52 protein-coding genes and 1 tRNA gene (1 of these 53 only partly in view) are annotated in these 55,764 nt (G+C 62.5%); 21 read left to right on the forward strand and 32 right to left on the reverse strand.

Going from position 1 to position 55,764, the window contains the following annotated elements; translation table 11 throughout:
- The 3 genes from ACFE72_RS10435 to ACFE72_RS10445 form a co-directional block, all read left to right on the forward strand.
- On the forward strand, positions 1 to 1,319 hold a 1,319-nt coding region (locus ACFE72_RS10435; protein WP_375413015.1), incomplete at its 5' end, for a carboxyl transferase domain-containing protein.
- Between the two features lie 2 nt (positions 1,320 to 1,321).
- Complete coding sequence (locus tag ACFE72_RS10440) at positions 1,322 to 3,334, forward strand: acetyl/propionyl/methylcrotonyl-CoA carboxylase subunit alpha (RefSeq protein ID WP_375413016.1); 2,013 nt, start codon at positions 1,322 to 1,324, stop codon at positions 3,332 to 3,334.
- 54 nt (positions 3,335 to 3,388) lie between these two features.
- Positions 3,389 to 4,285 (forward strand): hydroxymethylglutaryl-CoA lyase, encoded by an 897-nt coding sequence (locus ACFE72_RS10445; protein ID WP_375413017.1) that lies wholly within the window; start codon positions 3,389 to 3,391, stop codon positions 4,283 to 4,285.
- 42 nt (positions 4,286 to 4,327) lie between these two features.
- Here ACFE72_RS10445 and ACFE72_RS10450 read toward each other — a convergent pair whose 3' ends face one another.
- The 5 genes from ACFE72_RS10450 to ACFE72_RS10470 all read right to left on the reverse strand — a co-directional run bounded on the left by ACFE72_RS10450 (position 4,328) and on the right by ACFE72_RS10470 (position 8,375).
- Positions 4,328 to 5,686, reverse strand: coding sequence for a TRAP transporter large permease (locus ACFE72_RS10450; RefSeq protein ID WP_375413018.1), 1,359 nt, complete (start codon positions 5,684 to 5,686; stop codon positions 4,328 to 4,330).
- Positions 5,683 to 6,234 carry a TRAP transporter small permease gene (locus ACFE72_RS10455; RefSeq protein ID WP_375413019.1) on the reverse strand — a complete coding sequence of 184 codons (552 nt, stop codon included), beginning with the start codon at positions 6,232 to 6,234 and terminating at the stop codon, positions 5,683 to 5,685. Before ACFE72_RS10455 ends, ACFE72_RS10450 begins: the two co-directional genes overlap by 4 nt.
- A complete protein-coding gene (gene dctP, locus ACFE72_RS10460) occupies positions 6,231 to 7,253 on the reverse strand; it encodes a TRAP transporter substrate-binding protein DctP (RefSeq protein WP_375413020.1) in 1,023 nt (340 codons plus the stop codon). Before dctP ends, ACFE72_RS10455 begins: the two co-directional genes overlap by 4 nt.
- A gap of 378 nt (positions 7,254 to 7,631) precedes the next feature.
- A complete protein-coding gene (locus ACFE72_RS10465; RefSeq protein WP_375413021.1) occupies positions 7,632 to 7,979 on the reverse strand; it encodes a DUF6481 family protein in 348 nt (115 codons plus the stop codon).
- Between the two features lie 48 nt (positions 7,980 to 8,027).
- Positions 8,028 to 8,375, reverse strand: coding sequence for a GrlR family regulatory protein (locus tag ACFE72_RS10470; RefSeq protein ID WP_375413022.1), 348 nt, complete (start codon positions 8,373 to 8,375; stop codon positions 8,028 to 8,030).
- 146 nt (positions 8,376 to 8,521) lie between these two features.
- Between ACFE72_RS10470 and ACFE72_RS10475 the strand changes: the two genes are divergently transcribed.
- Positions 8,522 to 8,977 carry an FKBP-type peptidyl-prolyl cis-trans isomerase gene (locus ACFE72_RS10475; protein WP_375413023.1) on the forward strand — a complete coding sequence of 152 codons (456 nt, stop codon included), beginning with the start codon at positions 8,522 to 8,524 and terminating at the stop codon, positions 8,975 to 8,977.
- A gap of 29 nt (positions 8,978 to 9,006) precedes the next feature.
- On the opposite strand, the gene ACFE72_RS10480 is transcribed toward ACFE72_RS10475, so the two are convergent.
- The 4 genes from ACFE72_RS10480 to ACFE72_RS10495 all read right to left on the reverse strand — a co-directional run bounded on the left by ACFE72_RS10480 (position 9,007) and on the right by ACFE72_RS10495 (position 12,363).
- Positions 9,007 to 9,408: a VOC family protein gene (locus ACFE72_RS10480; RefSeq protein WP_375413024.1), complete on the reverse strand. Its 402-nt coding sequence runs from the start codon at positions 9,406 to 9,408 to the stop codon at positions 9,007 to 9,009.
- A gap of 19 nt (positions 9,409 to 9,427) precedes the next feature.
- On the reverse strand, positions 9,428 to 10,618 hold the full coding sequence (locus ACFE72_RS10485) for an acyl-CoA dehydrogenase family protein (protein ID WP_375413025.1): 1,191 nt from the start codon (positions 10,616 to 10,618) through the stop codon (positions 9,428 to 9,430).
- A 38-nt stretch (positions 10,619 to 10,656) separates the two neighbouring features.
- Complete coding sequence (locus ACFE72_RS10490) at positions 10,657 to 12,030, reverse strand: MFS transporter (protein ID WP_375413026.1); 1,374 nt, start codon at positions 12,028 to 12,030, stop codon at positions 10,657 to 10,659.
- Positions 12,031 to 12,168: 138 nt separating this feature from the next.
- On the reverse strand, positions 12,169 to 12,363 hold the full coding sequence (locus ACFE72_RS10495; RefSeq protein ID WP_375413027.1) for a hypothetical protein: 195 nt from the start codon (positions 12,361 to 12,363) through the stop codon (positions 12,169 to 12,171).
- Here ACFE72_RS10495 and ACFE72_RS10500 point away from each other — a divergent pair.
- A complete protein-coding gene (locus ACFE72_RS10500) occupies positions 12,362 to 12,859 on the forward strand; it encodes a hypothetical protein (RefSeq protein WP_375413028.1) in 498 nt (165 codons plus the stop codon). The genes ACFE72_RS10495 and ACFE72_RS10500 overlap by 2 nt on opposite strands.
- Positions 12,860 to 13,404: 545 nt before the next feature.
- On the opposite strand, the gene ACFE72_RS10505 is transcribed toward ACFE72_RS10500, so the two are convergent.
- Positions 13,405 to 13,605, reverse strand: a complete 201-nt coding sequence (locus tag ACFE72_RS10505) for a hypothetical protein (RefSeq protein ID WP_375413029.1) — start codon at positions 13,603 to 13,605, stop codon at positions 13,405 to 13,407.
- 253 nt (positions 13,606 to 13,858) lie between these two features.
- On the opposite strand from ACFE72_RS10505, the gene ACFE72_RS10510 reads away from it, so the two are divergent.
- Positions 13,859 to 14,053 (forward strand): hypothetical protein, encoded by a 195-nt coding sequence (locus ACFE72_RS10510; protein ID WP_375413030.1) that lies wholly within the window; start codon positions 13,859 to 13,861, stop codon positions 14,051 to 14,053.
- An 18-nt stretch (positions 14,054 to 14,071) separates the two neighbouring features.
- Here ACFE72_RS10510 and ACFE72_RS10515 read toward each other — a convergent pair.
- Positions 14,072 to 14,148 (reverse strand) — tRNA-Arg (locus tag ACFE72_RS10515).
- A 284-nt stretch (positions 14,149 to 14,432) separates the two neighbouring features.
- Between ACFE72_RS10515 and ACFE72_RS10520 the strand changes: the two genes are divergently transcribed.
- The 6 genes from ACFE72_RS10520 (at position 14,433) to ACFE72_RS10545 (ending at position 25,571) form a co-directional block, all read left to right on the forward strand.
- Positions 14,433 to 19,649: an alpha-2-macroglobulin gene (locus ACFE72_RS10520; protein WP_375413031.1), complete on the forward strand. Its 5,217-nt coding sequence runs from the start codon at positions 14,433 to 14,435 to the stop codon at positions 19,647 to 19,649.
- Positions 19,650 to 19,771: 122 nt separating this feature from the next.
- Positions 19,772 to 21,790, forward strand: coding sequence for a penicillin-binding protein 1C (pbpC, locus tag ACFE72_RS10525; RefSeq protein ID WP_375413032.1), 2,019 nt, complete (start codon positions 19,772 to 19,774; stop codon positions 21,788 to 21,790).
- A 50-nt stretch (positions 21,791 to 21,840) separates the two neighbouring features.
- Positions 21,841 to 23,583, forward strand: coding sequence for an ArnT family glycosyltransferase (locus ACFE72_RS10530; RefSeq protein ID WP_375413033.1), 1,743 nt, complete (start codon positions 21,841 to 21,843; stop codon positions 23,581 to 23,583).
- Complete coding sequence (locus tag ACFE72_RS10535; RefSeq protein WP_375413034.1) at positions 23,584 to 24,429, forward strand: phosphatase PAP2 family protein; 846 nt, start codon at positions 23,584 to 23,586, stop codon at positions 24,427 to 24,429.
- A 55-nt stretch (positions 24,430 to 24,484) separates the two neighbouring features.
- Positions 24,485 to 25,249, forward strand: a complete 765-nt coding sequence (locus tag ACFE72_RS10540) for a glycosyltransferase family 2 protein (protein WP_375413035.1) — start codon at positions 24,485 to 24,487, stop codon at positions 25,247 to 25,249.
- A complete protein-coding gene (locus ACFE72_RS10545; RefSeq protein ID WP_375413036.1) occupies positions 25,242 to 25,571 on the forward strand; it encodes a lipid-A-disaccharide synthase N-terminal domain-containing protein in 330 nt (109 codons plus the stop codon). Before ACFE72_RS10540 ends, ACFE72_RS10545 begins: the two co-directional genes overlap by 8 nt.
- 6 nt (positions 25,572 to 25,577) lie before the next feature.
- Here the strand turns inward: ACFE72_RS10545 and ACFE72_RS10550 are convergent, their stop codons facing one another.
- Positions 25,578 to 27,272, reverse strand: a complete 1,695-nt coding sequence (locus ACFE72_RS10550; RefSeq protein WP_375413037.1) for a Na/Pi cotransporter family protein — start codon at positions 27,270 to 27,272, stop codon at positions 25,578 to 25,580.
- Between the two features lie 100 nt (positions 27,273 to 27,372).
- Positions 27,373 to 28,566 (reverse strand): cystathionine beta-lyase, encoded by a 1,194-nt coding sequence (metC, locus tag ACFE72_RS10555; protein WP_375413038.1) that lies wholly within the window; start codon positions 28,564 to 28,566, stop codon positions 27,373 to 27,375.
- A gap of 335 nt (positions 28,567 to 28,901) precedes the next feature.
- Here metC and ACFE72_RS10560 point away from each other — a divergent pair, with 335 nt between their 5' ends.
- From ACFE72_RS10560 to ACFE72_RS10575, 4 genes are read left to right on the forward strand one after another with little or no spacing between them, the layout of a single operon-like run.
- Positions 28,902 to 29,918 carry an amino acid ABC transporter substrate-binding protein gene (locus tag ACFE72_RS10560; RefSeq protein ID WP_375413039.1) on the forward strand — a complete coding sequence of 339 codons (1,017 nt, stop codon included), beginning with the start codon at positions 28,902 to 28,904 and terminating at the stop codon, positions 29,916 to 29,918.
- 21 nt (positions 29,919 to 29,939) lie between these two features.
- Positions 29,940 to 31,148 carry an amino acid ABC transporter permease gene (locus ACFE72_RS10565; protein ID WP_375413040.1) on the forward strand — a complete coding sequence of 403 codons (1,209 nt, stop codon included), beginning with the start codon at positions 29,940 to 29,942 and terminating at the stop codon, positions 31,146 to 31,148.
- Positions 31,145 to 32,686, forward strand: coding sequence for an amino acid ABC transporter permease (locus ACFE72_RS10570; RefSeq protein WP_375413041.1), 1,542 nt, complete (start codon positions 31,145 to 31,147; stop codon positions 32,684 to 32,686). The genes ACFE72_RS10565 and ACFE72_RS10570 overlap by 4 nt, the downstream gene beginning before the upstream one ends.
- An 11-nt stretch (positions 32,687 to 32,697) precedes the next feature.
- Positions 32,698 to 33,438, forward strand: coding sequence for an amino acid ABC transporter ATP-binding protein (locus ACFE72_RS10575; RefSeq protein ID WP_375413042.1), 741 nt, complete (start codon positions 32,698 to 32,700; stop codon positions 33,436 to 33,438).
- A gap of 100 nt (positions 33,439 to 33,538) precedes the next feature.
- On the opposite strand, the gene ACFE72_RS10580 is transcribed toward ACFE72_RS10575, so the two are convergent.
- The 4 genes from ACFE72_RS10580 to ACFE72_RS10595 form a co-directional block, all read right to left on the reverse strand.
- Positions 33,539 to 34,576, reverse strand: a complete 1,038-nt coding sequence (locus ACFE72_RS10580) for a cysteine synthase A (protein ID WP_375413043.1) — start codon at positions 34,574 to 34,576, stop codon at positions 33,539 to 33,541.
- Positions 34,577 to 34,680: 104 nt separating this feature from the next.
- Positions 34,681 to 35,910, reverse strand: a complete 1,230-nt coding sequence (locus ACFE72_RS10585; protein ID WP_375413044.1) for a class I SAM-dependent methyltransferase — start codon at positions 35,908 to 35,910, stop codon at positions 34,681 to 34,683.
- A gap of 70 nt (positions 35,911 to 35,980) precedes the next feature.
- The gene (locus ACFE72_RS10590) at positions 35,981 to 36,886 is read right to left on the reverse strand and encodes a DUF1365 domain-containing protein (protein WP_375413045.1); all 906 of its coding nucleotides are present in this window, start codon (positions 36,884 to 36,886) and stop codon (positions 35,981 to 35,983) included.
- 2 nt (positions 36,887 to 36,888) lie between these two features.
- Positions 36,889 to 38,202 (reverse strand): NAD(P)/FAD-dependent oxidoreductase, encoded by a 1,314-nt coding sequence (locus tag ACFE72_RS10595; protein ID WP_375413046.1) that lies wholly within the window; start codon positions 38,200 to 38,202, stop codon positions 36,889 to 36,891.
- Positions 38,203 to 38,543: 341 nt separating this feature from the next.
- Here ACFE72_RS10595 and ACFE72_RS10600 point away from each other — a divergent pair, with 341 nt between their 5' ends.
- From ACFE72_RS10600 to ACFE72_RS10620, 5 genes are all read left to right on the forward strand, one after another.
- Positions 38,544 to 39,959, forward strand: a complete 1,416-nt coding sequence (locus ACFE72_RS10600; RefSeq protein ID WP_375413047.1) for an efflux transporter outer membrane subunit — start codon at positions 38,544 to 38,546, stop codon at positions 39,957 to 39,959.
- Complete coding sequence (locus ACFE72_RS10605) at positions 39,949 to 41,358, forward strand: efflux RND transporter periplasmic adaptor subunit (protein ID WP_375413048.1); 1,410 nt, start codon at positions 39,949 to 39,951, stop codon at positions 41,356 to 41,358. Before ACFE72_RS10600 ends, ACFE72_RS10605 begins: the two co-directional genes overlap by 11 nt.
- A 30-nt stretch (positions 41,359 to 41,388) precedes the next feature.
- The gene (locus ACFE72_RS10610; RefSeq protein WP_375413049.1) at positions 41,389 to 44,544 is read left to right on the forward strand and encodes an efflux RND transporter permease subunit; all 3,156 of its coding nucleotides are present in this window, start codon (positions 41,389 to 41,391) and stop codon (positions 44,542 to 44,544) included.
- A complete protein-coding gene (locus tag ACFE72_RS10615) occupies positions 44,544 to 47,648 on the forward strand; it encodes an efflux RND transporter permease subunit (RefSeq protein WP_375413050.1) in 3,105 nt (1,034 codons plus the stop codon). The genes ACFE72_RS10610 and ACFE72_RS10615 overlap by 1 nt, the downstream gene beginning before the upstream one ends.
- A 62-nt stretch (positions 47,649 to 47,710) precedes the next feature.
- Complete coding sequence (locus ACFE72_RS10620) at positions 47,711 to 48,442, forward strand: tRNA-uridine aminocarboxypropyltransferase (RefSeq protein WP_375413051.1); 732 nt, start codon at positions 47,711 to 47,713, stop codon at positions 48,440 to 48,442.
- A gap of 219 nt (positions 48,443 to 48,661) precedes the next feature.
- Here ACFE72_RS10620 and ACFE72_RS10625 read toward each other — a convergent pair whose 3' ends face one another.
- The 15 genes from ACFE72_RS10625 to ACFE72_RS10695 all read right to left on the reverse strand — a co-directional run.
- Positions 48,662 to 48,784, reverse strand: coding sequence for a hypothetical protein (locus ACFE72_RS10625; protein WP_375413052.1), 123 nt, complete (start codon positions 48,782 to 48,784; stop codon positions 48,662 to 48,664).
- A 132-nt stretch (positions 48,785 to 48,916) separates the two neighbouring features.
- Positions 48,917 to 49,165, reverse strand: a complete 249-nt coding sequence (locus ACFE72_RS10630; protein ID WP_375413053.1) for a hypothetical protein — start codon at positions 49,163 to 49,165, stop codon at positions 48,917 to 48,919.
- On the reverse strand, positions 49,110 to 50,426 hold the full coding sequence (locus ACFE72_RS10635; protein WP_375413054.1) for a hypothetical protein: 1,317 nt from the start codon (positions 50,424 to 50,426) through the stop codon (positions 49,110 to 49,112). Before ACFE72_RS10635 ends, ACFE72_RS10630 begins: the two co-directional genes overlap by 56 nt.
- Before the next feature lie 2 nt (positions 50,427 to 50,428).
- On the reverse strand, positions 50,429 to 50,665 hold the full coding sequence (locus tag ACFE72_RS10640; protein ID WP_375413055.1) for a hypothetical protein: 237 nt from the start codon (positions 50,663 to 50,665) through the stop codon (positions 50,429 to 50,431).
- Positions 50,662 to 50,829: a hypothetical protein gene (locus ACFE72_RS10645; RefSeq protein ID WP_375413056.1), complete on the reverse strand. Its 168-nt coding sequence runs from the start codon at positions 50,827 to 50,829 to the stop codon at positions 50,662 to 50,664. Before ACFE72_RS10645 ends, ACFE72_RS10640 begins: the two co-directional genes overlap by 4 nt.
- Complete coding sequence (locus tag ACFE72_RS10650; RefSeq protein ID WP_375413057.1) at positions 50,826 to 51,203, reverse strand: hypothetical protein; 378 nt, start codon at positions 51,201 to 51,203, stop codon at positions 50,826 to 50,828. The genes ACFE72_RS10645 and ACFE72_RS10650 overlap by 4 nt, the downstream gene beginning before the upstream one ends.
- 189 nt (positions 51,204 to 51,392) lie before the next feature.
- Entirely contained in the window at positions 51,393 to 51,788 is a 396-nt protein-coding gene (locus ACFE72_RS10655; protein WP_375413058.1) for a recombination protein NinB, read from the reverse strand.
- Positions 51,788 to 52,114 (reverse strand): hypothetical protein, encoded by a 327-nt coding sequence (locus ACFE72_RS10660; RefSeq protein WP_375413059.1) that lies wholly within the window; start codon positions 52,112 to 52,114, stop codon positions 51,788 to 51,790. The genes ACFE72_RS10655 and ACFE72_RS10660 overlap by 1 nt, the downstream gene beginning before the upstream one ends.
- On the reverse strand, positions 52,114 to 52,794 hold the full coding sequence (locus ACFE72_RS10665; RefSeq protein ID WP_375413060.1) for a Rad52/Rad22 family DNA repair protein: 681 nt from the start codon (positions 52,792 to 52,794) through the stop codon (positions 52,114 to 52,116). The genes ACFE72_RS10660 and ACFE72_RS10665 overlap by 1 nt, the downstream gene beginning before the upstream one ends.
- Positions 52,791 to 53,000 carry a hypothetical protein gene (locus ACFE72_RS10670; RefSeq protein WP_375413061.1) on the reverse strand — a complete coding sequence of 70 codons (210 nt, stop codon included), beginning with the start codon at positions 52,998 to 53,000 and terminating at the stop codon, positions 52,791 to 52,793. Before ACFE72_RS10670 ends, ACFE72_RS10665 begins: the two co-directional genes overlap by 4 nt.
- Positions 53,001 to 53,105: 105 nt before the next feature.
- Positions 53,106 to 53,480: a hypothetical protein gene (locus tag ACFE72_RS10675; protein ID WP_375413062.1), complete on the reverse strand. Its 375-nt coding sequence runs from the start codon at positions 53,478 to 53,480 to the stop codon at positions 53,106 to 53,108.
- A 150-nt stretch (positions 53,481 to 53,630) separates the two neighbouring features.
- Positions 53,631 to 54,722 (reverse strand): DUF6745 domain-containing protein, encoded by a 1,092-nt coding sequence (locus ACFE72_RS10680; RefSeq protein WP_375413063.1) that lies wholly within the window; start codon positions 54,720 to 54,722, stop codon positions 53,631 to 53,633.
- Positions 54,722 to 55,057 carry a hypothetical protein gene (locus ACFE72_RS10685; RefSeq protein WP_375413064.1) on the reverse strand — a complete coding sequence of 112 codons (336 nt, stop codon included), beginning with the start codon at positions 55,055 to 55,057 and terminating at the stop codon, positions 54,722 to 54,724. The genes ACFE72_RS10680 and ACFE72_RS10685 overlap by 1 nt, the downstream gene beginning before the upstream one ends.
- 167 nt (positions 55,058 to 55,224) lie before the next feature.
- Positions 55,225 to 55,653, reverse strand: a complete 429-nt coding sequence (locus ACFE72_RS10690; RefSeq protein ID WP_375413065.1) for a hypothetical protein — start codon at positions 55,651 to 55,653, stop codon at positions 55,225 to 55,227.
- On the reverse strand, positions 55,650 to 55,764 hold the 3' end of the coding sequence (locus ACFE72_RS10695; protein WP_375413066.1) for a helix-turn-helix domain-containing protein. 230 nt of this gene lie beyond the right edge of the window; 115 of the gene's 345 nt are visible here — the last part of the coding sequence; its start codon lies beyond the right edge, outside the window — the gene reads right to left on this strand; it ends in the stop codon at positions 55,650 to 55,652. Before ACFE72_RS10695 ends, ACFE72_RS10690 begins: the two co-directional genes overlap by 4 nt.

Raw genomic sequence — 55,764 nt, forward strand, 5'->3', positions numbered from 1 at the left:
AGGGCTGGTCGGACCCGTGGGCGACCTGGTTGCACGACGCGACGATCAAGGGCGGCACCTACCACCCGATGACGGTGAAGAAGCATCTTCGCGCCCAGGATATCGCCCGGCAGAACAACCTGCCGTGCATCTACATGGTCGATTCCGGCGGCGCGTTCCTGCCGCAGCAGGACGAGATTTTCCCGGACGAACGGCACTTCGGCCGCATCTTCTATAATCAGGCGCAAATGTCGGCGCAGGGCATCCCGCAGATCGCCATCGTGATGGGCTCCTGCACCGCGGGCGGGGCCTATGTTCCGGCGATGTCGGACGAGAACATCATCGTGCGCAATCAAGGCACGATTTTTCTCGGCGGGCCGCCGCTGGTGAAGGCCGCCACCGGCGAGGTCGTCACTGCCGAAGAACTGGGCGGCGCCGACGTGCATTCGCGGCAATCCGGCGTTACCGACCACTATGCGCAGAACGACGGCCATGCGATCGGGATCGCGCGAAAAATCGTCGCCACGCTCAGGCAGCCGGCGCGCGCCGCATTGAACATGCGCAAGCCGCGCGAACCGCTGTTCGCGCCGGAAGAAATCTACGGCGTGGTTTCCGCCGACGGACGCAAGCCGTTCGACGTCCATGACATCATCGCGCGGCTGGTCGACGGCTCGGAGTTCGACGAATTCAAGAAGCTTTACGGCCAGACGCTGATCTGCGGTTTTGCCCATATCTGGGGTTTCCCGGTCGGCATCATTGCCAACAATGGAATCCTGTTCAGCGAAAGCGCGCTCAAGGGCGCGCATTTTATCGAGCTGTGCTGCCAGCGCAGTATTCCGCTGGTGTTCCTGCAGAACATCACCGGATTCATGGTCGGCAAGAAATACGAGGCGGGCGGCATCGCGCGCGACGGTGCCAAGCTGGTGACCGCGGTCGCAACAGCAAGCGTGCCGAAATTCACCGTGGTGATCGGCGGCTCCTACGGCGCAGGCAATTACGGCATGTGCGGCCGCGCCTACTCGCCGCGCTTCCTGTGGATGTGGCCGAACGCGCGTATCTCGGTCATGGGCGGCGAACAGGCGGCGATGGTGCTGAGCCAGTTGCGCCGCGACAATATCGAGGCCAACGGCGGCACATGGTCGGTGGAAGAAGAGAACCAGTTCCGCGCGCCGACCCGGGCGCAGTTCGAAAAGCAGGGCCATCCCTACTATGCCACCGCCCGGTTATGGGATGACGGCGTGATCGATCCCGCCGATACGCGGCTGGTGCTGGGCTTGGGGCTTTCGGCGTCGGCCAACGCGCCGATCGAGCCGACCCGTTTCGGCCTGTTCAGGATGTGACCATGGCGTCTGCATTGTATCGGCGATTCCGCACCCTGCTGATCGCCAATCGCGGCGAGATCGCAACCCGCGTGATCCGTACCGCGAGAGCCATGGGCCTGCGCACCGTCGCGGTCTATTCGGAGGCCGACCGCGACGCACTGCACGTCGCCATGGCCGACGAGGCCGTGCTGCTCGGTCCGGCGCGGGCGCGCGACAGCTATCTCAATATCGGGCGCGTCATCGAAGCCGCGCAAAAAAGCGGCGCCGAGGCCGTGCATCCAGGCTACGGATTTTTATCGGAGAATGCCGATTTCGCGCAGGCCTGCGCCGATGCGGGACTGGTGTTCGTCGGCCCGACGGCTGCGATGATGACGGCGATGGGCTCGAAATCCGGCTCCAAGATGCTGATGGAAAAGGCCGGCGTACCGCTGGTGCCCGGCTTTCACGGCGAGGCCCAGGACGAGGCGACGCTGGCGCAGGCTGCCGATAAAATCGGCTTTCCGATTCTGGTCAAGGCGTCCGCGGGTGGTGGCGGGCGCGGCATGCGGATCGTGCGGTCGGCCGGCGAACTTGCGGCGGCCGTCGTCAGCGCCAAGCGCGAGGCCAAGGCTGCGTTCGGCGACGACCGCATGCTGATCGAGAAGTATGTCGACAATCCGCGTCATATCGAGGTGCAAGTAATCGGCGACAGCCACGGCAATCTGCTGTCGCTGTTCGAACGCGAATGCACGCTGCAGCGGCGGCACCAGAAGGTGATCGAGGAAGCGCCGTCGCCGACCCTTGACCCCGCGCAGCGGGATGCGGTCTGCGCCGCCGCGCGCAAGGCCGCCGCCGCGGTGAATTACGTCGGCGCGGGCACCATCGAATTCGTCTCCGACGGCAGGGATGTCTTTTTCATCGAAATGAACACGCGGCTGCAGGTCGAACATCCCGTGACCGAGCTGATCACCGGCATCGATCTGGTCGAATGGCAGTTGCGGGTCGCGTTCGGCGAGAAGCTGCCGCTCGCCCAGGACGAGATCAGGCTGAATGGCTGCGCGATCGAGGCGCGGGTCTACGCGGAAAACCCGCACAAGAATTTCATGCCCTCGGTCGGTCGCATCCGCCTCTGGCGGACGCCGGATCAGACCAACGGTTTGCGGATCGATGCCGGTTATCGCACGGGCGATACCGTGTCGCCGCACTACGACGCAATGCTGGCCAAAGTGATCGCGTGGGCGCCGACGCGCGCTGCTGCGATCGACAGGCTCAATCGCGGGCTGGAGGAAACCGACGTTCGCGGCATCGTCACCAACATTCCATTCCTCTCAGCGCTGGTAACGCATCCGGACGTGCGCGCCAACGCCATCGATACCGGTTTCATCGAACGGGAATTGAAGTATCTGACGCCGGAAGCATTGCCTCCCGGCGATCTCGAGCTTTGCGCCGCCGTTGCAGGCATCCTGCGGGACGAGCGGCGGACCGCGCAGGCTGAAGCACACTCGCCGTGGCACACGTTCGGCTGGATGCCGGTTGGACGCAGGCAACGGGTGTTTTCGTTCCGGCATGGGCAGGGCGGGGAGCATATGGTGACCCTGCTTTACGATAACCGGAGTGCGTCATTGACCGTGACGCTCGGCGATCGCACCCGCGAGCTGATGATTTCCATGCCGCCCCGTGACGGCGGCGGATTTGACCTGACCCTCGACGGGATGACATCCGGCGCCGTAACCGAGATCGAGGGGCACGAACTCTATCTGCGAACCCGCAACGGCCGCTTCGATCTGCATTGGATCGATCCGTTCGGCGGCGATGATGAGGAGCAGGTGGGCGAGGACAAGATCGTGGCGCCATTGCCCGGCACCGTCGTCGCCCTGTTGGCCGAGGTAGGCGCGACGCTGGAGAAGGGTGCGCCGATTCTGACGCTGGAGGTCATGAAGATGGAACAGACCCTGCGCGCGCCGTTCGCCGGCGTGCTGAAAGCGATAAAATGCAAGGTCGGCGACATCGTCCAGGAAGGCGTCGAACTCGCGGAGATCGAGCCGGCAATATAGAATTCGTCGCCATGGCCGCGACAAGCCCGGCCATGACGAAATAATGAGGCTGGCATGAGCGATCAGGTACACATCGTCGAGGTCGGTCCACGCGACGGCCTGCAGAACGAGAAAACCGCGGTAGACGCCGGCGCGCGCATCGCCTTCATCAAGGCGCTGGTCGCGGCCGGCCTTCACACCGTCGAAGTCGGCGCGTTCGTATCGCCGAAAGCGATTCCGCAGATGGTGAATTCGGACCAGGTGCTCGGCGGCCTCGGCGGCGTCGGCGGCGAATTTCACGTGCTGGTGCCGAACGAAAAAGGCTATGACGCGGCGATCGCGGCTGGCGCAAAAGTGGTGGCGGTATTCGCCTCGGCGTCGGAGGGTTTTTCGCGCGCCAACATCAATTGCTCGGTCGCCGAATCCATCGAACGCTTCAAGCCGGTGATCGCGCGCGCCAGGGCCGACGCCGTCAAGGTGCGCGGCTATGTCTCCTGCGTGCTCGGCTGCCCTTTCGATGGCGAGGTGAAGCCGCAGGCTGTGGTCGACGTCGCCCAGGTGCTCTGGGACCTCGGCTGTTACGAAATCTCGCTCGGCGACACCATCGGCGTCGGCACGCCGCTGAAGGCACGGCGGCTTTTGCGCGCGGTAGCCGGCTCGGTGCCGATGGCGCGTCTGGCCATGCATTTCCACGACACTTACGGCCAGGCGCTGGCCAATCTCTATGCCGGGATGGAGGAGGGCGCGCGCGTGATCGATTCGGCGGCCGGAGGCCTCGGCGGCTGTCCCTACGCGCCGGGTGCGACCGGCAATGTCGCGACGGAGGATGTGGTGTACATGCTGGAGGGCGAGGGCGTCGCCACCGGGGTCGAGATGTCGAAGCTGGTGGCAGCAACCAATGAGATGGGCAAACTGATCGGGCGCGCCCCGGTCAGCCGCGTGGCCGCGGCGATCAATGCGAAGAGGTCGTAGGGCGGGCAACGGCGCGCCTTGCCACCCTACGAAGACGATCAGCTATCTTCCCCCATCCGGCCCCATCACCAGATCCGGCAGCCAGGTCGCGATCTGCGGCGCGAAGCACAACAGCACCACCGCCGCCATCATCAAAAGCACGAACGGCAGCGTGCCCCAGATCACCTCGATCAGCGGGATGTCCGGCGCGACATTGCGGATGACGAAGATATTCAATCCAACCGGCGGATGGATCAGCCCCATTTCCATCACGATGGTCATCACGATGCCGAACCAGATGATGTCGAAGCCGGCGGCGCGCAGCGGCGGCAGGATGATCGGCGCGGTCATCAGGATGATCGACACGGGGGGAAGGAAGAACCCGAGCACCACGACCATCACCAGGATGGCGAACAGCAGCTCCCAGCGCGGCAGGTGCATCGCGACGATCGATTCGGCGACCGATTGCGAGATGTGCAGGTAGCTCATGACGTAGGAATAGAGCAGCGACATGCCGATGATCATCATCAGCATGGTGGAGTCGCGGATGGTCGATTTCATGATCGGCCCAAGGTCGGACGGCTTCCACACGCTGTAGATCGCCGCGATCAGCACCAGCGCCAGCAGGCCGCCCAACCCTGCGGTTTCCGACGGCGTGGCGTAACCGCCGTAAAGCGCGACCATCACTCCGGTCAGAAGGATAACGAACGGCAGCACGCGCGGCAGCACGTTGAACCGTTCGGACATGGTGAAATCATCGCGCGTCAGAATCGCCGAGGTTTCCCCGGTCCTGGCGTAGAGCGCGGCGGCTGCCGCATATTCTATGCGAAACCGGATGACGGCGTAGACCCCAAACAGCGTGACCAGCAGCAGTCCTGGGCCGATGCCGGCAAGAAACAGGCGCCCGAGGGATTTTTCCGCAGCGACCGCGAACAGGATCATGGTGATCGACGGCGGCAGCAGGATGCCGAGCGTGCCGCCGGCGGCGATGATACCCGCGGCAAAACCGCCGGAATAGCCGCGCTTGCGCATTTCGGGAATGCCGGCGGAGCCGATCGCCGAGCAGGTGGCGGGCGAGGATCCAGCCATCGCGGCAAACAGCGCGCAGGCAAATACGTTGGCGACGCCAAGCCCGCCGGGCACCCGATGCAGCCAGGCATGCAGCGCCGAGTAAAGGTCCTGGCCGGCGCGGGACTTGCCGATCGCGGCGCCCTTGAGGATGAACAGCGGGATCGACAGCAGCGTGATCGATGCCATTTCCTCATAGACGTTTTGCGTCACGGTATCGAGCGAGGCCGCCGGCATGTAGATCGCCATGAATACCACCGCGACCGCGCCCAGCGCGAACGCGATCGGCATCCCGGAGAACATCACCAGGAGGGTCGCGATACCGTAGCTGATGCCGATTCCAAATACGGTCATCGGCGCGCGGTGCCCAACGGGATCATCAGCTGCAACAAAATCTGCACGCACAGCAGCGTCATACCGGACGCCATCAAAACGTAAGGAATCGCAAGCGGCGGCGACCACATCGAGTTCGAAACCTGGCCATCGACCCAGGCTTCATGCGCGAGCGTCCAGGATTTCCAGGCGAAGAACGCGCAGAACAACAGGCTGGCGAGATCCACCAGCCAGAGCCGGACGCGATTGACCAGCGGTGACAGCAGTCCGATGAACGCCTCGATGCCGATGTGGCCGCGCTGGTCCTGCACATAGGCGGCGGTCATGAAGGTGGCGCCGACCAGCAGAAACACCGCCGCCTCGTCCTGCCAGTAGTTCGGGCTGTGAAACAGCGCGCGGCCGAGCACGCTGTAACTCAAAATAGTGCTCGCCGCGACCAGCGCGACCGCGGCGAGGATGACAATGATGTAGTTGCAAAAGGCGAGCGCTCGCTGGAGCGCCGCCACGAACCCATGGTCCGCGACGGCGGTCGACGTTTCAGCCTGATCCGGAAGCGGACCATGCATCATGCGGAGACGTCGGTCGCGAGTTTCAGGAGGTTGGCGGCTGCCGCGCTCTTGCCGGCGTAATCCTTCCAGGCGGTGTCGCGGGCGATGTCGCGCCACTTGTTGACCGTCGCCTGATCCAGCGGGCTCACCTTGGCGCCGGCCTTCTCATAGACTTTGGCGACCTCGACGTCGTCGTCCTGCGCGCCCTTCTTGCCGAAGGCTTCCATCTCGGCGCCGACGGCGACAATGACGTCCTGCTGGTTTTTCGGCAGCTTGTCGAAGATCGCCTTGGACATCAGCAGCGGCTCGAACATGAACCAGTAGGAGGCTCCCGCGCCCGAGGTCAGCGATTTTGCCACTTCCTCGAGCCGGAAGGAGATCAGACTGGTGGAGGACGTGAGGCACGCGTCACAGGCGCCGGTCTGCATCGCCGCATACAGTTCGTTCGAGGGCAGCGATAGCACGGCGGCGCCCGCGCTCTGCAGCACCATGTCCATCTCGCGCGAACCGCCCCGGACTTTGAGGCCCTTCGCATCTTCCGGCGCCACGATGGGCTTGGATCGGCTGGCGACGCCGCCCGCCTGCCATACCCAGGTGAGGATGATGATGCCCTTGTCGGCGAGGAAATCGGTCAGTGCCTTGCCGATCGGCTGGGTCTTCCATTTCAGGCCCTGGTCGTAGGTCGGGACCAGTCCGGGCATCAGGCCGATGTTGGTTTCCGGCAGTTCTCCGCCGGCGTAGGTGAGGGGATATAGGCTGACGTCGAGCGCGCCCTTGCGCATCGCGGAGAATTGCGCGTTGGTCTTGATCAACGAGGAGTTCGGGTAGATTTCGGCAGCCAGCTCGCCGCCGCTGCGTTTTCCGATCTCGGCGGCGAACATCCGGCATAGCCGGTCGCGGAAGTCGCCCTTATCAATCGTGCCGCCCGGAAACTGGTGGGAGATTTTCAAGGTTGTCGCGGCATGCGCCGTTCCGGTTCCGAATCTCAAGATGGCAGGGGCGGCGAGCGCGGATGCGATGGCGTGTCGGCGTGTAATCATGAATTTCTCCCTCGGGCTTTCTATCGGGAAGGCGGATGATGTCGATGCGGCATGTTAGCCTGATAAACGGCGTATTTTCTCTCGTCTGATAGTTTGAGGCGATCCGGGCAGGCGCGCCATGTTGCTGCACTGCACACGCTCCGGATCCGGAATGCAGCTCAATCTCCACCCCGTTCACCAACACGTCAACGCGTCGATTATTTCATGCGTTCCTGAACGCAGCACCGGCGCCGTCTCGCCACTCCTACAGAAGACGTTAAGCGTGTTCCGGGGGCAGCGCAGGGCCATAAGCGCGCTCAGGGCGCGCCTTCGACCCGCTACGGCTCGTTGCAAGACGGCGCGCTGCATCGCGCCGGAGATACCAGATCAATGCAGGCTTTACTTCCGCTTTTTCTTTCGCGCCGCGTAGCGCGCGTCGCGGGCCGCCTTGCGCTCGGCTTCCAGCGCTGCTTCGCGGGCCGCGGCTTCTTCCTTTTCACGCGCGGCGGCCGCCGCCGCTTCTTCCGCCAATCGCGTTTCCTCGGCGATCTTCGCGGCTTTCTCGGCCTCGCGTGCGAGCCTTGCCTTGGTGCGCGCGGCCGCGTGAGCCGCACGCTCGGCCTGGCGCTGCTTCACAGCGGGATCGTCGGCACCCGGCTGCGCGCGAAACTTGTTCAAGATATTTTTTCGGGCTTCCTGCGCCGCTTTCTGACGGTCTGCGAAACTCGGTTCTTTGAATCCACTCATCTAAATGGGCCTTGCTGCTTTCGTGTTTTGAGGAGCTGCGGATCACGTCTAATTATCGGCTAGCCGGCGCAATGTCGCGCGAAAACTGACGCTGCGGCTGCCGACCAGCGAGGTGCCGAATACCTCCGCCGTGTCGTCCTTGAAGGTCCCGGAGAAGCCGGTTGAAACCTCGCGGCCGCCGAATACCGGCCGGGCGTCGCTTTCATGATAAGGTGTGTGCTGGTTTGTAACGATCTCGCCCTTCCAGGTGCCTTCTCCGACCGTATAGGAGCCGGCCGACCAGAAATACGGATCGCCGCCGAGGATCGTCCCATCGCGAAATACCAGAACGCCGCTGGCGCGGCCCTTTACCCCGTCGAGCATCTGGATATGAATCGAATAAAGGCCGTTTTTCATGCAGGATATATGACCGAGTGGCGAGTGGGTTCCCGCGCCGAAGGGCTCGCCTGCCGCTTCGATCATACGCGCAAAGACAATGCTTGTATCTGGCCGCGGAGCCTGAGAAAGACACCTCAAGCAAATGTTTGCAACAAGGAGAAAAGATGCCGACTGCCCGACGTGCCAGCGCGCTGGCCGCATTTTCATTGACCGCCTTCGTCCTAACCGCACCGTTTCACATGGCAACGGCCCAGACCGCAGGAAAACCGATGACCACAGCTTCAGGCTTGCAGATATCAGACAGCAAGGTCGGCACCGGTGCGACCCCGAAACCGGGCCAGACCTGCGTCATGCACTACACCGGCTGGCTTTATGAGAACGGCGTCAAGGGCAAGAAGTTCGATTCCTCGGTCGACCGCAACGAGCCGTTTCAATTCCCGATCGGTCAACGCAAGGTCATCGCCGGCTGGGACGAAGGGGTTGCGACCATGAAGGTGGGTGGCAAGCGCACGCTGATCATTCCGCCCCAGCTCGGCTACGGCGCCAGGGGCGCCGGCGGAGTAATCCCGCCGAATGCGACGCTGATGTTCGACGTCGAATTGCTCGACGTAAAGGGCTGAGACTGGCGTCTGATCGGGTGGAGCGAGGTTCAAGCCTTCGGGAAGTTCAGCTCCACGCCGACGCCATCAGGATCGTATAGGAAAAACTGCGTGTCGCCGGTGCGCGGCACGATGCTCTCGCGGAATTTCACGTTCCTTTCCTGCAGGCGCTTGCGTACGGCATCAGCATCGGTAGCGGCGAAGGCGATGTGGTCGAGGCGGCCGGTGTCTTCATATTTCTTTTCAGTGCCGCGCACCACGATACCTTCGCGCGGCTTTCGGGTGCCCATCAGATGTACGGTGGCGGTGCCGCCGGAATAGAGCCAGTAGCCGGGGAAGTCGAGCGGCGGACGCTCGCCGTTTTCCAGACCCAGCACGTCGCAATAAAACTCCTTGGTGCGCTCTAGATCGGAGGGTTCGATGGTGTAATGCTGCAATCCGCCGAGCGGCATGGGATTTTCCTTTTTGTTTTCAGACGAAGGTAAGGTCGGCCTCGGCACCCATCATCCAGGCGCCGACGGTTTCAAAATGCCGGAGCTGGCCCTGCAACTGCTGGGTCACGGTATGGATGTCGCGGAAGCGGCGTTCCAGCGGGTGATTCTCGAAGATCGCGGTGGCGCCGGCGGCATTCCAGGCGAAGTCGACCGCCTCGCGCGCCTTGTGGATGGCGTGCGTCGACGCCATGCGAATGGTGATGCGCTGCTTGACGGTAATCATGGCGCCGGCGGAAAGATCCTTCCAGATGTCGGCCATCGACTGCAGCAGATACGTCCGCGCGGCGCGAAGATTGACCTCGGCGACAGCGAGGTTGGTCTGCACCGCCGCGTTGTCGCGCAATGTCCTGCTGGCGCCGCGGGGCACCTTGTTGCGCGCCACCTCGACAAAGCCATCGAGCGCGCTGCGGGCGATGCCGCAGGCGACGCCGGCAAAGCCGACCTGGTAGCAGGTGCCGTTGCCCATGCGGTAGAGCGGGCCGTTCTCGCGGCACTCCTTGTCGAAGTCGCGGGTGATCGAATGGTCGGCGCGCACGAAGAAGTCTTCCAGCGCGAACTGATCGCTGGCGGTGCCGCGCAGGCCGACCGTGTTCCAAATGTCGGTCCATGCCACATCCTTGGAGCGGACTAGCATGGTGCGCTCCAGCTGGTTGCCGTCGGCGTCGAGTTTGGGCGAGCCGTCGGTCCGGTAGATCGGGCAATGGGCGCCGAGCCAGGTCGCGTGCCGGCCGCCCGAGGCGAAGGCCCACACGCCGGTGACCCTGTAGCCGCCTTCGCATTCGATCGCCTTGACCTTGGGACCCGGCCCCCAGGCAAGCACCGCGCGCGGGTCGTTGCCGAAGATCGCGCGCGCCACCGGCAGGTCGAGATAGGCCGCCGACATGGCGCAGCCGCCGGCCTGGCTCAGGCACCAGGCGGTCGAAGCGTCGGCCCGGGCGATGGATTCGATAACGTGGAAAAAGGTGATGGGATCGGTTTCGATCCCATCCGACGAGCGCGGCAGCAGCAGGCGGAACAGCCCTGCCTCGTGTAGCTTGTCGAGCAAGGCCGGCGGCAGGCGCCGGGTGTCCTCGATCTCGTCCGAAGCCGCAGCGACCGCCGGACGAACGGCTTCCGCCCGCATGATCACGCTCCGGTCGCCCGAAAGCTCGGCAGAACTGGCGGTCATTGGGTCCAAGGCGATCCTCGTTGACGGTGAGGTATAAATCAGGCGGTGACGGCCAGTTCCTTGTCGATCTGCTCGATCGATTTGCCCCTGGTCTCGATTCCGAGGAAATAATACACCGCTCCGGCCATCAAAAACCAGCAGCCCAAATAGACGAACGCGGTCGGAATCTGTGTCAACGGCACGTCGGGCTTGAGATAATTGCCGGAACCGACGATCAATGCGAGGCCCACCGGCCCGATGATCTTGCCGATACCGCCGAAGCCATAGGCCGAACCCATGCCGGAGGTTCGAAGGTGCGAGGGCCAGACTTCCGCCGCATATGGACCGACGATGGCAAAACCCCCGTCGGCGAAGAAGAAGGTCACGGCCAGCAGCAGCCAGAATGCCGACATCCCGAACAGCATCGCATCGTAATTATAGCCTGCAACGATGGTCATGACGCCGGCGCCGAACCCGAGCAGGCCGCCTGCGTTGCGTCGTCCCATCCAGTCCGAGAAAAACGAGAAGGAGAGCCGGCCGATGAAGCCGCAGACGGTGAGCAGGATCATCATCTTAGCAGCTTGCTGTGGCGTCACCTTGAGCAGCAGCACGAAAAGCGACGGCGCCCACAATGTGATGCCGTAGACGCCGGTCTGGGCTCCGGCATTGCCGAGCCAGGAAACGATCAGGCTGCGCGGATATTTGAACAGATCGAGCCAGTTGCTCTTGATGATCGGGCCGGCGTCCGCGGTGGTCGGCAGCGGTAGCGCGGAGGGCTCCATCTGCAGCGCCCAAGCCAGCGATTTGCGGGCCTCCTCGTAGCGCCCCTGGCGGCACAGCCAGCGCGGCGATTCCGGCACCCAGAGCCGGACAAGAAGCACCAGCAGCGCCGGCAGCACACCGATTGCGAACAATAGCCGCCACTGGTCGGAGCCCATGACGGCGCCCATTACCGCGCCGAGGCCGACGCCGAGCGGGATGACGCAGGTGACAAGGCCGCCCACCCAGCCGCGCTTGGAGGAGGGCATGAACTCCTGCACCAGCGGCAGGTCCACGCAATACAGCCCGCCGACGCCGACGCCGACGAAGAAGCGCAGGATCGACAGATAGATCCAGCCGTTATCCGGGGTGAAATAGAGCAGGCCGGTGGCGATGGAGAAATTCAGCACGGTGCCGGTAAAGACCTTGCGGCGGCCGATGCGGTCGGCGAGCCAGCCCCAGACATAGGCGCCGATGGTGGCGCCGATGCCGGAACTCATCAGCACGACGGCGGACTCGCCGAAGGTGAGTTTCCACGGCCCGATCAGGAAGGCGAGCACAAAGCCGATCAGGAAGTAGTCGAAGAATTCGAGCGCATCGCCGATGATTGCCGCGGCGAGGATCTTGATCTGGTTGCCGGTCAGACTCGTGCGTCGATCGAGTATCTCGAACATGGCGTTTTCCCCGTGGCGCATGTTCGTTGTCGAGCGGGTATCGCGCCTATGCACCGCCGCTGCCGGGATGCTACGACGCGGGCCTGACAAACGGAAGAGGGGTCCGGCGTTCCTCGGAACGTGCCGGCCCTGTTCGCGCTAGCGATCGATCAGGTCGTATTGCTTCCGCAGCCGGGCACCGATTTCCTGCACGCGGGTGCGCCATAGCGCCCGGTCCGTGATCCGTCCCGCCTCCGGCCGGATCGTGAGCATCGCATTCCATGGATTCGAACCATAGACCGTGACGACGAAACCGCGCTCCGGGCACCCGTCGATTGCGCGCAAGGTTGCCATGATCATCTCGGCAATGTCGTCCGGCGTCCGGGGCTGCTTTTCTTGCTGTGCACGCGGCGCGGCGGCTTCGGTCCGCGGCTGCGGCGCATTTGCCGGCGTGGCGCCAACGACTGGCGCGGCGTCAACCGCCGGCGCCGGGGCCGGCGGATTCGGAGCCGCCGCCTTGGGCAACCCGGCTACCTGCCTTGCGAAATCCAGAAGGCTCCATTCGGAAGCCGATGGTTTATCGTCAGCCGTCATTTCCCTTCACCTCCGCCAAGCGTTCGACGTCGCGGACCCGTCCGCGCAAGCGCATCCTGCTGCTGGAATGGCAAGCCGGATCGAAGCCGTTCTGGAAGGAGGATTAAGCGTGGGGACTCAGCTGAAAGCGAAGGCGAGCAAGCTTGAGCAAAGCAGCATCAAGCCGGCTGCGGTTATCGCCAGGAATCCTTCGGCCACGAAGTCATTGTTACGCATGGTGCACCTGCCGATCGCGATGCTGGACCAAATTGATTAAAGCTTTCGGAATCAATCCTTTTGCAACAGCGGTCGCGAACGGTAACCTTCGTAGGCATGCGCGAGAAAAATGCTGGCGCTGATGAAGCCGAAAAACACCGTAACCATTTCGATCATTGCAACTGTCCTTACCAGCCCTCGGGGGGACAGAAACCGCATGCGAGGCCGCACAGTCAAAAGGATTCCGGCTGCTTCCGGAAATCGAAATCAGACTGATGATTTACGGCAACACGGCGTGGAGGATCCCCCGTATTCACACTACGTGGGACAATAAGCCTTAAATTTTAAGGTCGATGGAGCGATTCGCGTCGCATTTGGCGTCAGGCCGTCTCCAACCGTTAATGGACGAACGGCATCACGGAATGTGCCTACGGTTCCGAACGCTTAACCCGCGGTCGCCTGCCTCAGCCAAGCGCGATCCGACAAGTCAGGTCAGGCACGCAACGTAGACGATCGCGACGCTGAGTGCTGCGGCGATCGACCAAAAGGCCGGGTCGAGACCGGTATTTCCGGCCCGGTCGGTGTTCGTCGACATGGCGCGAACCCCTAGCGAACGACAGAAGCGTCGGAACTGGTGACCGCGACAGGCTTGCCGGCCTTGATGACATGCGTCGCCTGGGTGGTGCTGCCGTCCGACGTGGTCCGTGCCGAGATACCAAATCCCGCCACCGCGATGCCGGCCACAAGCGCGACAACAACGATCTTGAGATGAGTCGATCGGTCTGCACTGTAAATGGAATGGTTCATATGAGCTCTCCCCGGTCGCCTTTTCGGCGTATCCTTGAGCCGGACATTGCTCCCGCCACGGTTTCAGGATGATTGCGTCGGGAAGCGAAAATGGTTTCGTGGGCCGGGAGAATTGTTTCGAGGATTGTTTCATCGGTCGGCGCAGACAGATCGAAGGGCGGCACGCCTGAAGAAAGAGAGTTTTTCCGTAGGAAGTCCCCGGGGCCGGCGGTAAGCTCGGGCGGCAAAGCGCAATCAACCTGGAGCCGGGCCGATGTCGAGTCACCTTTCGCTGGCCGAACTGGACGACCGCATCGCGGTCTTGCGCGGGAATATCCGCCAACTGGTCGAGCAGGCAGCAGCCGCGTCCGGCGGTCAAAACGAAGAGCGGACGGCCGACCGCATCGCCCAGCAGGCCGCCGAACTCGACAAGCTCGTTGCGGAGCGCGAGGCGCTGGGTCGGAAATAGGTCGGGGCCCCCGACAGGTGGCGATCCCAGCAGGATTCGAACCTGCAACCCACGGAGTAGAAATCCGTTACTCTATCCAGTTGAGCTATGGGACCGACGGGCTCCTATTAGCACCGCCAATAAGAAAAATCCGCCTTCCTGCCAGCCTGATCCGAACCATTTTGCGCCCGCGCGCGACAACCCTTGAGCGGCGGGCCGGCGTGCCGCTCGCCTCAATGCTAACAATGCGCCGCCGCCGCCGGACGGCGGGTGGGCTGGACGGTCACGGCTATGGCGTCTGCGGCTTTTTCGCGCTTCCGTTCGTCAGCCATCAGTCCGTCACCTTTTCGCGCATTTTTGTTCATCAGGCGGCATTTGTCCGCTTCCTTAGGAGTCCATCATGATCGGTTTGGTTCGCGCCGCAACGCTTTGCGCCACGCTGGCGCTTGGCCTGGTTTCGGCACAGGCGGCGGATAAGGCCTTCAAACGCGACGATCTGGCCGATTCAGCGGTCAAGCTGGAAGCCCAGATCAAGAGCGAAGCCGGTCCGCTCGCCAAGCCGGCGGCAAGCTTGAGAACCGATGCCGACGTTGCTTTCAAGCGGGGGGATACCCGGGCCGGGCTGCAGATCATCGGGCAGATCGCCGCGGTCGCGCCCGAGGATAGCGGCAATTGGCTACGGCTGGCTAAAACCATCTTCCAGATCCGCTCCGTCACCTCCAGCGAACAGACCTTTCTGCTCGAACGCGCTTCCACCGCCGCCTACATCGCCTATCAGCGCGCCGGCACCGCCGGGGAGGAGGCCGAAGCCCTTGCCGTGCTGGGCCGCGCGATGTCCGACCGCAAGCTTTGGCGCCCGGCTTTGGATACGCTCCGGCTGTCGCTCGACCTCAGGGAAACCGCCGACGTCCGCAGCCAATATGAGAAACTGCGCGACGACCACGGTTTCCGCCTGCTGGATTACACGGTGGATTCGGATTCCGCCTCGCCGCGCGCCTGCTTCCAGTTTTCCGAGGATTTGGCCAAGCGCACCGACTTCTCGCCATTCCTGGCGCTGGCGGGCAGCGACAGGCCGGCGCTGTCGTCGGAGGAAAAGCAGCTCTGCGTCGAAGGCCTTAAGCATGGCGAGCGCTACACCGTCAATCTGCGCGCCGGCCTGCTATCAACCGTCAAGGAGAGCCTGTCGAAGTCGGCCGAGTTCAATATCTACGTCCGCGACCGCAAGCCGTTCGTGCGCTTCACCGGGCGTGCCTACGTGCTGCCGCGCGCCGGCCAGCGCGGCATCCCGCTGGTCAGCGTCAATACGCCGGCGGTATCGGTGCAGGTATTCCGGATCGGCGCCCGCACCCTGCTCAACACCGTGATCGACAGCGATTTTCAGAAAACGCTGTCGAGCTACCAATTGTCCGACCTCGGCAATGAGCGCGGCGTGAAAGTCTGGTCCGGCGACCTGGCCACCGCGACCACGCTCAACCAGGACGTCACCACGGCATTCCCGGTCGACCAGGCGCTGGGCGACCTGCAACCCGGCGCCTATGTGATGACCGCTATCGCCAAGGGACCTGGTTCGGCGAAAGACGAGGATTCCGGCTCGCTGGCGACGCAATGGTTCATCGTTTCCGACCTCGGGCTCACCGCGTTTTCGGGCAATGACGGCATCCATGTCTTCGTCAATTCGCTGGCGTCGACCGATGCCGTTGCCAGGGCGGAGGTGCGGCTGGTGGCGCGCAACAACGAGATTCTGGCCGCCCGCAAGACCGATGAGGCCGGCCATGCATTGTTCGAGGCAGGGCTCGCGCGGGGCGAGGGCGGCCTGTCGCCGGCGCTGCTGACGGTATCCGGCGAGAAAACCGATTACGCCTTTCTCAGCCTTAAATCCAGCGCCTTCGACCTTACCGATCGCGGCGTCGCCGGCCGCACAGTGCCGGCCGGCGCCGACGCGTTCGTCTATGCCGAGCGAGGCGTTTATCGCTCCGGCGAGACGGTATATCTTACCGCATTGTTGCGCGACGGGCAGGGCAATGCCGTGGCCGGAGGGCCGCTGACGCTGGTGGTCGAGCGGCCCGACGGGGTCGAGTTTCGCCGCGCGGTGCTGCCCGACCAGGGTGCCGGCGGACGCAGCCTGACCTTGCCGCTCAACTCCGCGGTGCCGACGGGAACGTGGCGGGCGCGCGCTTTCATCGACCCCAAGGGCTCGTCGGTCGGCGAGACCACTTTCATGGTTGAAGATTACATTCCGGATCGTATCGAATTCGAAGTCACAAGCAAAGACAAACAGATAAAACCTGAAGCTCAGGTAGAACTTAAAGTGGAAGGACGCTTCCTTTATGGCGCGCCGGCGGCCGGTCTTCAGCTTGAAGGCGACGTGCTGGTCGCGCCTGCGTTGAGTTGTCCCGGCTTTACGGGCTATCAGTTCGGCGTCGCCGACGAGGAAACCACCAGCAACGAGCGCACGCCGATCGAAAATCTCCCGGAAGCCGATGCCAATGGCGTCGCCACCTTTCCGGTTGGCCTCGCAAAGCCGCCATCCTCGACCCGTCCGCAGGAAGCGCAAATCTTCATCCGCATGGCGGAAGCCGGCGGTCGCGCGGTCGAGCGCAAGATCGTGCTGCCGGTCGCCCCCGCGGCTCCCATGATCGGCGTCAAGCCGCTGTTCGGCGACAAGAGCGTGGCGGAGGGCGATAAGGCCGATTTCGACATCGTGTTCCTCGCGCCGGACGGCAGGCCATCGGCCCGCGACGGCCTGCGCTATGAACTGCTGAAGCTGGAATCCCGCTATCAATGGTACCGCCAGAGTTCGTCATGGGAATACGAGCCGGTGAAATCCACCTCGCGTGTCGCCGATGGCGATCTGGCCGTTGCCGCCGATAAGCCATCGCGCATCACGCTATCGGCGCAGCCCGGCCGCTACCGGCTCGATGTCAAGACGGCCGAAACCGATGGGCCGCTCACGTCGGTGCAATTCGACGTCGGCTGGTATTCCGACGGCAGCGCCGACACGCCCGACCTGCTGGAAACCTCCATCGACAAGCCCGAATACCAGTCCGGCGACACCATGGTGGTGTCGGTGAATGCGCGCTCGGCCGGCAAGCTGACCGTCAACGTACTCGGCGACCGGCTGCTCACCACCCATAGCGCGGACGTCAAGGAAGGCACCTCTCAGGTCAGGATACCCGTCGGCAAGGACTGGGGTACCGGGGCCTATGTGGTGACGACGTTGCGCCGCCCGCTGGATGCCGCGGCACTGCGGATGCCCGGCCGCGCCATCGGCCTGAAATGGTTCGGCATTGACAAGAAAGCCCGCTCGCTCTCCGTCGCGATTTCGCCGCCGGCGCTGGTGCGGCCCAACACCGCGCTGAAACTTCCGGTCAAGCTGGGCGGGCTCAGCCCCGGCGAGGATGCAAAAATTGTCGTTGCCGCAGTCGATGTCGGCATTCTCAATTTGACCAATTACAAGCCGCCGGCGCCGGACGATTATTATCTCGGCCAGCGCCGCATGACTTCCGAAATCCGCGATCTCTACGGGCAGTTGATCGACGGCATGCAGGGCACCCGCGGCCAGATCAAGACCGGGGGCGATTCCGCAGGCGCCGAACTGCAGGGCAGTCCGCCGACGCAAAAACCGCTGGCGCTCTATTCCGGCATTGTCACGGTAGCCGCCGACGGCTCGGCGGAAATCTCGTTCGACATTCCGGAATTCGCCGGTACCGCGCGGGTGATGGCGGTGGCCTGGACTGCCACGAAACTCGGCCACGCCAACACCGACGTCACGGTGCGCGATCCCGTGGTGCTGACGGCGACGCTGCCGCGGTTTCTGCTCAATGGCGACAGGGGCACGATGAGTTTTGACCTCGACAACGTCGAAGGCGCCGCCGGCGACTACACCATCAACGTCAAGACCTCAGGTCCGGTGAAGATGACCGGCAATTCCGCTACCACGGTAAAACTGGCTGCCAAGCAGCGTAGCTCGATGGCGCTGGCGCTTGATGCTTCCGGCGGTGCCGGCACCGCGCAGCTCGATGTCGATATCAAGGGACCGAACGGCCTGACGCTGGCACGGCACTATGCGCTGGACGTCAAGGCCGCGACGCAGATCCTTGCACGCCGTTCGATCCGCACGCTGGCCAAAGGCGAGAGCCTGACGCTGACATCGGATATGTTCTCCGATCTGGTGGCGGGCACCGGCGGCGTGTCGCTGTCGGTCAGCCTGTCGACGGCGCTGGACGCCGCGACCATCCTGAAAGCGCTCGATCGCTATCCCTATGGCTGCTCCGAGCAGATCACCAGCCGCGCGATGCCGCTGCTTTATGTCAACGATCTGGCCGCCGGCGCGCATCTGGCGATGGACACGGCGGTCGACCAGCGCATCCGGGACGCCATCGACAAGTTGCTGGCGCGGCAGGGCTCCAACGGCTCCTTCGGGCTGTGGTCGGCGGGGGGCGACGACGCCTGGCTCGACGCTTATGTCACCGACTTTCTGACCCGCGCCCGCGAAAAGGGGTTTACGGTCCCCGACGTGCTGTTTCGTAACGCACTCGACCGAATCCGCAACTCCGTCGTCAACGCCGACGAGCCGGAGAAGGATGGCGGCCGGAACCTGGCCTATGGGCTTTACGTGCTGGCCCGAAACGGCACTGCGCCGGTCGGCGACCTGCGTTATCTCGCCGATACCAAGCTGAGCAACCTCGCTACCCCGATCGCCAAGTCCCAACTGGCGGCGGCATTAGCGCTGGTCGGCGACCGCGGCCGGGCGGAGCAGGTCTATGCCGCGGCGCTGGAAAGCCTCGCACCAAAACCCGTGCTGGAATTCGGGCGGGTCGACTACGGCTCAGCCTTGCGCGACGCCGCGGCCCTTGTTTCGCTGGGCAGCGAGGGCAATGCGCCGAGCGCAACCCTCACGCAAGCCGTGCAGCGGGTCGAAGCGGCACGTGGCCTGACGCCCTATACCTCGACCCAGGAAAACGCCTGGCTGGTGCTGGCGTCGCGGGCGTTGTCCAAGGAAGCGCTGGCGCTCGACGTCAACGGCAGCCCGGTCAAGACCGCGCTCTACCGCAGCTACAAGGCGGCCGACATGGCCGGCCAGCCGATCAGGATCACCAACACCGGCGACACGCCGGTGCAGGCCGTGGTGTCGGTGAGCGGGGCGCCGGTCACGCCGGAACCCGCGGCCTCGAACGGCTTCAGGATCGAGCGGAGCTATTTCACGCTCGGCGGCAAGCCGGCCGATCCGACCAAAGCAAAACAGAACGACCGCTTCGCCGTGGTCCTGAAGATCACCGAGGCCAAGCCGGAATACGGCCACATCATGGTGTCCGATTATCTCCCGGCGGGTTTCGAGATCGACAACCCCCACCTTGTATCATCGGGCGACAGCGGCACGCTGGATTGGATCGAGGATGGCGAGGAGCCGGAAAACACCGAATTCCGCGATGACCGTTTTACCGCCGCAATCGACCGCGGCAGCGATGACAAGGCGGTGTTCACGGTGGCCTATGTGGTGCGCGCCGTGTCGCCGGGGAAATACGTACTGCCACAGGCCTATGTCGAGGACATGTACAATCCTTCCCGCTATGGCCGCACCGGCACCGGCACTGTCGAGGTGCGTGCGGCGAAATGAGTGCATGGGCTGGCAGTAAAGGCGTGGATGGCCGGGACAAGCCCGGCCATGACGGAGCTGGTGGTCGGCGGCGCCGCGTCAGGGCGTTCGTCAGAGTGCTGGCCGTCGTTTGCATTGCGGGCATGAGCGCATTTGGTGCGTGGGTTTGGTCCCTCGGACCGTTGCCATTGGCGCCCGCCCAACACGTTTCCACCAGCGTCGTCGACCGCAACGGCAAGCTGCTGCGTGCCTACGCGATGGCGGACGGCCGCTGGCGGCTGCCGATCGATGCGCGGACCGGCGTCGACCCAGGTTATCTAAAACTGCTGCTGGCCTACGAGGACCGGCGCTTCCGCTCTCACGCCGGCGTCGATCCGCTGGCGCTCAGCCGCGCAGCGCTGCAATGGCTGACCCGCGGCCAGGTCGTCTCCGGCGGCTCGACCATCACCATGCAGCTGGCGCGGCTGATGGAGCCGCGCCGCGAACGCTCCATTACCGCAAAACTGCGTCAGATGGTCCGCGCGGTGGAAATCGAACAGCGCTTGAGCAAAAACGAGATACTGGACCTGTATCTCGCGTTGGCGCCTTTCGGCGGCAACCTCGAAGGCGTTCGCGCCGCCTCGATCGCGTATTTCGGCAAGGAACCGAAGCGGCTGTCACTGGCCGAATCCGCGTTGCTGGTGGCATTGCCGCAATCGCCGGAGACCCGCCGTCTGGATCGCTATCCGGCGACAGCCACTTCGGCGCGTGACCGGGTGCTCGACCGCATGGTGGAAGCGGGACAGGTTTCGTCCGGCGATGCCGGGCAAGCAAAGGCGGTGGCGGTGCCGCGGCTGCGCATGCCGATGCCGGTGCTGGCGCCGCATTCCGCCGATCAGGCCGTCGCCAATGTAAAGGATGCACCGGTCATCGCGCTGACGCTGGATTCCAGCCTGCAGAAAGTTCTCGAAGCGCTGGCGCGCGACCGCGCACCGGCATTGGGCCCGGATATTTCGATCGCGATACTGGCGCTGGATAACGAGAGCGGCGATGTGCTGGCCCATGTCGGATCATCGGACTATTTCGACCAGCGGCGCGCCGGGCAGGTGGATATGACCCGCGCCGTGCGCTCGCCCGGCTCGACCTTGAAACCGTTCATCTATGGCCTCGCTTTCGAGGACGGTTTTGTGCATCCGGAAAGCTTGATCGACGACCGGCCGATCCGGTTCGGCTCTTACGCTCCGGAAAATTTCGACATGACCTTTCAGGGCACGGTGCCGGTGCGCAAGGCGCTGCAACTTTCGCTCAACGTGCCAGCGATCGAACTGCTGGACCGGGTAGGCGCCAGCCGTCTGTCGTCCCGATTGAAGCAGGCCGGCGCCAATCTGGTGCTGCCCAAGGACGAGGTTCCGGGACTGGCGATGGGCCTCGGCGGCGTCGGCGTCAGCCTGACCGATCTGGTGCAGCTTTATTCCGGCATCGCGCGGCTCGGCAGCGTCAGGCCGCTCCGCGAGATCGTCGGGAAGGACGACGTGCGCGAGCCGCTGCGCCTGATGGATCAGGTCGCGGCCTGGCAGGTCGGCAACGTGCTGATGGGCACGCCGCCGCCGGAAAATGCCGCGCACAACCGGATCGCATTCAAGACCGGCACCTCCTACGGCTATCGTGACGCCTGGTCGGTGGGCTTCGACGGCCGCATCACCATCGGCGTCTGGGTTGGCCGCCCCGATGGCGCGCCGGTGCCGGGGCTGGTCGGCCGTACCGCCGCCGCGCCGATCCTGTTCGACACCTTTGCGCGGACTGGAAAGCTGCCGGCGCCGTTACCCAGAGCACCGCGCGGTACGCTGATAGCGAGCAACGCAAAACTGCCGCTGCCGCTGCGGCGGTTTCGCCCGCCCGGTGAACTGGTGCGAGCCGGCGGCGAGCAGGCGCCGCGCATCCAGTTTCCGTTAAACGGCTCCCGGATCGATGCCGGAAATGCCGATCAGAAGCAATTGTCGGCACTGCCGGTTAAGGTTGCCGGCGGGGTGCTGCCGATGACAATGCTGGTAAACGGGGTGGCGGTAGGCGAAATCGACGGCCGCCGCCAGCGGTTGATCGACCCGCCCGGTGCGGGCTTCGTCCGGCTGACCGTGCAGGATGCCACGGGTGCCGCGGACACAGTTGTGGTCAGAATTCAATAGAGACGGGCTAACCGGTTGTCCCCATGGCGGTTTCAGCGTATGCGGAACCGATGGCCGAAACTTACGCACGTCCCAGATTTGGAGAATCGCGCGAGCCGAAGCGCCGGTTGATTCCGGCCGGCGTGCTTGTGAAAGTGCTCGACTTCGTCGCCGGCAGTCACGCCCGCGCCGTCGGTTTTCTGACGATCTGCGGACTGCTGTTCTTCCTGCCCGGCTTTTTCAACATTCCGCCGGTCGACCGCGACGAGGCGCGGTTCGCGCAGGCGACCAAGCAGATGGTCGAGACCGGGGATTTCGTGGACATCCGCTTCCAGGAGGATGTGCGCTACAAGAAGCCGGTCGGTATCTATTGGCTGCAGTCCGCAGTCGTCGAAACCGCGGGCAAGCTCGGGCTTCAGCGCGCGCAGGTTCGCATCTGGCTCTATCGCGTACCCTCTCTGGTCGGGGCTGTCGGTGCGGTGTTGATGACCTACTGGGCCGCGCTCGCCTTCGTCACCCGCCGTGGCGCGATCCTCGCGGGATTGATCATGTGCAGTTCGATTCTGCTCGGCGCCGAGGCGCGGCTGGCAAAGACCGACGCCATGCTGCTGTTCACCGTCGTGACTGCGATGGGCTCGATGGCGCGGGTCTATTTGTCCTGGCAGCGCGGCGAGGAACCCGCGCATCCGCCGTGGACATGGCCTGCTATTTTTTGGACCGCCCTGGCCGGCGGAATCCTGCTCAAAGGTCCGCTGATCCTGATGTTCGTCGGTTTGACCATCGGCACGCTGGCGGTGCTCGACCGCACGGCGACATGGCTGTGGCGCCTGCGCCCGGTCTGGGGGCTGACCTGGCTGCTGGTTCTGGTGCTGCCATGGTTCATCGCCATCTTCTGGCGTGCCGGGGATACGTTCTTCGTGGATTCGCTTGGCGGCGACATGTTGAGCAAGCTTGCTGCGCAGGAATCCCATGGTGCGCCGCCCGGCACCTATCTGGTGCTGTTCTGGGCGACGTTCTGGCCCGGCGCGGCGCTCGCGGGGTTGGCGGCGCCGGCGGTATGGCGGGCCCGCCGCGAGCCAGGCGCGCGATATCTTCTGGCCTGGCTGATACCCTCATGGATCGTGTTCGAACTGGTGCTGACCAAGCTGCCGCATTACGTGCTGCCGCTCTATCCGGCGATCGCAATCCTGACGGTCGGCGCGCTCGAGCGCCGCGTGCTGTCCCGGTCGTGGCTGATGCGCGGCGCGGCGTGGTGGTTCGTTATCCCCGCGGTCCTGTCGATCATGGCCATCGTCGCGGCGATTTCACTGACGCGCCAACCGGTGTTCCTGGCCTGGCCGTTCGTGGCGGCATCCCTGATATTCGGGCTGTTCGCCTGGTGGCTGTACGACGACATTCGCGCCGAACGATCGCTCCTGAACGCGGTCGTGGCGGCACTGTTCTTGAGCGCGTCGATCTATGGCATCGTGGTGCCGGCGCTGACGCCGCTGTTTCCCTCGGCCGAGATCGCGCGGGTGCTGCGCAACGTCGTTTGCGTCGGACCGAAGGCCGCCGCCGCCGGCTATCATGAACCGAGTCTGGTGTTCATGACCGGCACGTCGACCCTGCTAACCGATGGCTCGGGTGCCGCCAATTTCCTCGGCCACGGCAGTTGCCGGTTTGCGCTCGTTGAAGCGCGATCGGAACGCGCATTCGCCCAGCGCGCCGAAGCCATCGGGCTACGCTACAACGTAGCAACCCGGGTGGACGGCTATAATTTCTCGCAAGGCAAGGCGATTTCCGTGGCGGTGTTCCGCTCCGAGGGCACCGAGTAGATGTCGGCCCGGGGCGAGATGAGCGCATCGTCGAATTACGTCGTCCGCCTGGTTTCGTTCGTATCGCTCTCGCTCGTGCAACTGGTTCGTCCGCCCTCGCATTCGCGGCGCGCCGAGGCCGCGCGACGAGGGGCGCGCCATGCGCTGTTTCTCGCGGCGGGCATCGGGGCTGCAATCGTCGTGCTAATGGTTGCGTTGGACGCCACCGAAATCGGCTGGATGCCGCCGCGCGGCACCGCCTGGCTCTGGCCGGTGCGCATCCTGACGGACTTCGGGAAATCGGCTTACGTGCTGTGGACGCTGGCGACGATGCTCGTCGTCACCGCCGCTGTGGTGCCGATGGCGCGCGGAACGCCGCGGTCGCTGCTGATCGGCTTCGGAACCCGACTGCTTTTCATATTTTTTGCGGTGCTGCTGCCGGTGCTCGCCGGCGAGGTCGTCAAGGATGTGGTGGGACGCGGGCGGCCGTTCGTCGGCGGCCACGCCAACGCCTTCAACTTCATGTACTTCGCAGGCACCGAAGCCTATGCGAGTTTTCCGTCGGGCCATTCCGTTACCGCCTTTGCGTTGGCTTTCGCGGTTTCTGCAGTATGGCCTCGCCTGCGCGCGGTAATGATCGTCTACGCCATCGCGATCGGGATAAGCCGTCTTGTGCTGCTGGCCCATCACCCGAGCGACGTAGTTGCAGGCGCATTGCTGGGCGTGATCGGAGCGATGTTGGCGCGGTACTGGTTCGCGGCCCGTCATCTGGCCTTCACGATAAGCCGCGACGGCACGATCGAACCGCTTGCGGGTCCCTCGCTGGAGCGCCTTAAAAGGGTTGCCCGCGATGCGTTCGCCCCATAGAAGCGGACGCCGGCAGGCCGTCCAGGCCATTGATTCCGGCCGTTGAACTCTAGCCATGGGCGTTGATTTGTCACCCTCTGACGCGGCCGCTGTCGATGTTTCCATTGTCGTGCCCGTGCGCAACGAGGCCGGCAACGTCGCGCCGTTGATCGCCGAGATATCAGCCGCGCTCGATGGCCGCTGGGCTTACGAAATCATCTATGTCGACGACGGCTCTACCGACGCCACCTCCGGGCAGCTTGCGGCGATGATGCGAACGCGGGGAAACCTGCGCCAGATCCGTCATGCGACTTCGTTCGGGCAATCGGCCGCGGTGCGAACCGGGGTGCGCGCCGCGCGCGGCGCGATGGTCGCCACGCTTGACGGCGATGGCCAAAACGATCCGGCATTCCTGCCGGATCTGATTGCGGCCGTCGAAAACGGCGGCGACCGCGTCGGCCTTGCCGCGGGACAGCGCGTCGGGCGCAAGGACACCGGCTTCAAGAAGGTGCAATCCCGTATCGCCAATGGCGTGCGCAATACGATCCTGCGCGATGGTACCCGCGATACCGGCTGCGGCCTGAAGGCATTCCGACGCGATGTGTTCCTGTCGATGCCTTACTTCGACGGACTGCATCGATTTCTGCCCGCGCTGGTGCGCCGCGAGGGCTACGACATCGCCTATGTCGACGTGATCGACCGTCCCCGCCGCTCGGGAGTATCGAACTACGGATTCTTCGATCGGTTATGGATCGGGATCATGGATCTCGCCGGCGTATGGTGGCTGATCCGCCGCAAGAAGCCGACGCCGGTTGCGATCGAGGTGACATCTCATGAGTGATCTGTTCAACACGCTTGGCAGCTATTTGCACGATGTTTTCGTGATCAAGTTCGACGGTTGGGTGATCCTGGGATTCGTGGCGCAGGGCTTTTTCACCATGCGTTTCGTGGTGCAATGGATCGCCTCGGAACGCGCGCGCAAGAGCGTGATCCCGGTGGCATTCTGGTTCTTCTCGATCGGCGGCGGCGTGCTGCTGCTGATCTATGCGCTCTATCGCAGGGACCCGGTGTTCATCGCGGGGCAGGCGCTGGGCCTGCTGGTTTACATCCGCAATCTGTATTTCATCATTGTCAACGGACGGCAGGCGTCGGCCGGTGGCTGAGCCTCGTTATCGCGCCGCCGGATTTGCCGCCGGGGCGGGCAGCGCGGCGAGATCGGCTTCCGCATTCAGCGACGCCGGCAGTTCGCCGGCGGCGTCGAGCACCGGATAGGCTACCGAACAGACGTGCGAATGAATCCGCCGCAGATCGCGCAGCACGTCGAGATGCAGCGACGTGGTTTCGATGGTTTCAGGCCGGCCCTCGCGCAGGCGGTCGAGATGCCGTTCGGTCGCCGCGAGTTCGGCGTTACGCAGCGCGGCTTTCTCGGTGAGAAGCTTGCGAGCCTCGCCGACGTCGCCGGACATGAATACGCCGAACGCGATCCGCAACGAATCCATCGTTCGCTTGTGGAACGCCGACAGTTCCTCTGCCCCCTCCGGTGAAAACTGGAACCGGCGTTTGATCTTTTTGGTCGCCAGTTCGCTCAGGTTCTTGTCGATGATGTCGCCGATGTGTTCGAGGTTGATGGCAAAGGAGATGATTTCCATGGCGCGATGGCCCTCGCGCTCGTCCAGACTGCCGCGGGTCAGCTTGGTCAGATACAGTTTGATGGCCTCGTCGAGACCGTCAACCGCATTGTCCATGCGCGACACCTGATCGACCAGCGCGCGGTCGTTGGTCATCATTGCCGCCATCACTTTGCGCAGCATCACCTCGACCAGATCGCCCATGTGCAGCGTCTCGCGCGCGGCATCCGCCAAGGCCAGCGATGGCGTTTCCAGCGCGCTCTCATCGAGATAGCGCGGCCGCGACGGATCGGTTTCCAGGACGCGATTGGGCAGCAACCGCTTCAGCGCCCGCGCCATGGGGTCGAGCAGGCCGATGAAGACGACCGCGGTCGCCACATTGAAGGCGATGTGAAATTCCGCCGTAGCCTTCGCCAGATCGGGCTGCCACGCCTGCAACGTTTCGGCAATCGGGCGCAGGAACGGCGCGACCAGCAGCACGCCCGCCAGTCGATTGAACAGGTTTCCGATCGGAAGCCGGTAGCTGGCCGGATTGTCGCGGTGCGCGCCTTCGAACACCGGATTGACCGCGCTGCCGATGTTGGCGCCGAGTACCAGCGCCACCGCAGCGTAAGGCGTGACGAAATGCGCATATGCCAGCGACATGATCAGGAGCACGGTGGCGACGCTGGAATGCACCGCCCAGGTCACCGCCGCGCCGATGACGACGCAGAGCACCGGATCGCCGGTAATAGCGTTCATGAAGACGCGGACGCCCGGCGCGTTCTCGGCGGGTGCCAATGTATCCAGCAGGATATGCAAGGCCAGCAACATCAGGCCGAGGCCGATGGAGACTCGGCCGATGTCCTTGACGCGCGAGCGCGCGCCGCCGCGGAAAGCGACCAGCCCGAGGATGAAGAGAACCGGGGCTGCGGCTGCGATATTGAAGGAGAGAATCTGGACGATCAGAGTGGTCCCCACATTGGCGCCGAGCATGATCGCGAGCGCCGGCACCAGGCTGACCAAACCTTCCGCGGTGAACGAACTGGTGATCAGAGCGGTTGCGGTGCTGCTTTGCAGAAGTGCGGTGAGGCCCAACCCTGCCGCGAAGGCGGCGGCGCGGTTCTTCAGCGCCCGCGCCAGAAGCACGCGCAGGTCGGGACCGAACGCACGCAAAATGCCGCTGTGAACCATGTGCAGGCCCCACAGCAGCAGCGCGATGCCGCCCATCAGGTCGAGAAGAACGATGCTTCCCATGGTTGTTCACTGGTAATTCGAGCCGAACGGTCAAGCTATCGGCAAAACGCAGCCAATCAATCCCTTTATCGGATCGACGGGCGCGAAAATAGGGCGCCGACTATGCGGCGTTGAAGGCCTGAAAGCCGCGATCCAGATCGGCCTTCAGATCATCGACGTCTTCCAGCCCGATGTGGAGCCGCAATGTCGGTCCGCCCGGCGCCCATTTCGTGGCCGTGCGATAATCGGCGCAGTCGAACGGAATGATCAGGCTCTCGAAGCCGCCCCACGAATAGCCCATCCCGAACAATTTGACCGTATCGAGCAGCGCGTCGACCGCCTGTCGCGGCGCCGGCTTCAGCACCACGCTGAACAGGCCGGACGCACCGGTAAAATCCCGCTTCCAGACCGCGTGGCCGGGATCGCTTTCCAGCCCGGGGTGCAGAACGCGGGTCACCTCCGGCCGCGCGGCGAGCCACCGAGCCATGTCGAGCGCCGAGCGGTGGTGCTGGTTGAGCCGCACCGCAAGAGTCCGGAGTCCGCGCAGCGCCAGAAACACGTCGTCCGGTCCGGCGCAGACGCCGAGCAGCCTGATCGCCTCAGCGATCTGCGGCCACGCCCTGGCGTTGGCTGAAACGGTCCCGAACATGATGTCGGAATGTCCGCCGATATATTTGGTCGCAGCCTGGATGCTGATGTCGACGCCCTGATCCAGCGAACGGTGAAACAGCGGCGTCGCCCAGGTGTTGTCGTCGATCACCAGCGCGCCCCGCGGCTGCGCCACGGCTGTTATCGCCGGTATGTCCGGCATCTCGAAGGATTGAGATCCCGGCGCTTCGACCACCACCGCCTTGGTGTTCGGCCTGAACAATGCGGCAATGCCGGCGCCGATCAAGGGATCGTAATACGTGGTCTCGACACCGTAACGGTTCAGCAAGCCGTTACAGAAATTGCGCGTCGGGCGATAGACATTGTCACAAACGAGCAGATGATCGCCGGCCTTCAGCACCGCCAGCAGAGCCGTCGAAATCGCCGCCAGACCGGAGGGAGCAAGTCCGACGCCGGCGCAGCGCGGCCCCTCGAGGGCCATCAGCGCACCCTGCAGCGCCTTGGTGGTCGGTGTTCCATGCCTGCCGTACTGGAACTCGCCGCGATGGGCATGCAGGTCCTCGGCGGTCGGATAAAGCACGGTCGAGCCATGGACCACCGGCGGATTGACGAAACCCTTTTGTGCCTTGGTGTCGCGGCCGGAGGTCACCAGCGCCGTTTCCGGCTTCAGGGGAGGCGACTGGCCATCATTTTGAGAAATATTCATGCTTCGCCGCCGACCAAAGACGTTTTGCCGCAGCCCGCGACATGTCGCGAAATCCCGCGGGAGGCGGGGTCGGACTCAAGTTTGTTAATAACAGGACACAGAAGTCCGCCGTCAACCCCTTGACCCGGCTCTCCAACCGTTCTGTGATGCAAGCGAGCTATTCAGTCGCTGCACGTTGAGGGGGCCTGCTGCGAATTCTGATCCACCGCCCAGCCGAATTGGTCGCTGTCCTGTGCCTCAGGCTGGCCTCCGCGCGGGGCGGCCGGATCGATTGGCCGGCCTATCTGCGCGCACGTGATGACAACACGACGTCCCGAGCCCCGAAAGGTTTAGCTATGAATCGCGTATCTCTCGTCCTTACCGTTGCTCTTGCCGCCGGTCTTTCGACGCAGGCGGCCACCGCGCAGACCCTCAAGACGGTCAAAGACCGCGGCATGCTGTCCTGCGGTGTAAGCCAGGGCTTGCCCGGCTTCTCGGCGCCCGACGACAAAGGCAACTGGGCCGGTCTCGACGTCGATATCTGCCGTGCCGTCGCGGCGGCGATCTTCAATGATCCGGCCAAAGTGAAGTTCGTTCCGTTGTCGGCCAAGGACCGTTTCACGGCGCTGCAATCCGGCGAAATCGACGTGCTGTCGCGCAACACCACTTGGACGTTGTCGCGCGACACCTCGCTTGGCGCCAATTTCACCGGTGTCACCTATTATGACGGACAGGGCTTCCTGGTCAAAAAATCACTGAAGGTAAACTCCGCGCTGGAACTGAACAGCGCCTCGGTTTGCGTGCAGACCGGTACCACAACCGAGCAGAATCTCGCCGACTACTTCAAAGGCAACAACATGAAGTACGAGGTGATCGCATTCTCTACGGCTGACGAGACCGTCAAGGCCTATGAATCCGGGCGCTGCGACGTCTTCACTTCGGACGTTTCCCAGCTCTATGCCGAGCGCCTGAAGCTCTCCAATCCGGCCGATCACGCCGTGCTTCCGGAAGTGATCTCGAAGGAGCCGCTTGGTCCGATGGTACGCCATGGCGACGATCAGTGGTTCGATATCGTCAAGTGGACCTTGTTTGCCATGGTCGATGCCGAGGAACTCGGGGTCACGCAGAAGAACGCCGACGAAATGGCGAAATCCGACAAGCCGGAGCTGAAACGGGCGTTCGGGACCGACGGCAATCTCGGCGAGCAACTCGGCCTCACCAAGGATTGGATGTCGCGGATCGTGAAAGCGGTCGGCAATTACGGCGAATCGTTCGATCGCAACGTCGGTGCCGGCTCCAAGCTTGGCATTGCCCGCGGGCTGAACCAGCTCTGGAACAAGGGTGGAATCCAGTACGCGCCGCCGATCCGCTGATCTTACAAGACAGCAGCGGCCATGGCCGTCGAAGCCCGTAAACCACCGCCGCAGTTTGTCGCAAAACTGCGGCGCGCACTCGGCGGACGCGCGGGTTGGGGTGGGTTCGCCCTCCAGATATTGTTCGTCGCGGCGCTGGCTTGGATTGCCTATGAGATCGTCGCCAACGCCCGCTCCAATCTCGAGGCGCAACGGATCACGTCCGGCTTCGGGTTCTTGTCGAATACGGCGGGTTTTGACGTCAGCCAGAACCTCATTCCCTATTCCGGCTCCGACACCTACACCCGCGTGTTTTTTGTCGGATTGCTCAACACGCTGCTGGTGGCTGTGATCGGCATCTTCTTTGCCACCATCATCGGATTTCTGGTCGGGTTGGGACGGTTGTCGCCGAATTGGCTGCTGTCACGCGTGGCCGGCGCTTACGTCGAATTGATCCGCAATCTGCCGCTGCTGTTCCAGATCCTGTTCTGGTATCTCGCGGTGCTGGCGACATTGCCCAATCCGCGGCAAAGCATTTCGCTGTTCGGCAGCTTTTTTCTCTCCAACCGCGGTTTTGTCATCCCGAAGCCGATCGGACATGAGGGGCTGACGGCGTTTGTCATTGCCGTCGCGATTGCAATCGCGGCCGCGTTGCTGTTGCGCAGCTATGCGCGGCGGCTGCTGTTTCAGTCCGGCAGGTTGCTGACGATCTGGCCTTATGTCCTGGGTCTGCTGATCGGGTTGCCGCTGATGACCGCCCTGGCATTCGGCAAGCCGGTGACATTCGAAATTCCGGAACTCAAGGGTTTCAATTTCTCCGGCGGCTCGCGGGTGATCCCGGAATTCGTCGCCCTGACGCTCGCGTTGTCGACCTATACCGCGGCATTTATTGCTGAAATCGTGCGCGCCGGGGTTTTATCGGTCCACAAGGGCCAGATGGAAGCCGGTTCGTCGTTAGGCCTGTCGCGCGGCTCGACGTTGCGTTTGATCGTGGTGCCGCAGGCCCTGCGCGTCATTCTGCCTCCGCTCACCAACCAGTACCTCAACCTGACCAAGAACTCGTCGCTCGCTGTCGGCATCGGATATCCCGATCTGTTCTCGGTGTTCGCGGGAACGACGCTAAGCCAGACCGGCCAGGCCATTGAAATCATTGCGATCACCATGGGCGTCTATCTTCTGATCTCGCTCGTCACCAGCGCGATGATGAGCTTTTACGGGTGGCGTCTCAGCCGGAGCCTCGGCAACACATGAGCGACCTGGCCGCATCGACTGATCTTGCGGCACCGGTTTTCGTCCGCCGGGAGCTGGTTCCCGAGCGCGCGGCGCCGGTCAAGACCACCGGCTTTGTCGGCTTTCTGCGTACGCGTCTGTTCAATTCGCCAACCAACATCCTGATCACCATCGCCAGCGCGCTGTTGCTGTGGTTCACAGTCATTCCCAGCGTCAAATTCCTGCTGATCGACGCGGTCTGGAGCGGCAAGGATCGCACGGCATGTCTTGCCGAGAACGCCGGCCACGCGGTAGGAGCCTGCTGGCCGTACATCCAGGCCAAGTTCACGCAGTTCATCTACGGGTTCTATCCCGAGCAGGAACGCTGGCGGGTCAATCTCACCTTTATCATGGCTGCCATCTTACTGCTGCCGCTGTTGGTCCCGCGGTTGCCGGCAAAGGGGCTCAATGCCGGACTGTTCTTTGTCGCGTTTCCCATCGTCGCCTACTTTCTGCTGCACGGCGGCGGCATCAAGGGATTCGGCGTGACCTGGACGGCGGATTTCCTGTCGGGTTTTGTCAGCAGCATCGGCGATGCGGGGCATAAGCTGGCAGAACTCGGTGCGGCCAAGACCGTGGTCGGCCCGCTGCTGGTTCTGCTTGGCAAGTTCATCGTGTTCCTGAGCACGGTTGTGTCGTTCGTACTCTGGCCGTTGACGTGGCTGCGCGACCAAGTCCAGGCCGCCGGCAACCCGGTATGGGCCGATTTCGCAGCCACCGCCGCCGTCATCTCGATCGCGTTGTTTGTCCTCAATGGCGGCTTTCGCACGGGATGGCGCGCGCTTATCGTGAGCCTTGCGATCTTCGCCGGGATCGGCATCGTGATCGCGGTGATGGGCCTGGACCGCGGCGGCTTGCCGGTGGTCGACACGAGGTTGTGGGGCGGCCTGTTGGTGACACTGGTGGTGTCGGTGACTGGCATCGTCGCCTCGATGCCGATCGGCATCGCGCTGGCGCTGGGGCGGCGTTCGACCATTCCGTTGATCCGGACATTTTCGGTGGCGTTCATCGAGTTCTGGCGCGGCGTACCGTTGATCACCGTGCTGTTCTTTGCAACCTACATGCTGCCGCTGTTCCTTCCCGCCGGCTTCACGGTAGACGGCCTGGTCCGGGCGCTGATCGGCATCGCCTTGTTCGCGGGCGCCTACCAGGCCGAGGTCATTCGCGGCGGCTTGCAGGCGATCCCGCGCGGGCAGGGCGAAGCCGCCAGCGCCCTGGGCCTGTCCTACTGGAAGACCACGGGACTGATCGTGATGCCGCAGGCGCTGCGCCACGTCATTCCCGGCCTCGTCAACAGCTTCATCGCCTTGTTCAAGGACACCTCGTTGGTGTCGATCGTGGCGCTGTTCGATCTGCTCGGCAGTTTACGCGCGTCGTTCGCCGATCCGAACTGGGCGACGCCCACCACGCTGTTCACCGGATTCGCCTTCACCGGCATCGTCTACTTTGTGTTCTGCTTTGGAATGTCGCGTTATTCGCTGTTCGTCGAACGCCGTCTGAATGCTCACCGGCGCAACTGAGATCACTGACCATGGCAACGGATTCGATCGTCAATGTCGCGGCGCTGAACAAGTGGTATGGCGATTTTCATGTGCTGCGCGACATCAACCTCGACGTCGCCAAAGGCGAGCGCATCGTGATCTGCGGCCCGTCCGGTTCGGGCAAATCGACGCTGATCCGCTGCATGAACGCGTTGGAGGAATTCCAGGAAGGCGAAATTGTCATCGACGGCATCGAACTCGGGCCCAACCTGCGGCGCGTCGATGAAGTGCGACGCGAAGTCGGCATGGTGTTTCAGAGCTTCAACCTGTTCCCGCATCTGACCGTGCTGGAGAACTGCACGCTGGCGCCGATCTGGGTCCGCAATATTCCGAAAAAAGACGCCGAAGCGACGGCGATGAAATTTCTCGAGCGCGTGAAGATTCCCCATCAAGCCAACAAATATCCGGGCCAGATGTCCGGCGGCCAGCAGCAGCGGGTCGCGATCGCGCGCGCGCTGACCATGAATCCCAAGGTGATGCTGTTCGACGAGCCAACCTCGGCACTCGATCCCGAAATGGTCAAGGAAGTGCTGGACACGATGGTGAACCTCGCCAATGACGGCATGACCATGCTGGTGGTCACCCACGAAATGGGATTTGCCAAGGAAGTGGCGAACCGCGTCGTGTTCATGGACGCAGGACAAATCATCGAATCGAATACGCCGGCCAACTTCTTCGCCAATCCGCAGCACGCGCGGACGCAGTTGTTCCTGAGCCAGATATTACGGTGATTGGTTTGCAGGGCGGACTAGCGCGGCGTCATCCGCCATTCCCGCAGCAAGAGGGCGGATGACGCTGCGCTGATCCGCCTTACGCAGCTACGCGACGCGTTCACACCGTTTCGAACGGCACGCTGATCCGGCTCTTCTGCTCCAGCCATTCCGGCACCGGCAGGTTTTTCGAGCGCATGAAATCCGGATTGAACAATTTGGACTGATAACGCGTGCCGTAGTCGCACAGCATCGTCACGATGGTGTGGCCGGGTCCAAGGTCTTCGGCCAGGCGAATGGCGCCGGCGACATTGATGCCGGTCGAGCCGCCGAGGCATAGCCCTTCATGTTCGAGCAGGTCGAAGATGACCGGCACTGCTTCCTCGTCGGAAATCCGGTAGGCCTCGTCGACGACAATGCCTTCCAGATTGGCGGTGACGCGGCCCTGGCCGATGCCTTCCGTAATCGACGAGCCCTCGGATTTCAGGGCGCCGTTCTTGTAATAATTATATAACGCCGACCCCATGGGATCGGCGAGCGCAATCCGGATTTTCGGGTTCATCTTCTTCAGACCGATCGACACGCCGGCGAGGGTGCCTCCGGAGCCTACCGACGATACGAAACCATCGACCTTGCCGTCGGTCTGTCGCCATATTTCCGGCGCCGTGGTTTCGATATGGGCTTGGCGGTTGGCGAGGTTGTCGAACTGGTTGGCCCAGATCGCGCCGTTGGGCTCGGATTTCGCGAGTTGTTCGGCCAGACGTCCCGACAGCTTCACGTAATTGTTGGGGTTGGCGTAGGGTACCGCCGGTACTTCGATCAGTTCGGCGCCGCATAGCCGCAGCATGTCTTTCTTTTCCTGGCTTTGCGTCTCCGGAATCACGATGACGGTGCGAAATCCGAGTGCGTTGGCAACCAGCGCCAGTCCGATCCCGGTATTTCCCGCGGTGCCTTCGACGACCGCGCCGCCCGGCCGAAGTGCGCCGCGTTGCATGGCGTCGCGAATGATGAAGAGCGCGGCGCGGTCCTTCACCGACTGGCCGGGATTCATGAATTCGGCCTTGCCGAGAATGGTGCAGCCGGTCTGTTCAGAAGCCCGCTTTAGCTGGATGAGCGGAGTGTTGCCGATCGCTTCCACGACGTCTTTGTTGATGTTCATGATTATTCATTCACCGGCATGATCGAACGCAAACGACCCTAGTGGACGCTTCGAAGGCGCACAAGGCGTTGAACGCATGTGGGATCAGCGCAGGAGAAGGTCAATCACTTCGACTTCGCGAACACCACCTGGCGCACGTCGATATTTCCTGACAGAAAACCGGCCTCGCAATAGGCAAGGTAGTATTCCCACAATCGCCGGAAGCGATCGTCAAAGCCCAAGGGCGTCAGGTTTGGCCAGGCGGCGCGGAAATTATTCCGCCAGGTCGCGAGCGTCTTGGCATAATCTTGCCCAAAGATCCGTTCGCGGATAACGGGAACGCCGAACCGCTCGCCTAGTGATTTCAACACCTCCGGCGACGGCAGCATCCCACCCGGGAAAACATAGCGCTGGATGAAATCGACTTCGCGGCGATAGGCCTGGAAGAACCGGTCCTGGATGGTGATGGCCTGAATGCCCACCAGCCCCCCGGGCAACAGGCGGTCGCGCAACTGGGAAAAATACTGCGGCCAGAACTGTTCACCGACTGCCTCGATCATCTCGATCGAGGCGATTCGGTCGTATCGGCCGCGTTCGTCCCGGTAATCCTGAAATCTGATCTCGACCTTGTCGCTGAGGCCGGCGTCCCGAATCCGCTGCTGCGCAAAATCGTGCTGCTCCTTGCTGATGGTCAGGCCGACGACGCTGGTGCCGTAGTTCTTGGCGGCGTATTCCGCAAAACCGCCCCAGCCGCATCCGATTTCCAGCACCGATTGGCCGGGTTGCAGATCGATGGCTTCGGCGAGGCGGCGATATTTGTTATTTTGTGCCGCGGTCAGGTCAGGCGTGTCGTCCTCAAAAAGCGCCGAGGAATAGGTCATGCTCGGATCGAGCCACGCCGAGTAGAACGCGTTGCCGATGTCGTAATGCGCGTAAATATTGCGGCGCGCCTGACGCTTGGTATTGCGGTGGAACCAATGCTGGACGATCTGCACAAATCGCATCAGCGGGTTGTCGCCCAGCATTGTCTGGATCAGGTCGTGATTGATGCAGAACAAATAGAGGAATTGCGTCAGATCCGGCGTATCCCATTCGCCGCTCAAATATGCTTCGGCTATTCCGATGTCGCCGCCGTTAAGAAGCCGCGACGCAAAGCCGTAATTGTAAAGCGTCATTTCGGCAGCAGGTCCGGCTTCTACGCCGCCCAATCTGACCTTGCGGCCGTCGGGCAGCGTGACGTCGAGCGTGCCGCAGCGCAGCTTCGAGCCAAATCCGAGCGCCAGCCGCACCGCACGCGGCAGGTCGGACAGCGTCCTGTCCACATTATGGGGAGTGAGCAAAATAACGTCAGACATGACCGATCCATCAAGTGATTTGGCTCTGTCCGAGTTCCGTGTCGATGGTCGATTACCCCAGATCGGACCTTCACTGGACCAGAGCGCTCTTCTGCGAACCGGGCTTCCCTCCGGTCCCGCACAACGCACTCCGAGTATAGTCGCGGCAACCGCCGGCCGCCAAGATGGTATTCGCGTCGGCTTTTGTCGGTGCGGTGGCCGCGCGCGGCACCAGCCGCACCCCCTTGAGCCAGAGCCGCATCGCCTCCCAATGGATTGCCGCGACGATCTTGAAGGTGACAAGCGGCAGCGAGACGAACGATCGCAACAGAACCGCGGTGGTCAGACCGCGGCGCCTGCCGCTAAACGTTGCCGAGAGCAGGGGGCCCTCGCTGTCCGTCTCCAAAATACGCAATTTGACGGTCTCTTCCGGCGGCGAGACGCGGAAGTGGTAGCGCGTCGCCATTTTGATAAAGGGCGAGACGTAAAAAAGCTTGTCCTGCTGCTGGCGGACACCGGCTTTGCCGACCTGACCCGGTTGCACCGGAAGCACGTAGGAATGCAATTCGCCGAAAGTGTTGCGAACCTCGTAGATAATCAGGGCGAGCCAGCCGTCGGCGCGGTAGCAAAAATAAGCAGATAAGGGATTGAAGGTGTAACCGAGCAGTCGGGGGTAACACAGCAGCAGCACCCGCCCGCCGGTCAGGTCGATGCCATGCTCGGCGGCGCGACGGTCGACATAGGCGCGCAACGGCGATCCATCGCGGCCGCCGTGGTCCCGTTCGTTGAAACTGTAGAGGGCTGCCCGGTTCACCGCGAATAGCGCCGACTGCCGGTCGGCCTGATCAAGCCGGTCGAGATCGATCAGCAGGCTCATGACGCGGTAGCTGAAGCGGTGGCCCATCGGCTTCAATCGCGCATGCATGACGTCGCCGAAATAAAGCACGGCCGCGTCGCCGGCCGGATGCGCTTCAAGTCTGGCGGGTTCATCCGACATCGCTACTCCGCGGCTTGCGCCAGTTCGGGCGGCGGCGCGCGCCATGGCACCGAGGCTCCCAGTGCTTCGGCGACTGCAAGGCCGGATCGCAGTCCGTCCTCATGAAAGCCATATCCGGTCCAGGCGCCGCAGAACCAGGTATGGCGCTTGCCTTGAATCTCGCCAAGGTGTTTTTGCGCGGCGAAGGCGGCGGCATTATATTGCGGATGGTCGCAGATGTATTTGCCGAATGTCAGCGCCGGATTCGGCTCGAATGGGGGATTGAGGCTGACGAACAGCGGTTTGTCATCCTCGATGCCCTGCAACCGGTTCATCCAGTAGGTTACGGCCACGTCGTTGACGGTATCGCCTTCGCGCGGCCAGCGCAGAAAATTCCACGACGCCCATGCACGCCGGCGTTTCGGCATCAGCCTGATGTCGCGATGGAGATAGACGACGTTGGGCGCATAGCCGATATCGCCGAGAATCGCGCGTTCCCGATCGTCGGGATCCGACAACATCGCCAGCGCCTGATCGCTGTGGGAGGCAATCACGACGTGATCGTAGGTTTCGCGGTCGCCATGACTGTCGCTCACGATAATGCCATGCGGTGTGCGCTGGATCGAGGTCACGGCGCAGCCGAGACGGAGACGGTCACGGAATGCGGAGGTCAGTTTTTCCACATAACGGCGGCTGCCGCCTTTTACCGTGCGCCAGATCGGGCGGTCGTATTGCAGCAGGCGATGGTTGCTGAAAAATGCGACGAAATTCTCCGCGGGAAAGTTAAGCATTTGAGCGGCCGGCGCCGACCAGATCGCGGCGGCCATCGGCGCAAGATAATCGGTCAGCAGGCGCGGTGCGAATTTGCGGGCGGCGAAGTAATTCCCGAGCGTCATCCCGGCGAGGTTACCGGCCGCATAATCCTCGGTACTTTTGTCGTTGAAGGTCAGGATGTCGCGCAGCATCCGCAGATAGGAGGGCGACAACAGATTGCCCGGTTGGGCGAACAGACCTTTTGCCGTTTCAGGCCAGGTATTGCCACCGCCTTTCCATTCGAAACGGCCGGCATCCGCGGTGACCGCAAAACTCATGCAGCTTTCCACCGTTTCAACACCGAGATGAGCAAACAGCGCCGTCAGGTCGGGATAATTCTGCTCGTTGTAGACGATGAAGCCGATGTCGACCGCAACTGCTTGGCCGTCGTAATCGATGGTTACCGTATGGCTGTGGCCGCCGGGTCGAAGCTCGCGATCATAGACGGTCACCGGGTAACGCTTCGACAACGCCCACGCTGCGGCGCTGCCGGCGATTCCCGTTCCGATGATTGCGACGCGCATTCCCAGCCCCTGCGATGTTGATGGCTAAGTTACGGGACGGACATGGCTAAGTTTCAGTCCGGGCGGCACCTCCTCGTCGCTGCGAACCCCCGAACGACAGATGAAATCTTGGTAAGGCTGCCGGCTCCGCGAATCGCGTTGAGCTCGGCAAGCCCCGTTAAATAAGGCAAACTGAGTAAAAACCCTCGCAAACCGGCGGTGGCAGGGCGGGGTTTGGAAAGCCGAACAGGACTGTGCGCACCCATTTCCCGCCGCTAGAATGCCGTCTGGTTCCAAAGGAAGCATCACCCCCGGTGAATACGTTGCAAGTTGCGTCGGCAAAACCTCGATTCGAGCGGTGGGTGAAGTTGCTCGGGGCATTTATCGTGGTCGCCGCCTCGGCCGGTTGCATCCTGACCAAGGATCTTCCCGATCCTGCGTTGGAAATTCCCGGCGGCTACAAGGCTGCGGGGCGGAGCAGCACCGGCGCCCCGCCGACGCTGGATTGGTGGCGCGGCTTCCGGGCGTCCGAGTTGACCACGCTGATGGAGGAGGCGCAGACGGTCAACCTTGACATTGCCGCCGCCACCGCCCGGATTATCCAGGCCGATGCGCAAGCACGGATCACCGGCGCCGCGCTGCTGCCGACCCTTAACTTCAACGGCCAGGAATCCTATTCCCGGACCTCCGGCTCGAGCGCAAGCGGCTTGAGCATCGGCGGCCGCGAAACGGTCAACTATACCGCCTCGCTCAGCTCGGCCTACGAGATCGATTTCTGGGGCAAGAACCGCGATGCGGCGCTGGCGGCGGAGGAGATTTCAACCGCCAATCGCTTCGACCGCGACGTGGTTGCGCTAACGACGCTCGCTGCCGTCGCCAACGCCTATTTTCAGGTTATTGCATCGCAGGACCGGATTCGCACGGCCACCAGCAACATTGCCAGCGCGACGCGGATTCTCGACGCCATCAAGGCGCGCCTGAAGGTCGGAACCGGCACCGATCTGGATGTGGCGCAGCAAGAAGCTGTTCTCGCCAACCAGCGCGCTTCCGTTCCGCCGCTGCGGCAAACGCTGGCGCAGAACATCAACGCATTGGCGACGCTGGTGGCGCGGCCGCCGGAAAGCGTGAAGGTCAGCGGCGGATCGCTCAATCTGATCGTTCCGCCGCGGGTGACACCGGGACTGCCGTCCGAATTGCTGACGCAACGGCCGGATATCCGGCGGCAGGAGGCGCAACTCGCCTCGGCCACCGCCAATGTCGGCAGCGCGCGGGCGCAGTTTTTCCCGAGCATCACGTTGACCGGGCAAGGCGGCTATCAGAGCTCGTCGCTGGCATCGCTATTTCAACCGCACGCGGCGTTCTTCAATGCGGTCGGCGGCCTGACCCAGCCGATTTTCGATGGCGGCCGGATTCTCGGCAATTTCGAACTCAGCAAGGCCAGACAGGACGAACTGCTGCAGACCTATCGCAAGACGGTCGTGCAGGCGTTTGCCGATGTCGACAATGCGCTGGTGTCGATTCGACAGACCACTGAGAAGCTGCGACTGCAGCGCGAGGTGGTGGCTGCGTCGCGGCGGGCGTTTCAGCTCTCGGAGCAGCAGCTACGAGCCGGCACCGCCGACATTGTAACTGTGCTAAATACGCAATTGACGCTATTTCAGGCCGAAGACGTGCTGTGGCAGGCGCAATTGGCCCGCCTGCTTGCAGTCGTGAGCCTGTATCAGGCGCTGGGCGGCGGCTGGGAGCCGAAGGTGGAGAGGCCGGTCAATGCTCTTTAAGCCGGATCTGAATGAAACCGCGAAAGCCGCGAGCCAGGGTGTCACCCGCGTGGCCGGCCGCGCGCGCCGCCGCGTGGTTTCGATCTTCATCACCCTGCTGATCCTCGGCGGCCTCGGCTATATCGGCTGGACCTCGTTCCAGCAGAAGCAGGCCGCCAGCCGCGGCGCGCGTCCCGATCTCGCGGTGCCGGTGCTGGCCGCGACTCCCCGCATTCAGGACGTGCCGGTCTATCTGGAAGGCGTCGGCTCCGTTCGCGCGCTCAATAACGTTCTGGTCCGCGCGCAGGTCGATGGCAAATTGATCGCCGTCAACTTCACCGAAGGACAGGACGTTAAAAAGGGCGATATTCTCGGCGAGATCGATCCTGTGATCTACAAGGCGCAGCTCGATCAGGCGGTTGCCAAGAAAGCCCAGGACGAGGCGCAACTCGGCAACATGCGCCTCGATTTGATCCGGTACCAGCAGCTCGCCGCCTCCAACGCCGGCTCGAAGCAGCAGGCCGACACCCAACGTGCCGTCGTTGCGCAGCAGGAAGCGCTCGTCAACGCCGATCAGGCCGCCATCGACAACGCCAAGGCAACGCTCGGCTATACCAAGATCATCGCGCCCTTGTCCGGCCGTGCCGGCCTGCGCCAGGTCGACCAGGGCAACATCATCCACGCTTCGGACGCCACCGGCCTCGTGATCATCACGCAACTGCAGCCGATCACCGTTCAGTTCAGTCTTCCGCAGCAGCAGATCGTGCGGGTCAACGCCGCCTCCGCCAAGGGCGCGCTGCCGGTCGACGTGTTCGGCAATGACGGCACCAGCGTGGCCGACACCGGCAAGCTGACCGGCATCGACAACCAGGTCGACCCGGCCACTGGAACCTTGAAGCTGAAGGCCGAATTCCCCAATGAAAAATTTCAGTTGTGGCCGGGTCAGTTCGTCAATGTGCGGCTCAAGGTCGAAACGCTCCCCCAGGCCATCGTGATCCCGACGTCGGCGGCGCAGCGCGGGCCTGCCGGAACGTTCAGCTATGTCATCGGCGACGATGACACCGTGACCGCGAAACCGATCACCGTCATCCAGCAGAACGAGAACGATGCGGTGATCGGCAGCGGGCTCGCGCCCACCGACCGGGTCGTGACAACCGGATTCGCCAATCTGGCCGACGGCTCCAAGGTCATCGTCGGCAAGGACGACCAGACGCCATCGGCCGATCTCGCGCCGCGTAAACGCAGGAACAGTCGGGACGTGCAAGGCAGGGATGGACAAGGAAAGGACGGACAAAGCAAGGACGGGCAGGGCGAAAAGCGCGGAAAGAAAATCGAACGCGGCGAGGGCGATCAGAAGGGGCAAGCCGGCCCGGCGCAGGGAGGCGACCAGTCAGGCGGCGCAGCGAAGGCGCAGCCGTGACCCCGGTGATGCAGCAATGAGCACGCAGCCATGAGCGTCTCCGAACCGTTCATCCGCCGGCCCATCGCCACGTCATTGCTGGGAATCGCGCTGTTGATCGGCGGGATACTCGGCTATTGGGCGCTGCCGGTGTCGGCGCTGCCGCAAGTTGATTTCCCGACCGTACAGGTGACGACGCAATTGCCGGGCGCAAGTCCAGACGTGATCGCCTCGCTGATCACGGCCCCCCTCGAACGCCAGCTCGGGCAAATTCCGTCGCTGTCGTCGATGACCTCGACGAGTTCGTTCGGCGTCAGCCAGATATCGCTGCAGTTCGATCTCAACCGCGATATCGACGGCGCGACCCAGGACGTGCAGGCGGCGATCAACGCGGCGGCGGGAATCCTGCCCAAGAATCTTCCATATCCGCCGACCTATGCCAAAGTGAATCCCGCAGACGCGCCGGTGCTGACGTTGGCATTGACGTCAGAGACAATTTCGCTGCGCGCCATGAGCGACATTGCCGACACGCTGCTCGGCCAGCGTCTCAGCCAGATTTCCGGCGTGGGGCGCGTGTCGGTGCTGGGCGGCCTCAAGCCCGCGGTGCGCGTGCAGGCCGATCTGGCACGGCTCGCGGCTTACGGCATCGCCATGGAGGACCTGCGCAACGCCATCGCCGGCGCCAACGTTTCGGGGCCGAAAGGGTCGCTCGACGGCGCGCAGCAGGCCTACACCATTGCCGCCAACGATCAGATCGCGGCGGCCGACGCCTACAAGCCCATCATCATCGCCTATCGCAACGGCGCCCCGGTCACCATCGGCGACGTTGCCAGAATCGTCGACGGGCTGGAGAACGACCGCACCGGCGGCTGGTACAACGGAACGCCCGCCGTCGTCATCGACATTCAGCGGCAGCCCGGTGCCAACGTCATCGAAGTCGTCCGGCAAATTCGCGCTGAAATACCCAAGGTGCAGCGCGCGATTCCGGCCGGCGTCAAGCTGACCATCGTCAGCGACCGCACCGTGACCATCCGCGCTTCGGTCAGCGACGTGCAGTTCACGCTGATCCTGAGCGTCGTGCTGGTTACGCTGGTGGTGCTGCTGTTTTTGCGGTCGATGCGGGCAACGCTGATCGCCGGCGTGGCGCTGCCGCTATCGCTGATCACCAGCTTCGGCATCATGTATTTTTCCGGCTTCAGTCTCGACAATCTCTCGCTGATGGCGCTGACCATCGGCACCGGCTTCGTGGTCGACGACGCCATCGTGATGATCGAGAATATCGTCCGCCATATGGAGAATGGCGAAACCGCGATGGAAGCGTCGCTGCGGGGCGCCAGCGAAATCGGCTTTACCGTGATTTCGCTGACGGTGTCGTTGATCGCGGTGTTCATTCCATTGCTGTTCATGTCGGGGCTGGTGGGGCGGATGTTCCGCGAATTCGCGTTGACGCTGACCATCGCGGTGGTGACGTCGGCCGTCGTCTCGCTGACACTGACGCCGATGATGTGTTCGCGGCTGTTGAAGCACGCCAGCGAGGAGATCGCGATTCCGGGACTTGCGGCGATCAGCCGCGGTATCGACCGCATGGCCGAGTTCTATCACCGTACGCTGCTGTCGGTGCTGCGGCATCAGCGCGCCACCCTGGTCGTTACGCTGGCGACGATCGCCGCGACGGTGGCGCTCTATGTCGTGGCGCCAAAAGGCTTCCTGCCGTTGCAGGACACGGCGTCGATCACCGCGGTGACGGAAGCCGGCGCTGACGTATCCTTTGCCGAGATGCAGAGCCGGCAGACCCAGGCCGCGGACGCGATCAAGGCCGATCCCGATGTCACCGGCGTGGTGTCCGTGATCGGCGCGGGCTCGGTCAATCCGACCACCAATGTCGGCCGCCTGGTGATGGCGCTGAAGCCCCGCGGCGAACGCCGTGACGATATTTCGGGCGTGGTCGCGCGGTTGAAAGAGCAGGTGGCGTCGATCCCCGGCATGACCGTTTACTTCCAGCCGGTGCAGGACGTCCAGATCAGTACCCAATCGAGCCGCTCGCAATTCCAGTACACGCTGACCGGCACCGACGCCGCGCTGGTGACGCTGTGGGCAAAAAAGCTGGTCGATGAATTGCGGCGTGATCCGTTGTTTCGCGACGTATCCTCGGAAGCGCAGGAGGGCGGCTTGCGCGCCGCCCTCGATGTCAATCGGCAACGTGCCGGCCAACTTGGCGTCAGTATTCAGGCCGTGAACGATACGTTGAACGATGCCTTCGCACAGCGCCAGATTTCGACGATCTACGGCCAGGCCAATCAGTACCGCGTGGTGCTGGAAGCATTGCCCGAATACCAGCGCGATCCCTCGATTCTGTCAAAACTCTACGTCCCCGGCGCCGCCAGCGGAATTCCCGGCGTCGCTGCCGGACAGGTGCCGATTTCCGCGGTCGCGACCTTGACCCGCACGACCGCGCCGCTCGCGATCTCGCATCAGGCGCAGTTTCCGGCCGTGTCGCTGAGCTTCAATCTCGCACCGGGTGCCGCACTTGGCGACGCGGTGGAGGAGGTCAGGACCCTCGAAACGCGGATCGGAATGCCCGGCAGCATTGTCGGGCTGTTTGCCGGCGACGCGGCGGAATTCTCGAAATCGCTGGCCGGACAGCCCTGGCTGATCCTTGCGGCGCTGGTCACCATCTATATCGTGCTCGGCGTTCTCTATGAGAGTTACATTCATCCGATCACCATTCTATCGACGTTGCCGTCGGCGGGCGTCGGCGCCATTCTCGCGCTGATGCTGTTCGGGCAGGATCTGTCGGTCATCGGTCTGATCGGCATTATCCTGCTGATGGGCATCGTCAAGAAAAACGCGATCATGATGATCGACTTCGCGCTCGAAGCGGAGCGGCATCAGGGCATGCCGGCGAACGACGCCATCGTGCAGGCCTGCCTGCTCCGGTTCCGTCCGATCATGATGACCACGCTGGCGGCGCTGTTCGGTGCGCTGCCTCTGGCGGTGGAAAGCGGTACCGGCGCCGAGCTGCGGTTTCCGCTGGGCATTTCGATCATCGGCGGCTTGCTGCTCAGTCAGTTGCTGACGCTGTACACGACGCCGGTGATCTATCTCGCGCTCGACCGGTTGAACCGGCGGATCGAGAAGGCGGTGCCTCCGGTCGGACCTGAACTGCCGTCGCCGCCGATCGCGGGCGCGACCGAGGGAATGCAGTGATGGTGTCGATCTCCGAGCCATTCATCCGGCGGCCGGTGGGCACTACTCTGCTAGCGATCGGGCTGTTTCTGATCGGCGCGGTCGCCTATGAGTTTCTCCCCGTCGCGGCCGTGCCCAATGTCGATTTCCCGATGATCCGGGTATCCGCCACCCGCCCCGGCGCAGACCCGACGGTGATGGCGGGAACCGTGGCCGCACCGCTGGAACGCCGGCTTGGTCAGATCGCGGGGATCGTTCAGATCACGTCCACGAGTTCGCTGGGCTCGACCAGCATCCAGTTGCAGTTCGCGATCGGCCGCGACATCGATCGCGCCGCGCGCGACGTCCAGGCCGCGATCAACGCCTCGCTGGCGGACCTGCCGAGCGATCTGCCGTCGCTGCCGAGATTTCGTAAAGCCAATCCGGCCGCGGCGCCCGTCTTCGTGCTCGCGCTGACCTCGAAGACGATTTCGCCGAGTGCCATCTACGACGTCGCCGACACCGTGATCGCGCAGCGGATTTCGCAGGTGCCCGGCGTTGGCGAGGTGACTGTCACGGGAGCCGACCAGCCCGCGGTGCGCATTTCGCTCAATCCGGTTGCGCTCTCCAACGCCGGCATCGCCACCGACGATGTCCGCACCGCCGTCATCAATGCCAATGCACTGGGTCCGGTCGGAATTTTCAACGGCAGCCGGCAGAGCGAAACGCTGTCGGTCAACCGGCAGATGCGGTCCGCGGCCGAATTCCGCGATATTCTCGTTAAAAGCTCGAACGGCAGTTTCGTCAGGCTCTCGGACGTCGCCGACGTCGAGGACTCCGTTCGCAACAGCCGGTCCATCGCCTGGTTCAACAAGCAGCCCGCGGTGCTGATCCAGATCACCAAGCAAGGCGACGCCAATGTCATCGACATGGTCGATCGGGTCAAGGCGCTGATACCCGATCTCAAGCAGTGGATCCCCGGCGGCGTCGAGATCTCGACGCTGACGGATCGCACCGGGACGATCCGCGCCAGCGTCGAGGATATGCAGCTTACGCTGCTGGCGACGGCATTCCTGGTGATGCTCGTGGTGTTCGTGTTCCTGCGCCGGATGACGCCGACCATCGCCGCCGGCGTCTCGGTGCCACTGGCGCTGGCCGGCACCTGCGCCGGCATGTGGCTGGCGGGGTTCTCGGTCGACAACCTGTCGCTGATGGCGCTGGCAATCTCGATCGGCTTTGTCGTCGACGACGCCATCGTCATGATCGAGAACATGTATCGCAACCTGGAGCAGGGGATGCCGCCCTACCAGGCAGCTCTCGACGGCGCCCGGCAGATCGGCTTCACGGTGCTGTCGATCAGCCTGTCGCTGATCGCCGCGTTCACGCCGCTGATTTTCATGGATGGGATCGTCGGCCGGTTGTTGCGGGAATTCTCGCTGACGCTGACATTCGCCATCGTGGTGTCGACGGTGGTGTCCTTGACGGTCACCCCGATGATCTGCGCGCATTATATCAAGACCACGACGTCGCACGATGCGACCTGGTTCGACCGCATCGTGGAGGGCTCGCTGTCGCGCATCGTCTCATTCTATGAACGAACCCTGCGCATCGTATTGGGCTTCCCGTTCCTGACCCTGGTCGTGTTCTTTGCGACCATCGCATTGACGGTGACGCTCTACATCAAGACGCCGAAAGGCTATTTCCCGATCGACGACAGTGGTTTCGTGATCGGCGCGACGCGGGCGTCTGCCGATATCTCGTTTCAGTCGATGCTCGGACTGCAGCAGCGCCTCGCCGAGATCGTGATGGCCGATCCGGCCGTTGCCGGGGTCGGATCGTCGCTCGGCGGAGCCGGCGGCCCCGGAGGAGGCGGGTCCAACCGCGGCATCATGTTCATCAGCCTCAAGCCTCCGGCAGAGCGCGGCGGAATCAGCACGCAGATCGTGATCGACCGGCTGCGCCGAAATCTGGGCCAGGTTGCCGGTATCCGACTGTTCATGTTCGCCGCGCAGGACATCCGGGCCGGCGGGCGTCAAAGCGATTCCGATTATCAGTACACATTGTCGAGTACTGACCTCGATGCGCTGCAGAAGTGGGCACCGCTGGTCGCCAAGCGCATGGAGACCGTCGAAGGCATCACCGACGTCTCCAGCGACCGCGACCCCGGCGGGCTGCAGTTGACCCTGTCGATCGACCGGCAAAAGGCGTCGACCCTCGGCGTTCGGGTGCAGGACATCGACAACGCGCTCAACAACGCGTTCTCGCAGCGGCAGATCTCGATCATCTACACCCAGCGCAACCAGTACATGGTCGTGCTGGAGATCAATCCGAAGTTCCAGAGCGACCCGTCCAATCTCGAACGCATCTTCGTTGCCGGCGCCAACGGCACGCAGGTGCCATTGTCCGCCGTCGTCCGGTATCAGCGCGGATTATCGCCGCTGGCGGTCTATCATTCGCAATCGTTTCCCTCGACGACGGTGTCGTTCAACCTTCTGCCGGATGTGGCGCTGGAAGTCGGCACCACCAACATCCAGCGCGCCGTGGATGAATTGCACATGCCGGAAGGGATCCGCGGCAGTTTTGACGGCAATGCCGGCGATTTCAACAAGACTACGGGGCGGCAGCCGCTGCTTATCCTTGGCGCGCTGGTGGCGATGTACATCGTGCTCGGCGTGCTCTACGAGAGCCTCGCGCATCCGCTCACTATCATTTCCACCTTGCCGTCCGCGGGATTGGGCGCGCTGCTGGCGTTGCAGGTCACCAATACGCCACTCACCATCATTGCGTTCGTCGGCATCATCCTGCTGATCGGCATTGTCAAGAAGAACGGCATCATGATCGTGGATTTTGCGCTGGACGCCGAACGCCACCGCGGCCTGTCGTCGGCGGATGCGATTTTCGAGGCCTGCAGCGCGCGGTTCCGGCCGATTTTGATGACGACCATGGCCGCGCTTTTTGCAGGCATTCCGCTGGTGATCGCCACCGGTCCCGGCACCGAGTTGCGCCGGCCGCTCGGCATCACCATCATCGGCGGACTGTTTGTCTCGCAGATCCTGACGCTGTACACCACGCCGGTGATCTATCTGCTGATCGACCGGCTGCGGCGGCGACCTGGGCCGGTGCCGGCGACCGCGCCGGCGGAATAGCGGGCTGATGCCTTGCCTTGAAGGCTTGTTGAAGCCTTGGCGCGCGAAGCGTATAGCGAGGCATGTCAAAACACCTGGAACCCGCCGCCGGCGAGGCCGCCATCGAGGCGCTTGCCGATTGCCCGCGCTGCCAAAAACCTCTGCCGTTATGCATTTGCGACAGCATCACCCCGATCGAGAGCCGGGTTTCGCTTCTGATCCTGCAGCATCCGCAGGAGCAGGACAGGGCGCTCGGGACGGCGCGGCTCACCGCACTGCATTTCAAGAACGCGGTGCTCAGGGTCGGGCTGTCATGGCCGAGCCTGTCCAAGGCGCTGGGGCGCCCGGTCCATGACCCCCAGCGCTGGGCGGTGCTTTATCTCGGCTCCGCCAGGGTCGCGGACCTCGACACCAACAGCGACATCGTCGCCATCAATCGCAAGGGCGAGATCGAGGACGATCAGCGCGCGACCCTCAAGGACATCGAAGGCGTCGTGCTATTGGACGGCACCTGGAGCCAGGCCAAGGCGCTGTGGTGGCGCAATGCATGGATGCTGAAGTGCCAGCGCGTCATCCTGGGCCCCGCGACGCCGTCGCGTTACGGAAAACTGCGCCGCGAACCGCGCCGCGATGGGCTGTCGACCATCGAGGCCGCCGGGATGCTGCTAACGGCCCTCGAGAAGCGTCCCGAACTCGAAGCGACGCTGAATGACAGTTTCGAACGCATGCTGGCCCGGTACCGTAAGGCGCAGCATTCGATGCCGGAACTCGCGCCAAAACCCCGGCCGAAACGCGATTACCGCCGCCGCAAATAGGCCTGAACCGGCTCGGTTGCCTATCCGGCCCGTGGCGTATATGAGGTTCGGCATGAGGCCACGTGGCGGAGTGGTTACGCAACGGTCTGCAAAGCAGAGTGGTTTGCGAGCAGGATCAAGGCAGAGTTCTGAAACTGGCGTGATTTTGCGGGCCTGATATTGTTCAGCTATTTTTGAGTTTCAGAATTTTGCGGTCACCCGACCCGCTGGAAAAAAAGCCTATTTTGAAACTTCGGTATAATAGATGCGGTGGTCCGAACGGTTGCCGAGCTTTTGCATCCTGCTGTAGTCGACATTGACCTCAAGGCGGGCGCCTTGCGCATTCTCCAGCGCGGAGTTCAATCCTCTGATCGCGTTCGCGAGTTCGGTGCAATTGCCGCTTCGTCGGGATTCATTTGGCTTCCCTTTTCGGTTTTGCGTCGCGCGGCAGCGGCGAAGGTGTCGATCTCGCCCAGATAATATTTTCGGACCAAATCAGGATTGTAGGTCATCCCGTCCCTCAGATAACGCCGCGTACTTTTCTTTCGAGAGATGGCCGTGCTTCAAATTGTAACGTCGGCAAAGTTCGGTAAGCTCATCTTGAAACTCAGCGTCGGCCGTAAAGTTGTCAAACGGTCCTATGATCGCGTAGATGCCATCTTCGTATTCTTGGAACGCAAAGCGGTTTTTAATTCCGTCGGTGAAGATCAGACGTTTTTTGAGTGCTGATTTCGTGTCGCCCATGGGGGATGTCCTTTTCGAGTGCCGCCTTGTGCGCGTACCGCTTGCGTGTCGCTGCCAGCGCGCGCTTCTCGGTTCGCTTGGCATATCCATCATACGCCTTCGAGCGATGCGCCGACAAGGCGCGGCCCTGGCCGTCGGTCAATTCGGCTTCCTCGAGCTCGGTCATGCCGCCGTGCCGGCAGGCGTCCATAGTGAAAGTCGAGGGCAGGCCGAGCTTTTCACGCAACATCCGGACATGGCGGTCCATGGTGTGCACGTTCCACTGCCGCGCGCCCTTCAGGCCTGGCCGCATCACCAGCCCTACGCCGATCCGGGAAAGGTGAGACAGCACCTGTTCGGCCTCTTCGTAGAACAGCACGCGGTCGCCGTCGACGATGTCCTCCAGTGGGTGCATCACCATCTCGCCGGTCTTGTGATGCTCGATCCGGATTTGCGTCGGGTGTGAAGGCCCGCGGTATCCGTTCCACATAACATAGCCCGCCAGCACGTTCTCCGGGCGCTGCAGCCATTCAAAGCAGATCACCGCTGCGGCAGCCGGCTCCGGGAAACCCGCCGCTACCGCGCCCCAAGCGAAGGCGTAGACCTGGTCGCGGGTCGCTGCCGGTTTGGTCGCCTTGTGGCGCCGGCGCATTGCGAGGCCTTCCCAGGGATTCCAAACCGGCTCTTCGCCGACGGACGTTCCCTTGATGAATAGGCCCGGATGCAGCCGATGCACGACCTTCCAGGCGTGCCGGCAGATCGCGACCACCTTCTCCGCGGTGCGAGGCCGTTGCGTCTTGCCCTTGCGGACCGGCGTATCGCGCACTTTTTCGTAAAGCTTGTCGGCAACCTCCGGCGTGATCGAGGTCACCATGGTGTCGCCGATCCGCACCCCAGACTTGCGCCTGAGATCCCGGATCAGGTTCATGGTGACCTCATGATCCGGCGCCGTGCGGCGGGATATCCGTTCCTTCCAGTCGTTCGAGGCCTTGTAGGTCTGAAACAACCAGTCGACCGAACCAGTTTTCACCTCGATCTTCGGCTTCGGCGGCTCGCCGAGGCGGGCGCGGTCCCAATCGTCAAACAGACCGTTGAGCGTGGCGGCGCGGCCGCCAGCGCCATCTTCGCCGCAGGCGATCGCGTAGTCATCGCCAAGCGCCGTCTCGTGTTCCTTGTGCAGGGTGCAGCCGAGCCTGCGGTAATAGGTGGGCAGCGTCCAGTAGTAGCGTGTCCGGCCGGCAACGGCCTTTGGGACAACGAAGCGCGGCAGCGCGCGCCGCATGGTCACAAGTCCGCCGCGACGTCCGCCGCGGTTTCGCTTGCGCCGGGCCTGATCGCCCGGTCCAGGTCTTCCTTCAGCCATAGCTGCCGCCGCCCCGCCTTGACGCAAGGTTTCGGGTATTCGGTTCCTACCCGGGACAAGAAAGCCTCAGCGGAGCGTTCGCCGCAATAGCCGGCTGCCATTTCCACAGCCATTCGGGGCGGCCACAGCCCGGCCGGGATGACGGCGGGACGGGTCATTTGCGCTCCGCAGTAGTGCGTTTCGAGACTTCGTAGGCGACTGCGGCGGCTTGTTCGATCACCCGTGCCATGATCGCTTGACAGTCTTTCCGGCCCAGCGAAAAAATCCCGCGGTTCTGCAGTTGCTGATCCAACGCCGCGGCCATGATGTCGACGACGGTCATTGAGTGCCTCCGTCGGCACGCTTTGCCGCTACCTTACCATCGGGTGAGGGTAGGGGTGCGGCGTCGAACATTGCTTGCCAACAGCCTCTTGCTGCATCGTTACCAATGCCTCTCCCGTATTCAACTACAGCCCAATCTCGCGCCGCGTTCAGCATTGCTTCCGTCGGCTCCCGCACCCCCTCATCTGTCGGCTTGGCGGCAAGGCGGCGAAGCGCCGCAACATCTTCAAGCGCCTCTCGTATTTTCGAGAACGTGTCATCCTCGGCTTCGCCAGGCGTGATATCTTCCGGCGTCTCGCCTTTGATGCAGTCGCGAGCTTGCTCTAGGGCGAGTTCAATGCGCGCCAACATACAGGCGGTGACTTGGGATGCCATCTCACTCCCCCTTTGCATTGGATGCGAAAAGGGCGCGGCCGACATTTCTGGTCTCAGTGCCCATAAAATTCTCTTTGCACGGCTCCGTTAGTCTCTCGACCCGAGACGCCAGTTCTTCAAACGTAGGGGCTTGACCCGTTTTCTGTGTCATGTCCGACGCTCCACTTGTCCATTCATCCGTTGCGCGGTTCATTTTGCGTCTGCGGGATAATTAAAGAGGATGCCATGCGTAGCGCCGAAAGCTTCGATCAGCGTAATCAAGTCCGCCATTTCCGCCTTTGACAAATCCGACGATGAGCGGCCCAGGTTCACTGAGCCGCTACCATCGATGTTCGGGACCATGCGAAGCTCGCGCTTTAATGCGTCAAGAAAGATCAATTTCCAATCGTCCGGCGAAAGCTTGTTCCCGTCCCACGGCAATTGAACCGCAACGTCTGTCAACATTGCCCACATGCGGTCATTCTGCGGTAACGATCGTTTCGGGGCCTTAAATTCAAGGCGAGTGCCAGCCGGGACTTGCATAACCCATCTCACCGCGCGATCGCGGTCGATATCCGTCGATATTGAGATCACCGCTCGGCTCATCAGAAAGGAATCCGATCGTCTATGTCGTCGTCGGGAATGATATTTTGACGTTGTGGGCCAGATGAGACCCGTGAGTCCGGCGCAGGCCGGCGTGGCATTGCGCGCTGGCTGATGGATTGCTGCGCCGCGCGGGGCTGCTCTTCCTTCGGCTTCACAGTGAACGAGAGCGCAGGAGCGTTTGCCGAAGCACCATCCTTCCTTTTCCATGCAGAAACCCAATAATCGACGCCATTGACGTTCAGACTGCCCTTGAAATCAGGATGGTTATCTTCCCGCTTGTCGTCGTTCTTCCAGATTGCGCCACGATTGTTGTTGTCGTAGGTCATTATTCCGCCGCCTCACGCTGAGAGCCAACGCGGCTCAATGTCTGATCAAGATGTCTGCGCGCCGCTACCCTGAGCAGCGGAAACATGCTCTTGTATTTTTCACGGAATGCTTCAGCATCGCTCGGCTGCGTCACCGTTTCGGTGACGATGCGGAGCAGAAAGCGATAGGTCGCTACGTCCGAAGGACCTCCCCAGCCGACGCGCTTTGAGGCCTCATCGTGAGTTTCATCCAGCTTTTTGCGCTCGGATACCTTTATAGGGCCGGCCCTGCCGTTTCTGCCTTCCTCCAATTCAACCCAAGGCGATTTCATCTCGTAAAGATACCGCCCGACACCCCAGCGCACCGCCGCACGCTTCAAGGCATCGCTGAGCATTCCTTTTTCGCCTTCGACATCGGTTGCTCCGGCGCCGTCCGCCTTCCATATCCAGTCGCCCCCCGGCATCCGTACGCCAATATTACAAATGATCGAATTGCCGGGGGCAGGGGAGTAATTGCATTGCCAGTTTTCGGGACCACAGACGCCATCCAGGCGGTCCATGACAGCGCGGGCGTCGATGTAGGCCCACGCCATTCCCTTGCTCTTGTCGGTTGTCGTCGATCCTACGCGCCATTCGATTTCCTCGGCTGCGAACGGCGCGCAAAGAGCGTCAAACAAATCTTGTGCGGTTTCGTAGTTCACCGCACCACCCTCAGTTTTGGAACCTCTTTGAGGAGCGTCAGGATCAGACCGGCGCGCAATTGAACCTGTCCGATGCCGATTGCCTCGTTCTCGATCATCTGGCGAGTTTCAGAGTTGTTTGCCATCGCTACCAGCTCGTCCATTTCCCGAACGAGGAAATCAACGCGACGTTCCAGATGTTCTGCTGAGTCGGGCTCGTATGTCATTACGCACCTATCGCTATGCAAAGAGCGAAGATCGAAAACACAAGCGCCCCAGCCACATACGCTGCATAAAGCGCTCCCTCTTCATGGGGGATTGTCATGGTAGTTTCAGTCCGCCGACTGGCGCGCAAGTTCGGCGTAATGGTCGAATTCTCGCGCGATGCGGAACTCATATTCGCCCGGGAGAAGCTGGATCGTCTGGTGTGTGTCGTGTTCGCGCAGATGAATGAGCGAGTTCGGGGTCTCGAGGATGGCACGGAGGATTTTCATGCCGGCAGGCGCTTTGTCCATCACTGCGATGTCAACGCCGGTGGTGCGTTCAAGAACATGATGATGACCGGTTTCACTGTGGCCGATGATGAATTTACCGTGCTCCGGTTTCATGTTGGAATAGCCGGACGGCAATGCTCGTTTAGCGGGTACATCGCCAACGCGACGGATTGTGATTTCACCCTGCGCTGCGGCGGTTTTGAAAGTCTGCATTTTAGTCTCCATGGTTGAATGGTGCAAAGATTGTCGAGATGATGATTCCTCCGATACATCGACCGATAGTCTCTCCGATGCGCGAGAGTTCGTCATAGTAGAATGCGCCATACAAAGTGCCGACAGTGAGAGCGGCTACCTCGTTTATGCTCATGCTCGTATCTCAGGCCGCACAAAATCCCTCGGTTCGAGCCCAACGATCCAGGCCTGGGCATCGAGAGCCTTGTTGATGTGCGGCGGAATGCCTATTGCAAATTCGCGGCCAGTACCGCATCGGACCCGTAAGAATTTTGCTTTGGCTGGAAGATCGGGAAGTTTGACTTCAACCAATTCGCCGATCTGCGGGTCACCATCGCAGTCAATGGTACTTGCATTGAGGTCTCGGAGAATGTTGGCCCAGCCTAGAATTTCGCAAGCAGCGCGACGGAGCTCCATATTCTGCTGGCTAAGCGCGATTTTCGGTGTCAGGGACGCGCGATCTTCAATCCACTCAGCGGGTACTTTTGTCCCATGCCAGTGATAAAGCGACCAACCATCCCGCCAACGATGCGAGGGTCCGGCCTCACAATGAGGCCTGTTTTCTTCGTCTTTCAATAAGACCTCAGGAAAGTCACTGACGATGCAGAACTCTTCGTGCAGGACACGAAACCCGCCATGGATCGCGGCTTGCTCCCAATACGCGTAAGCGGCGTGACTCGTTAGTTCGAGGCCAAGGATGCCACGGCAGGCAGTGAGGTAGCAGTCATAGCTGGCCCACATGTTACCGCCCTGGTAACTCTCATGCCAACGTCTGGCGCTGGCGATTCCAAGATCACCAGCTAGATCGCGACAGGCAGAGGCGGCGTTTTCTTCGGCGTTGTCCGTGGCGTTGCGCGTGGCGATGCGCGTGGCGTTGTCCGTGGCGTTGAGCGTGGCGATGTCCGTGGCGTTGTCCGTGGCGTTGCGCGTGGCGATGCGCGTGGCGTTGCGTGCGTTTGGATGTTTACGGGCGTACCAAATCGCAGCCGAAGCGCCATAAGCGAAAGCCATAACTAACGGCGATGGAACGATTACCACGCGCGGTTTCTTCAAACCCGCAACCGCATAAAGACCTTCGATTTCCGGGATAATCTTCTCCGGTTCGATCGGGTCCGTTCGCATCGCTCTGGAAATCCAGAGCTGCGCATGTTCATCCATCAAGGATTTTTCACGGGCGGTAATCCCGCCGTGGGCTTTGGTCTTTGTTCGGATGATTTTTGCCATCACGCAACCCTCGCATTGAGGCGCCGAGCCGAGCGACCGTTCGAAGTCTCGTGCTTGAGTTCGTCGAGTCGCCGATCCCGCTGCCAATCGATCTTGTCTTGACCGCCTGGCGGGGGTGCATCATTGGTAATGCCGGCCTCAAGCTTCATGTCCTCGGTCACATTGCGCACCGAGTTCTCGTCCTCGAAAACCTCAAGGACGGTGAGAACCTGACTGTTGTAATCCCGGATGGTGTCCAGAACGTCTGTGCGGGACTGATCGCGATCAGCTTCTAAGAACCATTTGCCGCGCGTGTTGAGGCCTGCGATTTCGATAAAAAATAACGGGTCTGTCATCGTCTCGTCCCCTCGAACTTACCTTGGTCGATGGAATGAGTGTACACGGGATGTACAATAGGTCAATAGACAATGTGTGTGCTATGTACAATTATTTTTGACGCGTGAGAACCTCGCCTTCGGCGTCGGGTTAGGATGGTGTTTAGGGGTATGCGGCCTTGGAGGCCCTAACGGGCAGCTTTGTATTGCTCTAATAAGATGGCAGGCCCGTCGTCCATTGTCGATTTGCACGTCTTAGCGTGTTTTTTCAACAAAACCGCGATATTGACGCAATCGTTGTCGGTTTCGGACTTCATATCCTCGATAGCCAGTTCCATTTTGGCATTTATGGCCTTATCCGACACACCGGCAACGCGGGCCATGTCAATCCCGCGTTGCAAAAACGTCTCGGCGCCTGTCCTGTACTGCTTTACCAAGCGATCTTTAGGGTCCGCCTTCTCGAGGCATTGCCCTACAAAATAGTAATAAGAGCTGCAAATAAGATTTTGGTGTGAGAAGTTATTGGCTATTTCCTTGGTCTTTTTAGCGTCCTGCGCGTCCGCGTGGCCGGTGAGGGTTGCCAAAAGAGCAAGGCCGGCACTAAACCGCCGAATCACGTTCCGGTCCTTGTTTTGACCCGAAATTCAAGATATTTCGTTGTATCTTCCCGCTCGGCCTCCTGAGCTTGATCCCAAAGCGACCAAATCGCCCTCTCGTCTGTGGGATCA

It is taken from the genome of uncultured Bradyrhizobium sp. (genome assembly GCF_964252615.1).
Taxonomy (GTDB): domain Bacteria; phylum Pseudomonadota; class Alphaproteobacteria; order Rhizobiales; family Xanthobacteraceae; genus Bradyrhizobium.

Excerpts from the sequence above, each read along its gene's own strand:
- ACFE72_RS10440 (WP_375413016.1), top strand. The coding sequence starts at position 1,322 with ATGGCGTCTGCATTGTATCGGCGATTCCGCACCCTGCTGATCGCCAAT.
- ACFE72_RS10445 (WP_375413017.1), top strand. The coding sequence starts at position 3,389 with ATGAGCGATCAGGTACACATCGTCGAGGTCGGTCCACGCGACGGCCTG.
- ACFE72_RS10450 (WP_375413018.1), bottom strand. The coding sequence starts at position 5,686 with ATGACCGTATTTGGAATCGGCATCAGCTACGGTATCGCGACCCTCCTG.
- ACFE72_RS10455 (WP_375413019.1), bottom strand. The coding sequence starts at position 6,234 with ATGATGCATGGTCCGCTTCCGGATCAGGCTGAAACGTCGACCGCCGTC.
- dctP (WP_375413020.1), bottom strand. The coding sequence starts at position 7,253 with ATGATTACACGCCGACACGCCATCGCATCCGCGCTCGCCGCCCCTGCC.
- ACFE72_RS10465 (WP_375413021.1), bottom strand. The coding sequence starts at position 7,979 with ATGAGTGGATTCAAAGAACCGAGTTTCGCAGACCGTCAGAAAGCGGCG.
- ACFE72_RS10470 (WP_375413022.1), bottom strand. The coding sequence starts at position 8,375 with ATGAAAAACGGCCTTTATTCGATTCATATCCAGATGCTCGACGGGGTA.
- ACFE72_RS10475 (WP_375413023.1), top strand. The coding sequence starts at position 8,522 with ATGCCGACTGCCCGACGTGCCAGCGCGCTGGCCGCATTTTCATTGACC.
- ACFE72_RS10480 (WP_375413024.1), bottom strand. The coding sequence starts at position 9,408 with ATGCCGCTCGGCGGATTGCAGCATTACACCATCGAACCCTCCGATCTA.
- ACFE72_RS10485 (WP_375413025.1), bottom strand. The coding sequence starts at position 10,618 with ATGACCGCCAGTTCTGCCGAGCTTTCGGGCGACCGGAGCGTGATCATG.
- ACFE72_RS10490 (WP_375413026.1), bottom strand. The coding sequence starts at position 12,030 with ATGTTCGAGATACTCGATCGACGCACGAGTCTGACCGGCAACCAGATC.
- ACFE72_RS10500 (WP_375413028.1), top strand. The coding sequence starts at position 12,362 with ATGATCATCTCGGCAATGTCGTCCGGCGTCCGGGGCTGCTTTTCTTGC.
- ACFE72_RS10495 (WP_375413027.1), bottom strand. The coding sequence starts at position 12,363 with ATGGCAACCTTGCGCGCAATCGACGGGTGCCCGGAGCGCGGTTTCGTC.
- ACFE72_RS10505 (WP_375413029.1), bottom strand. The coding sequence starts at position 13,605 with ATGAACCATTCCATTTACAGTGCAGACCGATCGACTCATCTCAAGATC.
- ACFE72_RS10510 (WP_375413030.1), top strand. The coding sequence starts at position 13,859 with ATGTCGAGTCACCTTTCGCTGGCCGAACTGGACGACCGCATCGCGGTC.
- ACFE72_RS10520 (WP_375413031.1), top strand. The coding sequence starts at position 14,433 with ATGATCGGTTTGGTTCGCGCCGCAACGCTTTGCGCCACGCTGGCGCTT.
- pbpC (WP_375413032.1), top strand. The coding sequence starts at position 19,772 with ATGAGCGCATTTGGTGCGTGGGTTTGGTCCCTCGGACCGTTGCCATTG.
- ACFE72_RS10530 (WP_375413033.1), top strand. The coding sequence starts at position 21,841 with ATGGCCGAAACTTACGCACGTCCCAGATTTGGAGAATCGCGCGAGCCG.
- ACFE72_RS10535 (WP_375413034.1), top strand. The coding sequence starts at position 23,584 with ATGTCGGCCCGGGGCGAGATGAGCGCATCGTCGAATTACGTCGTCCGC.
- ACFE72_RS10540 (WP_375413035.1), top strand. The coding sequence starts at position 24,485 with ATGGGCGTTGATTTGTCACCCTCTGACGCGGCCGCTGTCGATGTTTCC.
- ACFE72_RS10545 (WP_375413036.1), top strand. The coding sequence starts at position 25,242 with ATGAGTGATCTGTTCAACACGCTTGGCAGCTATTTGCACGATGTTTTC.
- ACFE72_RS10550 (WP_375413037.1), bottom strand. The coding sequence starts at position 27,272 with ATGGGAAGCATCGTTCTTCTCGACCTGATGGGCGGCATCGCGCTGCTG.
- metC (WP_375413038.1), bottom strand. The coding sequence starts at position 28,566 with ATGAATATTTCTCAAAATGATGGCCAGTCGCCTCCCCTGAAGCCGGAA.
- ACFE72_RS10560 (WP_375413039.1), top strand. The coding sequence starts at position 28,902 with ATGAATCGCGTATCTCTCGTCCTTACCGTTGCTCTTGCCGCCGGTCTT.
- ACFE72_RS10565 (WP_375413040.1), top strand. The coding sequence starts at position 29,940 with ATGGCCGTCGAAGCCCGTAAACCACCGCCGCAGTTTGTCGCAAAACTG.
- ACFE72_RS10570 (WP_375413041.1), top strand. The coding sequence starts at position 31,145 with ATGAGCGACCTGGCCGCATCGACTGATCTTGCGGCACCGGTTTTCGTC.
- ACFE72_RS10575 (WP_375413042.1), top strand. The coding sequence starts at position 32,698 with ATGGCAACGGATTCGATCGTCAATGTCGCGGCGCTGAACAAGTGGTAT.
- ACFE72_RS10580 (WP_375413043.1), bottom strand. The coding sequence starts at position 34,576 with ATGAACATCAACAAAGACGTCGTGGAAGCGATCGGCAACACTCCGCTC.
- ACFE72_RS10585 (WP_375413044.1), bottom strand. The coding sequence starts at position 35,910 with ATGTCTGACGTTATTTTGCTCACTCCCCATAATGTGGACAGGACGCTG.
- ACFE72_RS10590 (WP_375413045.1), bottom strand. The coding sequence starts at position 36,886 with ATGTCGGATGAACCCGCCAGACTTGAAGCGCATCCGGCCGGCGACGCG.
- ACFE72_RS10595 (WP_375413046.1), bottom strand. The coding sequence starts at position 38,202 with ATGCGCGTCGCAATCATCGGAACGGGAATCGCCGGCAGCGCCGCAGCG.
- ACFE72_RS10605 (WP_375413048.1), top strand. The coding sequence starts at position 39,949 with ATGCTCTTTAAGCCGGATCTGAATGAAACCGCGAAAGCCGCGAGCCAG.
- ACFE72_RS10610 (WP_375413049.1), top strand. The coding sequence starts at position 41,389 with ATGAGCGTCTCCGAACCGTTCATCCGCCGGCCCATCGCCACGTCATTG.
- ACFE72_RS10615 (WP_375413050.1), top strand. The coding sequence starts at position 44,544 with ATGGTGTCGATCTCCGAGCCATTCATCCGGCGGCCGGTGGGCACTACT.
- ACFE72_RS10620 (WP_375413051.1), top strand. The coding sequence starts at position 47,711 with ATGTCAAAACACCTGGAACCCGCCGCCGGCGAGGCCGCCATCGAGGCG.
- ACFE72_RS10630 (WP_375413053.1), bottom strand. The coding sequence starts at position 49,165 with ATGGGCGACACGAAATCAGCACTCAAAAAACGTCTGATCTTCACCGAC.
- ACFE72_RS10635 (WP_375413054.1), bottom strand. The coding sequence starts at position 50,426 with ATGCGGCGCGCGCTGCCGCGCTTCGTTGTCCCAAAGGCCGTTGCCGGC.
- ACFE72_RS10640 (WP_375413055.1), bottom strand. The coding sequence starts at position 50,665 with ATGACCCGTCCCGCCGTCATCCCGGCCGGGCTGTGGCCGCCCCGAATG.
- ACFE72_RS10645 (WP_375413056.1), bottom strand. The coding sequence starts at position 50,829 with ATGACCGTCGTCGACATCATGGCCGCGGCGTTGGATCAGCAACTGCAG.
- ACFE72_RS10650 (WP_375413057.1), bottom strand. The coding sequence starts at position 51,203 with ATGGCATCCCAAGTCACCGCCTGTATGTTGGCGCGCATTGAACTCGCC.
- ACFE72_RS10655 (WP_375413058.1), bottom strand. The coding sequence starts at position 51,788 with ATGAGCCGAGCGGTGATCTCAATATCGACGGATATCGACCGCGATCGC.
- ACFE72_RS10660 (WP_375413059.1), bottom strand. The coding sequence starts at position 52,114 with ATGACCTACGACAACAACAATCGTGGCGCAATCTGGAAGAACGACGAC.
- ACFE72_RS10670 (WP_375413061.1), bottom strand. The coding sequence starts at position 53,000 with ATGACATACGAGCCCGACTCAGCAGAACATCTGGAACGTCGCGTTGAT.
- ACFE72_RS10675 (WP_375413062.1), bottom strand. The coding sequence starts at position 53,480 with ATGCAGACTTTCAAAACCGCCGCAGCGCAGGGTGAAATCACAATCCGT.
- ACFE72_RS10680 (WP_375413063.1), bottom strand. The coding sequence starts at position 54,722 with ATGGCAAAAATCATCCGAACAAAGACCAAAGCCCACGGCGGGATTACC.
- ACFE72_RS10685 (WP_375413064.1), bottom strand. The coding sequence starts at position 55,057 with ATGACAGACCCGTTATTTTTTATCGAAATCGCAGGCCTCAACACGCGC.